The sequence below is a fragment of the Microbispora sp. GKU 823 genome (assembly GCF_002027145.1).
GTDB lineage: Bacteria > Actinomycetota > Actinomycetes > Streptosporangiales > Streptosporangiaceae > Microbispora > Microbispora siamensis.
This window is the reverse complement of sequence record NZ_MWJN01000011.1, coordinates 54,730-107,198: the sequence shown is the minus strand read 5'-3', so window position 1 is coordinate 107,198 and position 52,469 is coordinate 54,730. Positions and strand designations below refer to the sequence as shown.

Here is a 52,469-nt window from a genome sequence, read left to right as displayed (position 1 = left end):
AGGCCGCTGCCGGGCAGAGCGCGGATGTGGGTCAGGTGCGGGCGGCCCTCGGTGAGCGTACCGGTCTTGTCGAAGGCCACCTGGGTGACGTCGGCGAGCTGTTCCATCACCACCGCCGACTTGACCAGCACACCGTGGCGGCCGGCGGTGGCGATGGCGGCCAGCAGCGGCGGCATGGTCGCCAGCACCACCGCGCACGGCGAGGCGACGATCATGAACGTCATCGCGCGGAGCAGACTGGCCTGCAGGTCCTGACCCAGCGCGAGGGGGATCGCGAACAGCGCGAGGGTGGCGGCGACCATGACCACCGAGTAGCGCTGCTCGACCTTCTCGATGAACAGCTGCGTGCGGGCCTTGGTGGCGCTGGCCTGCTCGACCATGGCCACGATCCGGGCGATCACCGTCTCGCCGGCCGGGCGGCCCACCCGCACCCGCAGCATCCCGGCGCCGTTGACGGTGCCGGCGAACACCTCGTCGCCGGTCTGCTTGTCCACCGGGATGCTCTCGCCGGTGATGGTCGCCTGGTCGACGTCGCCGGCCCCGTCGACCACCAGACCGTCGGCGCCGATGCGCTCCCCGGGCCGGACCACGATGACGTCGCCGACGGCCAGATCGGCGGTCTCGACGATTTCCTCCTGTCCCGCAGGATCCAGCCGGGTCGCCTTGTCGGGGGCGAGGGTCAGCAGGGTGCGTACCGAGTCGGCGGTGCGCTTGGTCGCCACGGCCTCCAGCGCACCGGAGGTGGCGAAGATGACGATCAGCAGCGCGCCGTCGAAGACCTGTCCGATCGCGGCGGCGCCGATCGCCGCGGCGACCATCAGCAGGTCGACATCCAGCGTCCGCTCACGCAACGCCCGCAGCCCGGCCAGGCCCGGCTCCCACCCACCGGCGGCATAGCAGGCCAGATACAGCCCCCACCACAGCCAGGAGGGCGCTCCGGCCAGCTGGCAGACGCCGCCGGCGGCGAACAGAACGGTCGCCGCGATGGCCCAGCGCACCTCGGGCAGTGATCCGGCCCCGGACTGCCACCAGGCCCTTGGGCGGCCGGGTGCGGCGTCGGCCCGGGGAGCGGGGCGCGTGGTCAGGTCTGTCGTCACCCTGCCAGCTTATATGCGCAGTCATGCAGGTACGCAAATAGCAGGGTTCGGGGCTATGCTGGCGGCATGCACACCTCGCTGCCCGACTTCGAGATGCCGAACGAGGAACAGGTGCACCTGGCCGCCGAGTCGTTCCGGCTGCTGTCCGATCCCACGCGCATCAAGATCTTGTGGGCGCTGCTGCAGGGCGAGTCGTCGGTGGCCTGCCTGGCCGAACTCGCCGGCGCCGCCCCGACCGCGGTCAGCCAGCACCTGGCCAAGCTGCGCCTGGCCGGACTGGTCAAAGGCCGGCGCGAGGGAACCTTCGTCTACTACAGCGCCGCCGACGAGCACGTGCGCCGCCTGCTGGCCGAAGGCCTGTTCCACGCCGACCACATCGACCGCGGCGAAGACCACGACCACGAGCCGTCGTCCGCCACTGCGGCACGGCCTGCCCGCGCCGCCTCCTGACACACCCGCCGCCGAAACCGCTCCTCCCAGTCAGCGGACCAGGGCCTCGGACGAGGCATGGGCGTAGTGCCAGGGGCCGCTGACCGGCAGCTCTGACCGGAGGCTGGAGTCAGACCGAGAAGGGCGTGACGGCCGTGACGGCGGTCACCGGGATCGGCCCGTAGATGTGGGGGAACGCCTCGTCCGCCCCCTCCGGCACCTCCAGCCTGACCGGGCAGCCGAGCCGCTTCTCGTCGATCTGCAGCAACACCAGGGGCTCGGTGACGTGTCCGTAGTAGCGGCCCGCCACGCCGCGCGCCTGGGCCGGGTTCGCCGAGGCGTGGATGTAGCCCTCCTCCTCCAGGGTCCGGCCGAGGGTCGAGACGCGGTACTCGCCCGCCATGACGGCCGCGTCCCAGTCGGCGGCCAGCGCGAGATGGAAGATCATGGGCCGACCCTAGCGGGAGGTCCGAGCGCGGCCAGCGCGCGGGCCACCGCCTCCCGGGCCCGCTGCCTGCCGTCGGGGCGGGCCTCGACGACCTCTTCCACCCACAGTCCCGACAGCAGACCGGCGACCAGGCGGACCTCCCCCGGCCCGCAGGGGTAGCCCGCGCCGTCCAGCACCGCGGCGACGATGCCGTCGCAGCCGTCGGTCCAGGCGCGGGCGATGGCCTGCAGCGCCGGGTCGCGGCCCGCCTGCAGGTACAGCTCCCACAGGCCGAGCTGGCGCAGCCGGTCCGAGGCGTACACGCCGGTGAGCGTCTCGGCGACCTCCGGCGGCGTACGGCCCGCGAGGTCGTCCACCGCCGCCCGCATGCGGGCGAGTTCGCGCTCGACGAGCAGGGCGAACGCCTCGGCCAGCAACTGGTCGCGGCTGGTGAAGTAGTAGGAGGTGGCGGCGAGGGGCAGACCCGCCCGGCGGGCGACGGCGCGGTGCGTCACGGCGGCGAAGCCGCCGTCGCCCAGCAGGTCGACGGCCGCGTCCAGCAGCGCCTCCCTGCGGCGTACGGCTCGCTCCTGCGGGCGCCGCGGCTGGGGTGAGGCGGCCCGCACGGTGACCCCGCGTGCGGGGGCCGCCGCCGGGACGGGTGTGGGCCGGTCCTGATCGGGCACGCCGTGATCCTCCCCTGGATCGTCGGGGCTCCGCCGTCGGCCGCGGAGCCGTCCGGATCACTGATGAGTCGTCTGACAAATCATGCCCTGCGGTGGCCGGCCCAGGCGCCGCCTCACCGTGAGCCGAGCGCGTGCCCGGTCGTCGCGTCGACGTGGTCGGGGACCTCGGCGTGGCGGTCGCCGACCGTCGATGTCCCGGTGGGCTCGAACATGAGGATCGCGGCTCCGGTGGGAGCGGACGGCTTGTGCTCCGTGCCGCGGGGGACGGTGAACACCGCGCCCCGGGGGAGCCGGACCGTGCGCTCCCCGCCGGGCTCGCGCAAGGAGATGCGCAGCTCCCCTTCGAGCACCAGAAAGAACTCGTCGGTGTCGTCGTGGACGTGCCAGATGTGCTCGCCCTCGACCTTGGCGACGCGTACATCGTAGTCGTTGACGCGGGTGACGATGCGCGGGCTCCACAGGGCGTCGAAGGAGGCCAGGGCCTCGCCGAGGGCGATGGGTTCGTTGCTCACGAGGCAATCCTGGCCGGTCCGGCACGATCGGCGTGAGTGCTAGGAATAGCACATGGCGCAAGGATCCTCGCACGTCGCCCGTACGGCGGGCCTGCACCGGGTCGTCGTGATCGTCGACGCGAACTCCAACCCCTTCGAGCTGGGCTGCGCGACCGAGATCTTCGGCCTGCGCCGGCCCGAGCTGGGGCGTGATCTCTACGACTTCCGCCTGTGCTCCCCCGAACCGCGCACGCCGATGCGGGACGGGTTCTTCACGCTCGCGGGTGTCGCGGGCCTGGAGGCGGCCGAATCGGCGGACACGTTGATCGTCCCCAACCGTCCCGACGTCGAGGTGCCCCGCCGCCCCGCCGTGCTCGATGCCGTCCGGCGGGCGCATGCGCGCGGCGCGCGCCTGGTCGGCTTCTGCAGCGGCGCGTTCACCCTGGCCGAGGCCGGGGTTCTCGACGGGCGCCGGGCCACCGCCCACTGGCAGTGGGCCGATTCCTTCCGGGCCCGCTTCCCCTCCGTCCGCCTTGAGACGGACGTGCTGTTCGTGGACGACGGTGACATCCTCACCTCCGCGGGGAGCGCCGCCGCGCTCGATCTCGGCCTGTACATCGTCCGCCGCGACCACGGCACGGAGGTCGCCAACTCCGTGAGCCGGCGGCTCGTCTTCGCGGCGCACCGCGACGGCGGGCAGCGGCAGTTCGTGGAGCGGCCTGTGCCCGATGTGCCGGACGAGTCCCTGGCGCCCGTCCTCGCCTGGGTGCAGGAGCGGCTGGACGCGCCGCTCACGGTGTCCGACCTCGCGGCGCGCGCCTCGGTCAGTCCGGCGACGCTGCATCGCCGCTTCCGTGCGCAGCTGGGCACCACGCCGCTGGCGTGGCTCACGGGGGAACGGCTCGCCTTGGCGTGCCGGCTGATCGAGCGGGGCGAGTCGCGCTTCGAGATGGTCGCGCGGCACAGCGGGCTGGGCACCGCCGCCAACCTGCGGGCGCTGATGCGTCGCAGGATCGGGCTCACTCCGATGGAGTACCGGCATCGATTCGGCCCGGGCACAGCCTCCTGAGGGCTGCGCCCGGTCGAACGATCGGGGGCGACCGATCAGTGCGCGCCGGAGAGATTGAGCACCGCGACCCCGGCGATGATCAGCGCGATGCCGGCGGCCTTGACGAGGTTCATGTGCTCCCCGAGGAAAAACGCGCCGATCAGCGCGATCGCGGCGGTCCCGGTGCCCGCCCACACCGCGTACGCGATGCCGACGGGCATGCGGAGCTTCAGCGCCCAGGCCAGCAGGATGAACGAGGCGATGTACCCGGCGGCGACCACGATGGTCCAGCCCCAGCGGGTCAGGCCGTCGCTGAGTTTGAGCGCGGAGGTGGCCAGGACCTCCGAGGCGATCGCGGCGACGAGCAGGAGCCAGGCCATGGGAACCTCTTCGGTAAAAACTGAACGCTTGTCCCAATTTTACGCGGCACGGCTCCGCAAAGCCATGGGCGGGACGACCAGGTGCTCCAGGTGTGTGAACCGATCGTGCGCCGACGACGCGAGCGGCGCGGGTCAGCGGATGACGGCGCGGGCGAGCAGGCGCCGCAGGACGTCCTGCTCCTCGGAGGCCAGGGGGGCCAGCGGGGAGTCCTCGGAGAGCAGGCCGAGGAGGCGTTCGCGGAGCTCGGTGCCCTCGGGGGTGAGGACGAGCTGCTTGGCGCGGCGGTTGCCGGGGTGCGGGTGGCGTTCGAGATAGCCCTGCTCTTCGAGGCGGTCGGCGACGAAGGTGGCGTTGGAGGGCTCGCAGCTCATCCGCTCGGCGAGCTCGCGCAGGGTCATGGGGCGGGTCAGCTCGCGCAACGCGGCACCCTGCGAGGCGGTCAGGCCGAGGGTGGCCGCGCGAACCCGCAGGTGGGCCTCGATCTGCTTGGCGAGACCGTTGATCAGCCCGCACAGCTCTCGATCGGTCTGGGCTCGGGTCTCGCGCTCGGTGGTCACGGCAGGAGTCTACTGCAACTCGAATGATTGCAATTAGAATCGTTTGAGTTGTAGCTTTTGCTTCGCGTCGCCGCCCGGCGGCGATCCATCGAGCGCAAGGCAGGGTCCATGACCACGACCACCGTTTTCGACCGGGCGCGGCTGAGCAGCGCGCCGCGCATCCGTACGCTCCGCCTGGGCGAGCTGACGATCAGCTACGTCCCCGACGGGCTGGTCCGGCTCAAGCCGCGCGGCTGGCTGCCCGCCGCCACCGCCGCCGACTGGGCGGCCGACCGCGACCACCTCGACGACGGCGGCTTCCTGGTGGCGGGCATCGGCGCGCTGCTGGTCGAGCGAGGCGAGCACGCGCTGCTCATCGACACCGGATTCGGGCCGGAGTCCCACCCCGATGACCCGGCCAACCCGTTCCTGGGCGAACTGTACGGCGGGCGGCTGCTGGACAGCCTGCGGCGGCTGGGCCGGGAGCCGCGTCAGATCGACGCCGTCGCCATCACCCACCTGCACACCGACCACCTGGGCTGGGCCTGGAGCGCCGCGCCCGGCACCGGCACACCGCCCTTCGCGCACGCCACCCACTTCGTCGCGGCGCCCGAGTGGGAGCGGCGCGACCTCGCCGCCGAGGGCGGGGCGACCGAGGAACGCCTGGCCGTCTTCGCCTCCCGCGTTCACCCGGCCGCGGACGGCGAGGAGATCTTTCCCGGCGTCCGGGCCTCGTTCGCGGCGGGGCATACCGTCGGCCACACCACCTACACCATCACCGGCGGCGGCCGGCGGCTCATCGCGTTCGGCGACGCACTCCACTCCCCCGTCCAGGTGACCCACCCCGAGTGGTCCTGCGGCATCGACCACGACCCCGGCGAGTCCGCCGAGCATCGCCGCCGCCTGGTCGAGGAGCTGAGCCGCCCGGACACCGTCGGCTACGGCGGCCACTTCGCCGACGTGGTCTTCGGGCGCGCCGAGCGCCGCTCCGACGGCCGGTTCACCTGGGTCCCCGTCGTCTGACCTGGTGGTGAGCCCGCGCGTCGCCCGCTTCCGGCCGCCGAGCGGGCGCCGCGCCGCGGGCCGTTTCTCACAGGGTCACCGGGAGCGCGGACAGCCGCCAGGTGCCGGGGTCGGGGGGCGCGCAGCTCGTCGGGCGGAGTGGCCATGGCCAGGCCGGGGAAGCGGCGCAGCAGCGCGGTGAGCGCGGCCTGGGTCTGCACGCGGGCGATGGAGGCGCCGAGGCAGAAGTGCGGGCCGTGGGCGAACCCCAGGTGGCCGGCGCCGGGGGCCCGGGTGACGTCGAGGCGGTCGGGGTCGGCGAACACCCGTGGGTCGCGGTTGGCCGCGGCGACCAGGGCGGTGATCTTGGCGCCCCGGGGCACGGTCGCACCGTACAGTTCGACGTCCTGGCGGGCGTGGCGCGGGATCGCCAGCAGTGTGGGGCCGCACCAGCGGATGAGCTCCTCGACGGCCCCCGGCATCAGCGCGGGGTCGGCGCGTACGGCGGCGAGCTGGTCGGGGTGGGACAGCAGGGCGGCCACGGCGTTGGCGATGAGGTTGGTCGGGGTCTGCCCGGCGAGGACCAGGTGCCAGACGAGGGTGACGATCTCGGTGTCGCTCAGCCGGTCGCCGTCCTCGGCCTGGACGCGCACCAACTCGCCCAGCACGCCCCCGCCGGGCTCGCCGGAGTGATCGGCGCGGGCGGCGGCGACGGCGTCCCTGGCCCCCGCCATGATGCCCGGAATGGCCCGCGCGAAGTCCTGGCCCGCCCCGGCGGCGACGGTTGCGCCCCATTCGCGCCAGCGCGGGCGGTCCTCCTCGGGGATGCCGACCAGCGCGCAGATGACGTCCATCGGCAGCGGCCGGGCGAAGTGCCGCAGCAGGTCGACCTGTCCGCCGTCGGCCCGGGCGGGCAGGTCCTCGAGCAGGGCGTCGACGATGCCTTCGATCCGGGGGCGGAACTCGGCGGCGCGCCGGGGGGAGAAGGCCGGGGCGACCAGTCTGCGCAGCCGCGCGTGCTCGGGGCCCTCCATCTCGCTCATGGTCCGCATGTACGGCAGGCAGTCGTCGGGGACCTGCGGGCGCATGAAGCTGTCGGCGGTGAGCTCGAAACGGGCGTCACCGAGCATCGCCCGAGCACCGTCGTGCCTGGTCACAGCCCAAATCGGGCCGAGGCCGGGGATCAGCAGCCGCGCGAGCGGCGCGCGTTCGCGCACCCGTCCGTACGCGGTGAAGGGGTCGCGCAGGACCTCGGGGTCGGTGAGGTCCACCTCGGGGAGGGCGATCACGGGCAACTCCAGATGTTGAGTCCAGATGTTCTTGTCATCTGAGTGGCGACGGTATCTTGGGTCCCGCCGTACGGCAAGCGGGCGTACGCGGACGAGGAGAGGGATGGAACGCCTCACCAGGGCCGAGCTTCAGGCCCGCAACCGGGCCAGGGTGCTGGCCGCCGCCCGCGACGAGTTCGCCGAGCGGGGGTTCCGCGACGCCAAGGTGGACGCGATCGCCGACCGGGCCGGACTCACCCGCGGCGCGGTCTACTCCAACTTCCCGGGCAAGCGGGCCCTGTACTTCTCGGTGCTGGCCGACCTGGCCGAACGGGAGGCCGGGCCGGACGGCGGGTGGCGGCCCTCCCCCCGCCGTCCGGCGACGACACCCGGCCCCCGAGACGCCCCGATGCCCCAGACACCCCCATGCCCAGACACCCCATGCCCAGACACCCGGCGCGGCCACGGCCCGGGAGGCGCTCGCGGCGTTCGCCCGCGCCTGGGTCTCGCGGCTTCCGCTGGCCAGCGACGGCCCGGCCAGGCTCGGCATGGACCTGATGCCGGAGGTGCTCGCCGACCAGCGGGTCCGCCAGCCGTTCGCGCAGCTCATGAAGCTGAACGCGATCGTGCTCGGGCTCGCGCTCGAACGGCTGGACGGGGACGACTGCGCGCAGCGCCGGGTGCGGATCGCGGAGACGGCCCTGACCACCCTGCACGGTGCGAGCCAGATGGCCGACGCGGCGCCCGGGTTCGCCGAGCCGTTCGACATCGTCGCGGCGTGCGCCGCGCTGGCGGACCTCGATCTCGGCGACCGGTGGGACGCCCCTCACCTGCCCTTCGTCCCCCGCGCGCGGCCCGCGGGCGAGCCCTGGTCGCCGCCGCCCGCGGTGGACGCGCTGCGAGGCGAGCCGGCCCCGCTGACGGGTGACGGCGTGGTGGCGGTCCTCGGGCTGCACCGCCTGGGGGCCGTTGAGGAGGCGGTGCGGGCCGCGCCGCCGGGCGGTGAGGTCACCGCGGTCCTGGTCACCGGCGACCCCGGCGAGCTGGGGCCGCTCGCCCGGCTGACCCTCGCCGGCCTGCGCGCCTGCCTGCGGCAGGCGCTGCCCGCGCCGGCCTGGCCGCGCCTGCGCGTGGTGCACGACGACGAGGGGGCCGTCGCGGCGGCGGCCGGGGTGACCGCCGTGAGCGACGGGACCGAGGCGGCCGTCCGGGTGCGGTCGGGCCGCGTGGTCGCGCGTGCCGACGGGTACGGCGCCTGTCACGCCGCCGCCTCCGCCGAACCCTGACCGCCGCGGGGCCCCGTACGGGCGGGGACGCGCGGGCGTGGACACTTGGCGCGGGGGTCGAATGCGTGTTCTACTGAACCTCATGCGTCGCGACGCCACTTCCCGTGCGGAGGACCAGCCCGCTGCGCGGCCCCGGGAGCAGCAGCAGGCGCGGCAGCCCGAGCAAGAGCAGGAACAGCAGCCCAGGCAGCCCGTGTCGCAGCCTGGCCAGCCCGTGCGGCAGCCTGCAGGAAAGTCCGTGCAGCAGTCGCTCGTCGGTGAGGGCCCCACCCGCCCGCGCATCGAGCGGCAGGCCGTCACGCGCGTCTTCGACGGCATCACCTGCTTCGAGGTGCCGGCCCGCGCGGCGCTCGAGCGGGTGCCCGAGGCCGCCGAGCTGCCCTTCACGTGGGGCGCGAGCCCCTATCGCGGCTGCGAGGCGGGCTGCGGCTACTGCACCGCCCGGCGCGGTCACCGCTACCTCGGCCTGGACCCGGGCCGCGACTTCTCCACGAAGATCGTCGTCAAGACCGACCTGGCCCGCCGCCTGCGGCGTGAGCTGGGCTCCCCCCGCTGGAGCGGCGAGCCGGTCGCGCTGGGCCTCACCGGCGACTGCTACCAGCCGGCCGAGGAGATCTACCGCCTGATGCCCGGCGTCATCCGGGCCCTGGCCGACGCGGCCAACCCGTTCACCGTGCTCACCAAGAGCCCCCTCGTCCTGCGCGACCTGGACCTGTTACGCGACGCCGCGAAGGTGACCCAGGTCGGCGCCCTGGTGTCGGTCGGCTTCGTCGACGACCGCCTGCGGCGCGCCGTGGAGCCGGGAGCCGCGACACCGCAGCGGCGCCTGGAGATCTGCGCCGCGCTGAACGAGGCCGGCATTCCCTGCGGTGTGCTGATGGCGCCGATCCTGCCGCTCATCACCGACTCCACCGATCACCTCATGGCGACCGTACGGCGGGCGGCCGAGGCGGGCGCGGTCAGCGTGACGCCCGTCGTGCTGCGCCTGCCGGCCGGCGCGCGGGAGTGGTACATGGGGTGGCTGGAGCGGGAGCATCCCGGTCTCGTGCCGCGCTATCAGGCGCTGTACGGCAGGGGCCAGGTCGCCGAGGACGGCTACCGGCGGCGGATCGCCGAGCAGGTGCGCGTCCTCGCCGAGACCTACGGCATCGGCAGGGACGCCCGGCGCTGGCGGCGGCGCCGCTCCCCCGACCGCCAGCTCGCCCTCGTCTGACCGGAGCCGCCGCCGCGGCGGAACTCCTGTCACCGCTGTACGGCCGCACTGGTGAAGCGGTCGGACAGCTTGCGAAGGTGCCGGGCGAGTTCCGGCGGCGACTCGATGTCGAAGTCGACGTCGAGCATGCCTGCCACGAGCGGAACCGGTTGGCGATCTCCAGCGCGGTGAGAGGGCCCGGCGCTGTAGCTGTGTGACCTGGCGTTTGCGAGGGTGAAATCGAGATCCGGTCGGTGGTGCTCGAGGCCGCCGAGTACGCCGTGCTGAGTCCGGAACGCGAGGACCACCTGCGGACGCGGATCGCGCACCGATTAGGTTTCCGCGCCGCGCCCGTCTGTACGTGTGCGATCGACTCACGAGAGGCTGGCACGATGCGGAAACTGATCTTCGCCATGAACGCGACCCTGGACGGCTACATCGCCGCGCCCGGCGACGACCTCGGCTGGAGTGGGGGGGAGGGACCGGACTCGTCGCCGAGCGACGAGCTGTTCCAGTGGTGGTCCGACCGGGTGGACGCGACGGGCCTGGCGCTGTACGGGCGCAAGCTGTGGGAGGCGATGAGCTCCCACTGGCCGACAGCCGACAAGCAACCGGGTGCCACACCGGCGGTGATCGAGTACGCCGGCCGCTGGCGGGACATGCCGAAGGTGGTGTTCTCCTCTACGACCAGCACGGTCGACTGGAACACCCGTCTGGTCACCGGCGACGCGGTCACCGAGATCACCAGGCTCAAGGCCGACGACGGCGGCCCCATGGACATCGGCGGTGCCACACTCGCCGCGGCGGCCATGCGGGCCGGGCTGATCGACGAGTACGCGATCGTCACCCATCCGGTCCTGGTGGGCGGCGGCACGCCGTTCTTCACAGCCCTGGACAACTGGGTGAACCTGAGCCTGGTGGAGACCCGGACGTTTCCCGGCGGCGTGGTGCTGACCAGGTACGAGACGAGGCGATGAGCACGGGCCGAATGCTCGGCTCGTGAGGCCGGGTCGAAATCCTTCCTGGCGTGCTCACCGTGGCCCTCGGCTATGAGGGAACCTTCCCCGGCCCCTTCCTTGCGTTCCAAGTGAGCTGTTGACCGACTCGCCGGAGATGAGGACGACGGCGTCTTGATCACGACGGTGATCTTCGGGCATGAGGATGCCCCGCCGGCAACGCCGGCGGGGCTGTGGTGTTCGCGTTGCCGCGTTGGTGTTCAGCTGGTCGGGGTGCTCATTCCGCGGTGACTTCGGTGACGGCGGCCCGTGCGCTGGACTCGTCGACGATGGGGACTCCGCTGATCACAGTGTCGGGGGCAGGCCCAGCCATGGTTTGTCGGTGGCGTCGAATCCGGTGAGCTCGGCGATCTTCCTGTCGACGATGTGCAGGACCGCGATGTTGAACAAGCGGTATTCCGGGTCGCCGGGGGTGCGGAGGTACAGCGCGGCGGCGGGCATGCGGTTGACCGTCGTGGTGATACAGCGCCAGTCGTCGTAGCCGCGCTGGAAGAGCCCACCGGAGACCCAGCCATCCACCGCGTCCTTGGCCGTCATGATCAAGGTGCCCGGCTCGGGCAGCATCGCGAAGCGCAGGTCGTCGCGCAGCAGGGCCATCAGCCCGTCGAGGTCGTTGCGCTCATGGGCGTCGATATACGACTTCACCACGCTGCGCTCGTCATTCGACAGCTCGTGGGTGGCGGGGCTCCGCCAGTCGAGGCGGCGGTCGGGCAGCTGCTCGCGCATCGTCACGCGCGCCCGCTGCAGTGCGCTGGTCACCGATGCGACGGTCAGCTCGAGGGCGTCGGCGGCCTTCGATGCCGGCCAGCCGAGGACGTCGCGCAGGATGAACGCCGCCCGCTGCCGCGGCGGCAGGTGCTGGACGGCGACGATGAACGCCAGCTCGATCGTCTCCCGCGCCACCACCGATTCCTGCGGGTCCTCCGGGAGCATCCGGTCCGGGTAGGGCTGCAGGTACGGCACCTCGGAGCCGGGGTCCGGCAGCTCGGCAGGTACGGGTGTGCGGTCGTTGCGCTTCTCCAGGAAGTCGAGGCAGGCGTTCGTCGCGATCCGGTACAGCCAGGTCCGCAGGGCCGCGTGGCCCTTGAACGACTCCCGCTTGTTCCACGCCCGCAGGAACGTCTCCTGCGTCATGTCCTGGGCGTCCTCGTAGTTCGCGAGCATCCGATAGCAGTGCACCTGCAGCTCACGCCGGTGGCGCTCCGTGATGAGCGCGAACTGTGCTGGGTCCTTTGAGCGGGCCGCCGCGATGAACGCGGCCTCGTCGTCGCCCAGCAGTCTGGCGTCGGTCATGGTCGTCAATCCTTCCGCAGGTGGCGAGGGGCTACCAGAACTGACGACGTGGCGGAGGATTTCTGAGCGGTTAAGCCGCTGACACCGGGCCGTTCGTCGGGCCGGATGGGTCGGGTCGATCCAGGGGACGTGCTCGGGTCGGGCAGGACGCCTAACCGACGGTTCAGACCGGCGGTGGCGCGGTCACAGCGTCGCGGTGAGCTTGGAGTCGCTTCATGTCGGCGCGCTCCTCGGCCTCGCCGGCGCATCATCCGACAACGGCGGGATCGGCTCCTGCGGGAACACCCGTGCGGGCCGTGCACCTTTCACGCGTGTTATCCGACAACCAGGGAAGCGGGCCAGATGGCGACAGACCGGCCCTCACCGCCGTACCCGACCGTGACAACGCGGAGACGCCGGGAGGGGTGCCGACCGCCGAGGCGCTCGCCTTGTTCCTGCGCCACCTCGCTGGCCGACGCGGCCGGTCCGGCCGAATCACCTCGCCGGAGGCCGTGCGCGCCTACACCTCGGCCCTGCCGACAGCGGCCGGACGACATCCGCGTCCACGGTGGGCCCGCCGCGCGCAGTGGGCCGGGGTTTGCAACGTTCGTCCATGGTGACGGATGTTTAGGACCGGAGCTGTCCTACACGGGCGGGAGGCTGACTGGCGTGAGCACACCAGAACCGTTTCGCATCGACATTCCGCAGGCCGAGCTCGACGACCTGGCCGGCCGTCTGGCCCGCACCCGCTGGCCGGACGAACTCCCCGGCGTCGGCTGGTCCTACGGGGTGAACAAGGACTACCTGATGGAGCTGGTCGAACACTGGCGCACCGGCTACGACTGGCGCGAGCACGAGGCCCGCCTCAACAAGGTCCCGCAGTTCACCACCGAGATCGACGGCCAGAACATCCATTTCCTGCACGTACGCTCCCCCGAGCCCGACGCCACACCGCTGATCCTCACGCACGGGTGGCCGAGCACGGTGTACGACTTCCTGGACATCCTCGGGCCGCTGACCGACCCGCGGTCGTACGGCGGGGACCCGGCGGACGCCTTCCACGTCGTCGCGCCCTCAGTGCCGGGCTTCGCGTTCTCCGGCCCGACCCGCGAGACCGGCTGGGGCGCCGGCCGGGTGGCGCGGGCCTGGGCCGAGCTCATGCGGCGCCTGGGATATGAGCGTTACGGCGCTCAGGGGGGCGACTTCGGCAGCATCGTCTCCCCGGAACTCGGCCGGATCGCGCCGGAGCGCGTGATCGGCGTCCATGTCAACGCGCTGGCCACCGCCTCGACACCGATCGACCCCGGCGAGCTGGACAGGCTTTCCGCCGACGAGCGCGAACAGGCCAGGCGGAACCAGGCGTGGTGGCATGCCCACTCCGGCTACGCCACCCAGATGTCCACGCGGCCGCAGACCCTGGCGTACGCGCTCAACGACTCCCCGGCGGGGCAACTGGCCTGGAACCTGGAGTGGTTCGTGGACTGGGACCCCACCCGCACCGAGCGAACCCCCGTAGACCGCGACACCGTCCTGACCAACGTCACGATCTTCTGGCTGACCGCGACGGCGGGATCGGCCGCGCGGCTGTACCTGGAGATCGGGTCACAGGCGTGGGGCAGGCGCCCCGCGCCTTCGCCGGTGCCGACGGGGGTGGCGAACTTCCTCGGCGACCGGGCGATCCGCGGGCTGGCGGAGCTGTCGAACACGGTCGTGCACTGGTCGAGCTTCTCCCGCGGCGGGCACTTCGCCGCGCTGCAGGCTCCGGACCTCCTGGTCACCGACGTCCGGGACTTCTTCCGGAAGCTGAGAGCCCAGTAGGGGGCGGCCGGGAAGCAAGGCAGAGACACCTGCGGGGGCTGACGGCGGGATCGTCAGGGTGATCGTCGTCTTGCCGGTGGCGGTCGTGAACGTCGGCGGTCTTGGCGGTTGGCGGCGCCACCATGGCCCGGTCGTGGCCCGGTCGCGGCCCGGCTCCGGTCCGTGGGCTAGCATCCTGCTGTGCCCATCGCCATCCGCCTCGCCCCTGGGTGCCGTCCGCGCGGCTGCCGTGCCCCCGCGCGGCGTGTGCTCGGACGCAAGGTGCGGTATGTGCTCGGCGCCGAGGCTGGTCAGGTGAACGGGATGCGCTGGTCCGGCACTCCCTGTGCCGTGCGAGGTATCTGAGCGAGATCGCTCTCCTCGGCTCCGTCGTTCCTGTCGAGAATCCGGGACGACGAGGCTCACTCACACATCCCCTTACCAGCCACCTAGAGCCGGGCGTGGCCCGTGCCAGGAGCGTATGCGCGATGAACAGCCAATTCTTCTTCCCGGCGTTGCCGGGCGAATCCCCCAGTGAGCACGGATATTTCGGTGCGTTCGGCGGCACGTTCATCCCGGAGGCGCTTGTCGCCGCCGTGAACGAGGTCGCCGTCGAGTACGAGAGGGCCAAGGCGGATCCCGCGTTCGCCGCCGAGTTCGAGCAACTGCTCGCCCACTACGCAGGCCGTCCGAGCGCGCTCACCGAAGTGCCCAGGTTCGCCGGCCACGCCGGCGGCGCACGGGTGTTCCTCAAACGCGAGGACCTCAACCACACCGGCTCACACAAGATCAACAACGTGCTCGGGCAGGCCCTGCTGACCAAGCGGATGGGCAAGCCGCGCGTGATCGCGGAGACGGGAGCCGGCCAGCATGGGGTGGCCACCGCGACGGCATGCGCGCTGTTCGGCCTGGAATGCACCATCTACATGGGGGAAACCGACATCCGCCGGCAGGCGGTCAACGTGGCACGGATGGAAATGCTCGGCGCCACGGTGACACCGGTCACCTCTGGCTCCCGCACCCTCAAAGACGCCATCAACGAGACGTTCCGGGACTGGGTCGCCAACGTCGAGACCACGCACTACATCTTCGGCACGGTCGCCGGGCCCCATCCCTTCCCCGCCATGATCCGCGATTTCCAGCGTGTCATCGGCGTGGAGGCCCGCCGCCAGATCGTGGAGCGGGCCGGCCGCCTGCCCGATGCCGCGATCGCGTGCGTCGGAGGCGGATCCAACGCCATCGGCCTGTTCCACGCTTTCCTCCCGGATACCGACGTACGCCTCATCGGCTGCGAGGCCGCCGGGCATGGCGTGGAGAGCGGGAAGCACGCGGCGACGCTCACGGCGGGCGAGCCCGGCATCCTGCACGGCTCGCGCTCCTACGTGCTGCAGGACGACGAAGGCCAGATCACCGAGCCATGGTCGATCTCGGCCGGGCTCGACTACCCGGGCGTCGGACCGGAGCACGCATTCCTTCACGACACCGGCCGCGGCGAATACCGCCCGGTCACCGACGCCGCCGCGATGCGGGCCTTCCGGCTGCTCGCGTCGACCGAGGGCATCATCCCGGCGATAGAGAGCGCCCACGCGCTCGCCGGCGCCATCGACGTCGGCACCGAACTCGGACCGGACGGGCTCATCGTGGTGAACCTGTCAGGCCGGGGCGACAAAGACATGGAGACCGCCGCGCGGTACTTCGAGCAGGACGCCGAGGCGGCCACGGCAGGGAGGGTCCAGAAGTGAGCGGAAACCTGCGGCTTCTGGCCGACACACTGGCCCGGGCGAAGCAAGAGAACCGGGCCGCGCTCATCACGTACATGACAGCCGGCTTTCCGACCGTCGACGACGGCATCGCCACGACCCAGGCGATGCTGAACAGCGGAGCCGACATCGTCGAGATCGGCCTGCCGCACAGCGACCCGGTGCTCGACGGCCCGGTGATCCAGACCGCCGACGAGATCGCCCTGCGTGGCGGTGTCCGGATCGCCGACGTCATCCGCACCGTGCGAGAGGCGTACCAGGCCACCGGCAAGCCGGTCCTGGTCATGTCGTACTGGAACCCGATCGACAGGTACGGCGCCGAGCGCTTCGGCAGCGAGCTGGCCGAGGCAGGCGGCGCAGGATGCATCCTGCCCGACCTGCCCGTGCAGGAGTCCGCGCTGTGGCGCGAAACCGCGGCCAGGCACAGTCTCGCCACCGTCTTCGTGGCCGCGCCGAGTACGACCGACGAGCGGCTGCGGGAACTCACCGCGGCGGGAACAGGGTTCGTCTACGCCTCGGCGCTGATGGGAGTCACCGGCGTCCGGGACGCTGTCAGCACGGCCGCCGGCTCGCTGGTGCGGCGCATCAGGGCGGTCACCGAACTCCCGGTCTGCGTCGGAATCGGGATTTCCGACGCCGCGCAGGCTGCCCGGGTGGCTCGCTTCGCCGATGGCGTGATCGTCGCGTCCGCACTGGTCAAGGCTGTCCTCGACGCACCCGATGCCGCCGCGGGAACCGCGACCGTGGCGGAACTCACCACCGAACTCAGCCGTGCGACCCGCCGGCACGCGGATTGATCGGCGACTCACTCCGGGTCCGGCAGGTCCATCGCCGCGAGCCTGGCCGGGTTGGCCACGACCGAGATGTCGGCGATCCGGCCGTCGGTGACGGTGAACGCCATGACCGACAGCGGGGTGCCGTCCTCGCGCCATGCCACGAGCCCGGGAAGGCCGTTGACGAGCACCGCTCGGCCTCGTGCGGCCGCGCCGGCGCGCAGACGGAGTTGCGCGCCGGCGGCGACCTCGGTGGCGCCGAGGACGACGACCACACCGCCGGGGGTGTCGGCGGTCAGCTTCACCTCGGGGTCGAGCACGCGCAGCAACCCCTCGAAGTCGCCGCGGCGGGCCGCCGACAGGAAGGCCTGGATCACCTCGCGCTGCTCCGGCCGGGCGGACGTGGGGTGCTCGGCCGCCTGCACCTTCCTGCGGGCGCGGCTGGCGAGCATCTTGGCGGCGGCGGTGGACTTGCCGAGGATCTGGCCGATCTCGTCGAACGAGACCGCGAACAGGTCGTGCAGCACGAACGCCAGCCGCTCGCTCGGACCGAGCGACTCCAGGACGACGAGGAGCGCGAGCCCGACGGTGTCGGCGAGCGCCACGTCGTCCTCGGGCGCGGGGCCGTCGTCGACAGTCACGACGAACTCGGGCAGCCGGTCGTCGTAGGACGCCTCTGGGTGGGCCTGGCGCGATCGCAGGACGTCGAGGCTGATCCGGCCGACCACCGTGGTCAGCCAGCCGGCGAGGTTGTGGATGGCCGCGGTGTCCTGGCGGGACAGCCGCAGCCAGGCCTCCTGGACCACGTCCTCGGCGTCGGCGTGCGATCCGAGCATGCGGTAGGCGACCGCGCGCAGCCGGTCGCGCTGGGCCTCGAACGTCTTGGTCACCAGGTCCGCCGGGCTGGTGTCGGACATGTTTGTTACCTTCCTCGAATCTGCTCCGTCATGGGGATGACGGGCCCGGACGGGCCGAGGTAACCGATGAAGGAGCAGTACAGATGGAAGCACGTATGAAGAGCCCGGCGAATCCCGACGTGACCACGGCGATCCAGCACCTTTACAAGGCGATTCACTCCGGTGGCGCCGACCCGCGCGTCCTCGAGCTGGTCCACCTGCGCGCCAGCCAGATCAACGGCTGCAGCCCGTGCGTCTTCGCCGGGGTCGCGTCGGCGAAGAAGCACGGAGAGACCGACGAGCGGCTGCACAACGTGGTGACGTGGCGCGAGACGCCGTTCTTCACCGAGGCGGAGCGGGCGGCGCTCGCGCTGACCGAGGCCGCCACCCGGATCCAGGACGGCGCACCGGGAGTGACCGACGAGATCTGGGACGCCGCCGCCGCCCACTTCGACGACAAGCAGCTGTCCGCGATCATCCTGAACATCGCGATGACCAACTTCTTCAACCGGATCAACCGTACGATCCGGGAGCAGGCCGGCAAGACCTGGTGAGCCGGGTGGGGCGTCATCCGCCGGGATGACGCCCCCGGCCCTCACATGCCTTGGGGCGGCGTCCTGCCGGATCCTCGCGGGCGGCTCGCCTTCCAGGTCTCGGCGTTCCGGCCCTTGCCGGCATCACGGGCCGGCTGTGCCGGGATTAAATCGATCGACACCCGTGCGGGAGGTCGTTAGCGTCCGGCCATGGCTGTTTTCACCGACGCCGACCTCGACCGGTTCGTCACCGAGGGCTTCCTCAAGGTGGAGGAGGCGTTCCCGCGCGAGACCGGGGACCGGATCAGGGATCTGCTGTGGCGGCAGATCGGGCTGTCCCCCCGACCGGCCGGACGACTGGACGCAGCCGGTGGTGTGGGCCGCCCCCCGACCCGGCGGGGCGGGGCCCGTTCGGGGAGGCGATGCGCGGCCCGCGCCTGACCGAGGCGCTGGACCTCGTCGCGGGCAAGGGCGGATGGGTGCCGCGCGGCACCATCGGCAACACGCCTGTCCGCTTCCCCCACCCCTCCGACGCCGGGGACACCGGCTGGCACATCGACCAGAACGACCCCGGACCCGACGGCGCCTGGGGGACCGTCACCCTCAGGTCCCGCACGATGCTCGTGCTGGTGCTGCTGTCGGAGGTGGGCCCCGACGACGCGCCGACCCGCATCAGGACCGGCTCGCACCTCGACACCGTCCGCGTCCTGGAACCGTACGGCGAGCAGGGGCTGGAGTTCTTCGCCTCGGGCCCGGTGCTGGACGAGGCGACCGCGCACCGGCCCGAGACCCGGGCCACGGGACTGCCCGGCGACGTCTACCTGTGCCACCCGCACCTCGTCCACGCCGCGCAGCCCCACCACGGCGCCCGGCCTCGCTTCATGTCCCAGATCCCGCTCTTCCTGACCGAGGCGCTGGCCCCCGGCGACGCCACCCCCCTCGCCCGGGCCGTACGGCTCGGGCTCGGCGGCTGACCGGCCTCCGTCGCGATCCGGTACCTCCGGTGAGCTAGGCTGAGTTTAGGCCTAAACTCAGAGAGGGATCGTGATGACGCGCACGATAGTGGTCAGCGGCGGCGGCACCGGCATCGGCAAGGCCGTGGCGGCGCGCTTCGCCGCCGACGGGGACCGGGTGGCGATCATCGGCCGCCGCGCCGACGTCCTGGAGAGGACGGCGAAGGAGATCGGCGGCACCGCACTGGTGGCCGACCTGAGCGAGCCCGCGGAGGTCGAGCGGGTGCGCGCCGACCTGGCCGGGCGCTTCGGCACGATCGACGTGCTGGTCAACAACGCGGGCGGCAACATCGAGAGGCACGGCGGCTCCGGCGGCTCCGACGGCATCGCGGAGCGGTGGACCGGAAACTTCCGGGCCAACGTGCTGACGGCGGTGCTGCGACCGAGGCGTTCCGCGATCTGCTGAACCCGCACGGGCGAGTCGTGTTCATCAGCTCGATCGCGGCCTTCCGCGGGTCGGGCGGCACCTCGTACGGCCCGATGAAGGCGGCTCTGCACCCGTACGCGTTCGACCTCGCCTCCGCCCTCGGGCCGCGCGGCATCACGGTGAACGTGGTCGCCCCGGGGTTCATCGAGGACACCGAGTTCTTCCGCGGCACGATGGACGACGAACGCCGCACGATGCTCGTCGGGCAGACCCACACCGGCCGGGCCGGGACGCCGCAGGACATCGCCGAAACCGTGCACTGGCTCGCCTCCCCCGGCGGCGGGCACGTCACCGCGCAGATCATCCAGGTGAACGGCGGGGCCGAGCGTGGCCGCTGAGCCGCCACGCGACGGCGCGGACGCCATCCAGGACGCCTGGCGGCGGGAGCTGCCGGGCGTCCCGGTGGAGTCGATCGGGGTCATCACCCGGATCTGGTGGGCCGCCAAGTTCTTCGGTGACGAGCGCCGCCGTCTCCTCGCGGAGCTGGGCGTGGACGTCGCGACCCTGGATCTGCTGTCCACGCTGCGGCGCTCCGGCCCGCCCTACCGGATGAGCCCGGGCGAGCTGGCCGAGGCGTGCATGGTGACGCGCGGCGCGATCACCCAGCGCGTGGAGCGGGCGGCCAGGGCCGGGCTGGTCGAACGGACCACCGCCGGGTCGGGCTACCACGCGCGCGCGGTCGCCCTCACCGACGCGGGCAACGCCCTGCTCGACCGCGTCGTCGCCGACCTGCTCGTGGCCGAGGACCGCCTGGTCGGCCATCTGTCGCCCGAACGCCGCGAGCAGCTCGCCGGCCTGCTGCGCGAACTGCTCGCCGGACTCGGCGGCCCGAGCCTGACCGGGCAGGTCGGGGACTGACCCGTCATGTCTCCTTCCACGTCGCAGCCGGTAGCGCCGGGTGCGGTAGCGGCGAAATGGCCGGCGGCCGCTGAGCCGGTGGAGCGTCGTCACGGCGCTACCGCCGCCGCTCCGCTCCAGTCCAGCAGCGCCTGCTGCTCGGCCTCGATCGGCCCTGCCCAGGCGAGGTGCCCGTCCGGCCGGACGAGTAGCGCCTCGGCCTCCTCCAGGTCGGGCGAGGGCTGCCAGGCCGTGGCGGTGACCGTCTCCACGCGGTCGTCCCGGCCGGACGCGCCGGCCTGCTGCCCCGTATGGACGAGCAGGAACCGCCCGTCGTGCAGCAATTGGTACAGGCGCTCGACCCCGGGCCGCTCCGCGACGCTGATCGGCAGGTCGGGTACCCGAGCCCCGGCCGGGGAGCCGTCGCCGTAGTGGGTGCCGATCGCCGAGACCGACGCGGCCAGGTTGCGGTTGACCTCCCCGATGCGCAGGAGGCCGTCGAGCATGCCGCGCAGCGCCATGACCGGCCGGTGGTACTGCGGCACCAGCGTCAGTTCCATCAGCAGCGTCTGCACCTCGGTGTTGGCGGTGACGGCCGCGCCGACCGGCCGGCGCTCGGCGTCGTAGGAGTCCAACAGCCCTTCCGGGGCCCAGCCTTTGACCTGGGCGGCAAGCTTCCAGCCCAGGTTCATGGCGTCCTGCAGACCGGTGTTGAGGCCCTGCCCCGCCGCCGGGAAGTGGATGTGGGCCGCGTCACCCGCCACCAGGAGCCGGCCCTGCCGGTACCGCCCGGCCAGGCGGGTCGCGTTGCCGAACCGCGACAACCAGTGCGGCTCGGCGACGTCGAAGTCCGTGCCGGCGACGTTCGTCAGAGCCTGCCGGAACTCCTCGTACGTCAGGGGCTGGTCAGACGGCACCCGCATGCGTTCGGGATCGATGACCACGAACCGGGTCAGCCCTCCCTCCAGCGGCACGGCCAGCACGCCGTGGGCCTCGGCCGAGCGCGCGGCGTCCGGACCGGTGACGGCGAAGTCGCCGAGCATACCGGACAGCGTCTCGTCGGTGCCGTCGAAGGGGATGCCCGCCGCCTGCCGGACGATACTGCGTCCACCGTCGCAGCCCACGACGTACGAGGCGCGTAGCGTCTCTCCCCGCGCTGTTTCGACGACGACGCTGTCCGGCTCCTGCCGCACGGCGGTGACCTGACAGCCGCGGACGATCTCGGCGCCCAGCTCGCGGGCGCGGGCGTCGAGTAGTTCCTCGGTACGGGCCTGCTCCAGGAACAGGGTGTAGCCGTGCCGGGTGTCCAGGGCGGTGAAGTCGAGGCGGGTCTTCAGGCCCGCGAAATGCCACCCGGGCAGGGTGTGACCGCGGGCCAGGAAACGGTCGGCGATGCCGCGCAGGTCCATCACCTCGATGCTGCGCGGATGCAGCGTGAGCGCCCGCGACTGGCTGGTGGGCGCGTCGTTTCGTTCGAGTACGCGGACCCCCACGCCCGCCAGGGCCAGCTCCGCGGCCAGCAGCAGCCCGGTGGGGCCGGCTCCCACCACGATCACGTCGGTGTGCACGGTTTGCGTCCCTCCCATTAAATGAACAACGTTCATAAAATCGAGGTCATTAATATCACTGGACATGGGACCCACGTCAACCTCCCCGTCCGCCCAGCGCTCCCGGGGCCGCCCCCGCAAGTTGGCCGTGCCCGAGGCGGTCGCCACCGCCCTGCGCCTGGTGGACGAGGACGGGCTCGACTCGCTGACCATGCGGCGCCTGGCCGCGGCCCTCGACGTCCAGGTGGGCACGCTCTACCGGCACTTCGCCACCAAGCAGACGCTGCTCGCCGCCATGGCCGAGGAGATGCTCGCGGGCTGCGCCGGCCCGCTGCCCGACGGGCTCACCTGGCGCGAACAGATCACCGAACTGGCCGGGCGGCTGCGTATGGCGTTGCTGCGTCACCGCGACGGCGCACGTGTCTACGCGGGCACCCACTCCGTCGGCCCCAACACGCTGAGCTACACCGACACCCTCGTGGGCGTGCTGCGTGAGACATGCCTGAGCCCTGAGGCGGCCACCCGTACGGCACTCACCATCGTCCACTTCATCGTCGGCCACACGCTGGAGGAACAGGCCGCCCAGGCTCTCGCCGAGTCCGAGTTGCCCGCCACGCTGGCCCTGCTGCACGCGGCCCTCGACCCGGGTACCTACCCCAACCTGGCAGCCGCCGAGGCCACGCTGACCAGCACCGACTTCGTCGGCCACTTCGCCCACGGCCTGAACCTGATCATCAAAGGACTGGCCGGTGATTGACGCCGCTCGATTGGCTTCCGGCCCTGGTCGTCACGCGACCGGCTCTCGGCCCGCACGCGGCGGACCTACTGGAGCGCTTCCTGGAGATCCTCGCCGGCCATCCGGCGCCCGTCTCGCGCAAGCTGGAGGCGTTCGGCCTCCTCAACGCGATGACCGCGATGTTCGTCCAGAACGAACTGGCCGCGGTGCGCAGTCGGGCAGGTTCGACCGGTGTCAGTCGCCGTCGAGGATGAAATCGGCTATAGCGGCAGCGACGGCTTCGGGCTGCTCATCGGGGATGAAGTGTCCAGCGTCGGGCACGACGACTCCGGTGGCGTCGTCGGCCCATGGGCTGATGGAGGCCGCCATGTCCGGGATGGAGCCATGGCTGCTGGAGATTCCGAGGATGGGCACAGTCAGGTGCTGCCGCTTGAGCGCCTCGTGGTTCTTGCGCGCCGACTCGGCGGCGTCTCGGTAGTAGGCAAGGGAAGCGCGGAGGCCACCGTCGACGGCGACGGCCGCTGCGTAGTGGTCGATCTCGGTGTCGTCGAACGTGTCGGGAGAGAGGGCCTTCATTTTCAGGAACCAGCCGACGTAGTCCCGTTCGCGGCCGGCAAGCAGCGTCTCGGGCAGGTCGGGCACAAGGTGGAACGCGAAATGCCAGGTCTTCCATGCCCGATCCGGGTCGGTGGGAATCGCTTCGGGGAGGGTGATGCCGGGAATTCCGGCGTCGAGCAGAGCGACCCCGCGCAGTTGGCTCTCGAATTTGAGCGCGAGGGAGAAAGCGACCCAGGCGCCGATGTCGTGGGCGACCAGCCAGTAAGTAGGCACTCCGAGAGCCTTCACGGCGGCGTGGACGTGCGCGGCGACCGTGTGCGTATCGTAGCTGCGCTCCGGACGCTCGGAGTGGCCCTGACCCGGCAGGTCGATCGCGATGACGTGGAAACGGCCGGCGAGGCTGGGCATCACCTTCCGCCAAGCCCACCAGGTTTGCGGGAATCCGGCGAGCAGGACAACAGCCGGGCCGGTCGGCTGGCCGCCTTCGACGGCATGAAGGCGGACGCCGTCCGCGTCGACCCAGCGGTGAGTGAATCCCGCCAGGTCGTGCATGGGCAGGTCGCGGACAGGGTTACTTTCGCAGACATGCCAAGCGCTGGTCGCAGCGTCAGTCACGGGGATCCTCCATCGGTGTTAGGTGTGCTGGTTCGGTGCTTCGCCCGAGGCTTAGGCCCACGAGCGCGGTACAGATGACCAGAGCGGCCAGCATGGTGCTCGAAATCCGGGTCCCGACGGCCTGGCCATGACCATGCTTGGACGCTAGCACATCTTGAACTGATTGGTTCAAGATAGGATGGTGCGCAGCGCAGCCCGAGACATCGACACACCGGCAAGGAAGTGCCACGTGGCAGGCAAGAAGCAATTCGACATGGAGACGGCACTTGACGCCGCGATGATCCAGTTTTGGCGCGCCGGCTACGCCGACACGTCAGTGGACGATCTGTCCCGGGCAACCGGCCTGAACCGCAGCTCCATCTACTCCTCGCTCGGCGACAAGGACACGCTCTTCCTACGCTGCTTGGATCGCTATGCCGCGCGCTACGGCGAAAAGTACGACGCCGCCCTGTCGTGTGCAGCCTCGGATCTCCTTACAGCCGTTCGTGCGTTCTTCGACGTCACCCTCGAACGCATCGCCGATCCCGAACTGCCGGATGGATGCCTGGTCGCCCAGTCGGCCATGGCAATCCCGGTGCTGAGCCCGAGCGTCGCGGCACACGCGAAAGAGGCGTTGGGCTTCCAGCGCTTGCGTCTCCGCGCCGCACTGAAGGCAGGCCGATTGACCGACCAGGACGCCGAGGCCTTCGCCGAACACGTGGCGGCCGTGAACCAGTCTCTCGCCGTCATGAGCAGAGCCGGGGCGAGCCCGGCGCAGCTCCTGGCCATTGTGGGCGTAACCGTCGACGCGCTCTCACAGGCGTTGCGCAGGCGCGAATAGCACCCAGGGCAACATCAGCCGAACCAACCACCCGCGAAGTACGGGACCAGCTGCCCGAGCCTGTCGCCTTCCTGGAGGGTCCCATGCCGATCGAACGTGATCCGGCTCGACGTCAAGGAACACGCTAATGCTCGGCGGTCAGGTCACCGTGGGTGTCGAGACGGCCGTTCGGTTCAGCCGTTTGTGATCCGACGCCCGTCCCGGTGGGTGTTGTCCCGGCCATGGAGGCGAGGAGGCGTAGCTTCTCGTCGCTCTCGCTACCCTGATCGGCGTAGTAGAGGACCAGGAGGAGGTCGTCCACAGGGAGCTTGTCTCGGTGCAGGCGCAGCTCCCCGACGACGGGATGGTTCACGGTAGTGGTGCCGCCCTCGAGGTTGCGGATGTCGTGGCGCGCCCAGAGGGTTCGGAAGCGCTCGCTCGACAGGGAAAGCTCGCCCACCAGTTCCACGAACCGCGGGTTGTCGATGTCGTCCCCGACGGACTTCCTGAAGGCGGCGACGAATCCTTCCGCGGAGCGCGTCCAGTGCTGCTGGAACGCCTGCTCCTCGGGATCGAGCAGCAGCGACCGCAGACGGTTGTACCCGGGCTGGAGGCGCGGCGACAACGCGACCGCGAGCCGGTTGGACGCGAGCACGTCGAACGCGCGCCCCTCCACGAAGGCGGGAACCTGCACGCTCGCCAGGAGCTGGTGCAACCGTGCGGGGACACGTTCGGGCTTCCTACGCCGCTGAGGCCTGGGGCGCGCGGCGGCCAGGCCGAGAAGGTATTCCTGTTCGAGCTCGTCGAGGTGCAGGACCCGCGCGAGCGATTCGAGGACCTGCGATGAAGGATTCTTGTCGCGGCCGCGTTCCAGCCGCAGGTAGTAGTCGGCGCTGATGCCCGCGAGCATGGCGACCTCTTCACGGCGAAGCCCCGGAACGCGCCGGTTCGTACCCGGCGCGAGCCCCACCTGCTCCGGGGTGACCAGGGCCCGCCGGGCCCGGAGGTAACTGCCGAGCAGGTTGGCGCGTTCGTCGTCGCTCATATCCGCCATCGTATTTCGGGCTCTCCCGGCCAAGGGGGGCCCTGACAGGACCCCGGAAGACGGGGGCACTGCCTCCAGCCGGAGAACGGCTCAACACTGAAGGTGCCGCCGCGGTACCGGCGTACGCGGCCCCGATCGCGACGCGCGTTCAGGCGGGCGGCAACGGCCGGTTTTCCGTCCGCGTGACGCGGCCGACGGAACCACTGGCGTGTCGCTGACCGGCGCGCCCTGAGCAGGAGCAATCAATGGACATCACCAACCGCACCGTCTTCATCGCCGGCGCCACCTCGGGAATCGGTCTCGAGCTCGCCCGCCGCTTCGCCGCGGCCGGCAGCTCTGTCGTCGTCGGCGGCCGACGAGCCGACCTGCTCGACCGACTCGCCGCCGAGGGGTTCGGCACCGTTCCCATCGACGTGACCGACCAGGACAGCGTCGGGCGTGCCCGCGACACGATCCTCCGCAGCCACCCGGGTCTCGACACGATCGTGACGATGTCGGGGATCATGATTCCTGAGGATCTGCGCGATCCCGCTCACTTCGGTGTCGCACAGCAAACGATCGACACCAACCTCCTTGGCACCATCCGCGTCATCGACGCGTTCACCCCGCACCTGGTCGGGCGCGGCGCCGGCACCATCATCACGGTCACCTCTGGCATCGGGTTCCTGCCGTTCCCGGTCATGCCGACCTACGCAGCCTCGAAGGCCGGCGTGCACGCCTACTCCGAGGCGTTGCGCGCGCAACTGGACGGCACAGGCGTCGAGGTGTCCGAACTCGTCCCCCCGGCTGTCGCCACCACGCCGGAGCAGGCTCAGCTCAACCCCCGTGCGCTCGACCTGGCCGAGTTCGCCACCGAGGTGATGGACCTGCTCCAGACCAACCCCACTCCGCACGAGATCCTCGTCAAGGGCGTGCTGATGCACCGGTGGGCCGAGCGCGACGGCACCTACGCCGATCTGGTCGCCCAGCGGTCGCAGGCGCTCGCGATGCTTCCGAGCCGTCAGTAGGCACGACAACCGCGCGGGGCGCCGAGACGCGGCCTCAATGCGGCCGAGGGCGGGCCCCCGGCGCCGGTCGGGATGTTACTTCTCGGCGGTGCCGGGTTTCCCGCTGACGGACTCCTGATAGACGTCCGCGAAGGTACGCGAGTCCTTCATCAGATCGTCACAGAAGGCGGCGACATCGTTGCCGAGGAGTTCCAAGACTCCTTTGTCGGCCGCGACGCCCTCCTCGAAGAAATCGACGATCCCTGAGAGCAGAGGCCCGTCAAGCAAATCGATCGGTCCAACCTTGAAGATGTACCTCTGAATCTCCTTGTAGACGATCTGATAATCCGGTGGGAGCGCCTTGACCCGCGCCATGTGCGCCCGCCACTGCTTCTTGCCCTCGATGATGTCGCGGATGCCCACGTCAGCCTCCTAACCGGCCCAATTTCTTCGCGACGTTCCTGTTCAACTGCTCGCGCCACCGGTCGCGATAGCTCCGAGCCCCTTCTCCACCGGCCAGCGCCGCACAGAAGCCCGCGATGTCGTCACCCAGCACCTCGCGAACGTTCTGCCCATCGGATGCCGTCTCTTCGAGCAATCCCAGAGCGTTGTCGAGAATCGGCATCAGGTTTCGACCTGTGAAGTCCGAGTAGGGAAAAAGACGGCCCTTGATCTCTTCCCACGCCGCCCGGTAGTCAGCCGGCAATGCCTCGGCCCGGGCTTCGAACGCCTTCCATTCCCTGGTGAGATCGCTGCCTGTCACGGTCTCCCAGAAGTTCATCTCCCGCCCTCCTTGAGCTTGTCGATCCGTGATGTGATGTACTCCCACTTGGCCCAGAACGTTGCGAGTTCTTCGCGCCCCGCGTCGGTGAGCGCATAGAACTTGCGCGGCGGGCCCAGCTCGGACGGTCGTTTCGTCGCCTGGACGAGCCCGTTCTTCTCCAGCCGCAGCAGGATGGTGTAAACCGTCCCCTCGACGACGTCGGCGAAGCCGAGTTCGTTCAGCCGGCGCGTGATGGCGTACCCGTAGGTCTCCTCTCCGCTGATGATTTCAAGCACGCAGCCCTCAAGCGTGCCCTTCAGCATCTCCGTCAGGTCGTCCATCGTTGGTCCTCTTCGGTCTCCTGGTACCTTGTACTACCGAGTACCACTACAAAGTATCACAGAGTAGTGGACTGCGGAAGCGGTCATCAGCGCCGACGCGGACAACGGAATCCGGGATGTCATGATGAGCATCGACGACCCGAAGCAGGAGGAGTACTTTGTGAGCCGGCTGTGGGAGGCCGGGGCCTTCCTCATGGGCCGCAACACCTACGAGATCATGGCGGGATACTGGCCCAGCTCCGACCACCCCTCTGCCCGGGCCATGAACGAGATCCCCAAGGTCGTGCTGCCCGTCGTCACAGGCAAGGGTGCGCCGCTGTTCCCCGAGCTGGATCAGGCTGTGAAGCTGCGTTTGGTGAAAAGCACGGCATTCCCGTCGGGAATCCTCGAGCTGGTGTACGCGTCAGCCGACAAGTGAGACCCAGCAAGCGACACACAGTCATCGGTGGTGCCGGGGCGGGCGCCTGCGGGGAGGCGAGGGGCCTGGCGGCCGAGGTCGTCAGACGGGCCGAGCGACGCGGGCAGTAGTGTGCGTTCATGTTCAACCGCAAACCCCTCGAAGAGCGCATCGCCGAGCGCGTCGCCAAGCGCCCTCCGCTGAAGGAGGGCAAGCACTTCGAGCACCGCCCCGCGCTGATCGTGTTCTGTGTGATCATCGCGCTCGTCGCGCTGAAGATCCTGGGCGCCTTCGTCCTCATGAAGTGGGGCGTCCAGTAGGACCGCGGCCTCTTCTCATGCCGTGGATCGAACGCGGGCGCCCTGATACACGTCACGGGGCAGCAGGGCGTCGCCGAGCATCCGCCAGTACGGCATCGCGGACCGCCCCGGCTCGATCCCGATGACCTGGATCGCGACGTGGTCGGCGCCGGCGTCGAGGTGGGCACGAAGTTTGGCCACGACGGTGTCCACGTCGCCCCAGAACACCAGGTCGTCGACGAGACGGTCGCTGCCGCCGCCCGCGATCTCCTCGTCCGTGTAGCCCAGCCGCCGGAACTTCGCGATGTTGTACGGCGTGTTCAGGTAGGGGTGGAGGTGCTCGCGTGCGGCCGTACGGGCCCTGGCGGGGTCGGACTCGAACAGCACCGGGTGCTCGACGCCCAGGAACGCCTCAGGCCCGAGGATCTCCCGCGCCCGCGCGGTGTGCGCCACGGTGACGTGATAGGTGAGGGCGCCGGCGGAGCGGTCTCGGGCCAGTTCGAGCATCTTGGGCCCGTACGCCGCCAGGATGCGGCGCATCGGCGTCTGCGGCAGAGGGTTGGACGTCTCCAGCCCGTCCATCTCGTCGAGGTATCCGGCCATGGCCGCCAGCGGCGTGATCCCCGGCCGCGGCACGCCGCCGAATCCTAGGCCGAGCACGTGCCGCCCCGGGTAGGCGTCGGCCAGGAGCAGCGCGGCGCCGTACGCCCACGGGGCCTCGCGCGACCAGATCTGCGCGATGCCGTTGACGACGATGATCCGCCGGGTGCAGGAGAGCAGGTAGCCGGCGTGCGTGAACGCCTCACGCCCCGTCAGTTCGGGGATCCAGAACGCCGGCCATCCCCGGTCCTCCAGTTCCTGTATCGACTCGCGCATCCGCGCGGCGGACTGGTGCTCGAAGTCGAAGGTGTAGATCCCGAACCTGCCCAGGTCCAGGCCGTCGAGGTCGCCCATGGCTGATCTCCTCGTGCTCGTCGCTGTCACATCGAAATATCGCATATTCACGATATGACATGCAACGTGAGATCGCTGCGCGAACGGCGCCCAGCCTCTGCCCGCCGTCAACCACAGATTGACGATCGGAGGACCGTCAATCTACGGTTGACGCATGAGTCCACTCAACATCAGCCTCGCCGACCTGATCGCCCGTCTCGACGAGGAACTCCCCGACGCCGGAGATCTGGCCCGCATCAGCGAGGCGCGACTACGTGCCCAGACCCTGTCCGACCTCGGTGACCAGCTCGTCGACCACTACGTCCGCAAGGCCAGGCAGGCCGGCGCGTCGTGGAGCGAGATCGGCGACGCCATCGGGGTGTCCAAACAGGCCGCCCAGCAACGCCACGCACCGAACGCGTTCGAGCGGTTCACCCACCTGAACCGGCACAGCATCGTGCTGGCGCAGGAGGCCGCCCGAACGCACAAGCACGACTTCATCGGCACCGAACACATCCTGCTCGGCCTGCTCGGCGAACCGCGGGGCCTGGCGTACGAGGTGCTGATCGCGAAAACCGAGTCGGAGCAACGCATCCGCGACGCGATCGAGGAGGCGATGCCGCCGGCCGGGCAGAAGGTGCTGCGGGGCCACATCGCGTTCGGCCGGAGAGCAAGGAGGCCATCGAGCAGGCATCCCGCGCGTCGGCCGACCTCGGCCACGACTGGGTCGGCACGGAACACATGCTGCTGGGCCTGATCCGCGCCGAGGAGAGCCTGGCCGCGCAGATCCTGCGCAACCTCGGCTTCACCTCGGACGAGCTGCACGAGACGGTCAAGACCGAGATCGCCAAACGGTCCGCCGCGCGCGACAAGCAGTAACGAGACGATCAGCCGCCGCGGCGGACGGACCGAGGGCCGCCTTCTCCCCGGGGGTCGTTCCGCTGTTCCTCACCCCCCTTACCCGCAGCGGAGCATGGCGGCAATGCTCTCCGGCCTGGCGGTGACCAGCCGCCTGGTAGGTGTCGCCCAGCCGGTTGCCCGCGGAGTCAGAGCGTCTTCCCCAAGGTGGCGACGAGCTGGGCGATGCGCTGCTCGTCGCGCTTGTAGTGGGTCCACTTGCCCACTCGCGTGGCCTTCACCAGGCCCGCTCGCTGCAACTCGGCCATGTACGCCGACACCGTCGACTGCGCGAGCCCCGCCCTGGCCTGGATGTGGCTCACGCACACGCCGACCTCGGCCGGGTCGGCGATGGCTTCCTCAAGCGGGAAGTGGCGCTCGGGCTCGCGCAGCCACATCAGCAGCTGCAGCCGCATCGGGTTCGACAGCGCACGCAACGCATCGACCAGCCCGGGATCCGGTGAGGTCACGGTCTCCGCCATGGGCCCAGGCTACCGCTCCCCCACCGACCTTTCGAGGATCCTCGATATGAGTGGAGGATCACGATTCCAGGGCGCTGCCCTGCTTCCACTTGCTGAACGGCATCTGCCAGAAGCCCCAGCCGTTGTTCCACTCCAGGATCCGGTTGGTGCCGACGATCTTGACGATGTCGCCCCGGTGGAAGTTGTCGTAGAACCACTTGGCCTGGGCGGGGCTGGCGTTGACGCACCCGTGGCTCACGTTGGCCCGGCCCTGGGAGCCGACCGACCACGGCGCGCTGTGGACGTACTCGCCGCTGTTGGAGATGCGCACCGCGTGGTTGACGACCTCCTTGTAGTACCCGGGGTCGCCCTCCTTCTTGCCCGGGGAGATCATCGTGACCGGGTTGCCGCGTTCCATGGTCAGGTGGATGCCGCTGGTGGTGGTGTATTCGCGGGTGGTCGCCTTGCCTGCGCTGATCTTCATGGTCTGCACGACCTTGCCGTCGCGCCGGACCACCATCATGTGGGTCCTGGTGCTGACCGAGCTGATCCAGGCCGCGCCGATCTTGATGGTCGTGGCGTGGTCCTCGACGCCGTACGTGTCGGGGCCGGCCTTCACGCCGGTGAGGTGCGCGGTGAACTTCACCTTCTGGTGGGCGGGCCAGTACTTGGCCGTCCTGTAGATCACGTACTTGTCGTCGATCCACCGCCAGGCGCCCTTGACCGGCTTCTCCGCGTCCACCTCGAGAGCCTGCTCCACGGCGGCCTTGTCCTGCACCGGCGCGTTGAACCGCACCATGATCGGCATGCCGATGCCGACGGTCTCCCCCTTGATGCCGGGGGTGACGTCCACGACCTCCAGCCCGACCTTGGGCTTGAGAGTGGTGAACCGGCTGGTCGCGGTGGCCGGGCCGCCCTTGCCGGCGGCCTTGGCCGACACCGTGTATCTGGTGGAGGGCTTGAGCGGCTGCTTGGAAGTCCACTTGGTGTGGGTGGAGTCGAACTCGCCCTCGACCGTCTCGCCGCCCGCCTGGACGGTGACCTCCTGCAGCTCGCCGTTGGCGGCCGTGACGACCACGGTCTTGTCGGGGCGCACCTTGGTGGTGTTCGCCGCAGGACTGATCTGGATGGAGGGGGCCGGGGCGGCGGGCGCGGCGTCCCCGGAGCCTCCGCCCGCCGAGCCTGGCGCGCCCGATCCGCCGGAGCATGCCGACAGAGCCGCGGTCAGCGCGACGGCGACTCCGGCGATCGGCCACCTCGAACGACTTCCAGTGCTCAGCACAACTACTCCCCCATGAGCGCGAAGGGCACCATAAGACCTTATTCGGGGTTGCCTCTTATGTTGGCATTTTCTCCTGTGCTTAGGTCACATTTCGGTCGCTTCTCCGGTGGACTCGTCTCTGTAGACGGTAAGGTGCGCGTCAAGCTTGATCAAGCGGCGAGTAAGGCGCGCCCCGGGGTCTCCGCTTCATGAGCGGCCCATGCCCGCCACGCGATCTCGGCGGCGAGCACCCCGCCGCCGGCCGAATTGGGTGCCGTTGACGAACGTGTCATGAGCCCAGACGAGGTGTGGATCTTTGCTGAAGGGGCCGCTGTGGCCTGGCCTCTCCGACATGATCTGCGGCCATGAGCCGGCAGCCGGTGGGGGATGGACGAGCTGGTCGAGCACTGGACGGTGCTCGACACAGCGGAGGAGACCTGGTTCACCACCATCACTGCCCGGCTGCGGCCGGAGGTCCGGGCGCCGGGTGCTGGCCTCGTGGCGGCAGCGGGCGGCTGCCTCGCACCTGTGGCGACGGCCGGAGGAGGCGGCGGTGACGGTGCTGGCGGCACTGCTGGTGGAGCGGGAGCGGGAAGTGACCGCTGGGATGTGATCGACGCCAACTACGACCAGGTGATCAAGTACGCCACGGCGACCCGCACCGGCGCGGCCTGACCCCGCTTTTCTGGCAGCTCGTTCGGCCATACGGCGAGGTCAGGCTGGACATGGGCTCCCGGTTGGAGATCGGTGGCACCGATCTGGGGCGGAATAGGCTGAACTACTTGGTGGTGGCGAGCGCCCTGAGTCTGGCTGCGTGTCCGGGGAGGTGTTCGGTTGCCCGGAGGCAGATCAGGTCGCTCCAAGACAGCTGCTGGTCGGGGACCGGTTGGCCGTCGCGGCTGACCAGGCGAAGCCGAACGAGCGTGGCGGCGGCGTGGTCGGGGATCGCCTTGATCGCGGTGCTGAGGTCGGTTGCGTTACGGCGCACCAGGTCGACGCGCTGGGCGTGGGTGGTGGAGATGATCAAGGAGTCGATGGCAGTGCTGTCCATGGCCTGGCGGTTGTCGATTGTGGTGGGCGGGCCGGTGAGTACGTTGCGTGCTGCGGTGGCGAGGATGGGGTCGCTGAGCGCGAGGTGGCTCAGGGTCCAGTCGACGGCAGAGCGTGCGTGTGCGGGCAGTGCGGTGGTGTCGGTGATGGCCTCGGCTGCGGTGAGCAGGTTGCGGTAAGCCGCGTCGAGTTCGGTGGTATCCATGGCTTCTCCCGGGGGACGGTTGCGGTGAAGTGGTGTCAGTCGGTGCCGGCATTGGGGGCGGAGGGGGTAGGCGAGATGTCGCGGCGTGCTCGGGCGAGGACAAGCAGCATCGCCAGGCACAGCAGCGCGGCGAAGCCGGCGAAGTACTGCACAGCGGTAAGAAGACCGGCCACGGTGGTGAGGAAGCCGACCCCGATGACCGGCAGGCCGACGCCGAGATAGATGATCACGTAGAAGCTGGAAAGCACCTCGGCGTGCCGGTCGGCTGGGGCGGCTTGGTTGACTGCGGTGAGGCCGCCGAGGAACGCCAGGCCCTGGCCGGTGCCGGCGACGACAGTCGCGGCGAGCAACAGGATCAGCGAGGCGAGCTCGCCGGTGAGCGCGAGCAGCACGAGTCCGGCGGCCAGCAGCGGCAGGCCAACCATCTCCAGGGCCCGGGCCGGTCTGCCGTAGCCGAGGAGTTGTGCGAGCGCGGAGCACACCAGCATCAGTGCCACAACCGCACCGCCCAGCAGCAGGTTCGTGCTACCCGACAGGGTTGCCACATACGTGGGGATGAGGGTGAGGAACAACCCGATCACCCCGAACGCGAGGAAGCTGGTCGCCCCGCTGGTGGCGAACACCGTCCGCATGGCAACGGGGACCTCAGGGCGGCGAGGGCGCCACCGGGCCCTGGAGCGTGTCACCGGTAGCGTGGTGACGACTGCGGCGGCCGGCGCCAGCAGCACGATCTCCACCACGAACGGCAGGACATGCGGCGCCGGAGCGTACTGAGCGAGCACGCCGGCCAGCACCGGCCCAAGTCCAAGGCCGCCCACCGAGACCACGGTGGACACCAGCGCCGCCTTGCGTCGGTTCCCGTCGGGTTCCAATTCCGCCAGCGCCGCAGTCAACGGCCCCGAGGCTGCACCGAGCGCAAGGCCCTGCAGGATACGGGCGGCGAACAGCCACCCCGTGCCCGCGGCGAGGGCGAACACCAGCGATCCCAGCGCGGCCAGAGCTACCGCCGGCAGCAGTACGCTGCCGCGGCCGACCGCGTCCGACAGCGGGCCCGCAACCAGCAATGACGGGATCAGCACAGCCACGTACGCGGCGAAGATCAGCGTGACCATCAGCGGCGAGAACCCGAATCTGGCCTCGTAACCCCGATACAACGGCGTCGGCAGATTCGTGCCGGTCAGCAGTATCAGCAACGCATAAGCAGCAGCCCAAAATCGCCACCGTCCTCCCGGAGCGGGCTTCGTATCCGGGTCCGTGTTCAGCGTGCTGGTACGAGCACCCGGACGGTAGTCGTGCGGTGGCGTGCCGTCGGATGCGGCGGCGGAGCGTTCGAGTGGCATTCATCCCTCCGGCTTATGTTCGGGATTCCCGAACATAGCAGATGTTCAGGAATGCCGAACATGTTTGTATCCTTGAGGCATGGCCAGCCGTACCGCGACCGACCTCGTTCACCCCGACCGCACTCAACTGCGGTTCACCACTGTGCTGGCCGCCCTGAGCGACCCGGTCCGGCTGGCAATCGTCGCCCGGCTTGCCGACGTCGAGCCCGACGGCGAACTCGCATGCACAACGTTCGCCCTGCCGGTCAGCAAGTCCACACAGAGCGGCCACTTCAAGATCCTCAGAGAAGCTGGCGTGATTCGCCAGCGCGACGAGGGAATCCGGCGGCTGAACAGACTACGCCGAGACGACCTCGACGCCCACTTCCCCGGCCTGCTCGACCTCGCCATCCCGCAAGGGCGTGACGTGATTGCCAACTGGGACAGCAAGGCCCGTTGAGAGCGTTCGTTTGGGGATCCCCCAACGAACACTTTCGATCTTGAAAGCTGAGAGGCTGCGACCAGCCCTGACGCCGTCTCATTTGGGGTGTCCGGTGATCTGTACGGTGAACGGGGGCTATCCACGCTCCTGTGCTGTGACCGGAGCTGAAGGGCAAGCAGCCCAAGCTGACGGCCCGGCAGCAAGCCCATCTGGTCGAACAGCACGCCACCGGTGAACACACCATCGCCGACCTCGCCGAGCTGTGCTCCGTCAGTCGGGCGACGGTGTACCGCGTCCTCGAACACCCCCGCACCGCCTGAAACCGCAGGTCAAAGAAGTCGATGGACGCCATTTTGTGGCTGTGACACGTCCGTTACCGGCACCTCGAATCGAGGACGACGTCCACCGGAGCGCCGTCGGTTGGCCCCAGGATCCGCTCGGCGTAGCCGTCGGGGCCGGAGGACACCGCCACGCCGGCGCCGAGTGAGCGGGCCGGGTCGCGGCGGGACAGCGGGGACGCGGTGGCGACGACGCGCGCTCAGCTCACCGCGAGAGCCTGCACGTCCCCGTACGACGGGAGGCCGGCGGGGATCTGCCCGCCGGTGGCGACGCCCGGGCGGTCTCGGTCACCGCGTGCAGGGCGGCCCGCAGCAGCAGCGACCCGGTGCTGATCCGGCGGACGCCGAGCGCGGCCAGGCCCGCGACCGTGTGGCGGCCGGGCAGGAACAGCACGTTGAGCGGCAGGTCGACCGCGCCCACCAGCGCCCGCACGTCGTCGTCGGCGGCGACCCCGGGGACGAACACCCCGTCGGCCCCGGCCTCGGCGAAGGCCCGCAGCCGGGCGATGGTCGTGCCCGGATCCCCGGCGCCCAGCCAGTAGGTGTCGGTGCGGGCGTTGACGAACAGCCCCGGCGCCTTCGACTTGACCGCCGCGATCGTCTCGCACCGCTCGGCGAGGTCCGCCAGCGTCCCGTCTGTCCGGCCGTCCTCGATGTTGACCCCGGCCACACCGAGGGCGGCCAGCTCGGCGGCGATCTCGGCCACCCCCTCCGGCGTGTCCGCGAAGCCGCCCTCGATGTCCACCGACACCGGGCACGGCAGCCCGGCCAGCCGCCGGGCCAGCGCCAGCGTCTCCGCCGCGGTGTCGCCGGTCGCGTCGGGTTTGCCCGCCGCCGCGGCGACGCCGAGGCTCGTGGTCCCGATCGCGGCGAACCCGGCGGCGGCCAGGACGGCCGCCGAGGCGTGGTCCCAGGCGTTGGGCAGCACCAGCGGGTTCTCGGCATAGTGCAGCGCACGGAAATCGGCAGAGTGCAGCGCACGGAAATCGGCAGAGTGCAGCGCACGGAAATCGGCAGAGTGCAGCGCACGGAACGTCTCGGCGTGTGTGCTCATCGGGGTCCTTCCATGGTCTCGGCGCCCTCCAGGTGGAGGCCGGCGGGCACGCGCAGGTTGGGCGACGGCTCGTACGGGATCTCGGGATCGGCGAGGCGGTGCCCGAGAGCGGCCGCCACGACGCCCGCCGCCAGGGCGAGCGCGGCCCGCTCCCCCGGGCAGGGCCTGATCCCGCTGCCGAACCCCAGGTGCCCGCCGCCCTCGCCGCGTCCCTGCCGCAAACGGGCAGGGTCGAAGCGGGCAGGGTCGAAGCGGTGCGGGTCGGGGAAGACCTCGGGGTCCCGGTTGGCCGCCGCCAGGTCCAGCACGAGAACGGTCCCCGCGGGCACGGCAACTCCCCCGGCCGTCGCGTCCTCGGCGGCCACCCGGCGCGTGAGCCGTACGGGCGGGTCCCACCGCAGGGTCTCGGCGAGCAGCGCCTCGACCGGCCACCGTGCGGCCACGTCGGCGGGCAGGCGGGTCACGGCGGCGAGGGTGTTGCCCACCAGGCCCGCGGTGGCGTCGCACGCCTGCACGAGCATCCCCGCCACCGCGGCCAGCAGGCCGGGCCCGGGCTCCTCCCCGCCTTCGCCCAGCGCGGCCGCCAGCACGCCCACCGCCGCGTCCCCCGCGGACGCCTCACCGGGAGCGGACGGGAGGTGGTAGGCGGCGGCCATGGTCGTCACCGCGGCGACCACCTCCTCCCGCCGGTCCTCCGGGACGCCGAGGCGCGTGGCGAGGACGCCGATCGGGACGCGGCGGGCGATCCTGGCCATCACGTCCACGCGGGCCCCGCCCGCAAGTTCGGCGCTCGTCCGCTCGCAGGCCTCGCGGCGCAGCCGTACGGGGTCGAGGGCGTCGAGCGACTCCACAACCCGCGCGCGGCGGCGGGCGTGCTCGTCCCCGTTGCTGAACCTGCTGACCGCTCCCCGCAGCCAGGCCATCCCCGTTCCCGGCGGCGCGGCGGGGGCGGCGGGGACGAGGAAGCGGGGATCGGCGAGTACGGCGCGCACGTCGGCGTGCCGGGTCAGCCGCCGGTCCCCTCCGGCGGGCGGATCTGCTGTCATCGGTGGCCGGGGGCGCGTGGAGGCCTGCCCCCTTCCCCCCTTCCGTGGTGGTCGTCGCCTCTCCGGCAGGCTAGGGCCGCGATCCTTCGGCTCCGGTCGAACGATGAACGTTTCACGGCCGGGCTGGCGCCCGGCGGCCCGGGGGCATTTGGGCCTTCTCAACGTTCGGCGCGCGGGTTATCACAGGGCGGGAGGGCGATTGTGATCCCCGCGCCCTCCCGAGAGCGTTCCACGGCTCCACGACTGGGCACCACGCGCCGGGCCACTCCGGCGTCGACATCTCGTACGCCCGCTGGGCACCACCGCGATGGAGGACGGCATGCGCCTGTTACGATCCGTGGTCACTCGATTACTCCTGCTGTGCGCGATGGTCGCCGCGGGCGCCGCCGCCGGCGCGGGGGCCGCGAACGCGGCGGTTCCCGACGTGTGGGGGTTCGCCTACGTCAACACCAACTCCGGCGTGCCGAACCTGTCCTACCAGGCGGGCAGCTGGACGTCCGGCACGGTCACCGTCACCCCCGGCGTCCCCGGGGAGTACTTCGTACGGTTCCCGCAGATCGGAATCCCCAAGGGCGGGATCGCGCACGTGACCGCGATCTCGCAGTCGGCCGAGTGGTGCCAGATCGAGAAGTGGGGTCAGGTCGGCACGGACGAGATCGTGGCGGTGCGGTGCTACCGGTACGGCGGAGGCCCGGCCAAGGCGCTGTTCTCCATCGTCTTCGCCAGCAGCAGCGGGGCGCTGCCCGCCGGGACGCAGGCGTTCGGCTACGTCTTCTGGGACGGCTCGTCCGTCGCCTCCGACTACAACTCCTCGCTCGCCCCGAACTCCGTCTTCCACAACGCGACCGGCGACTGGACCGTGTGGATGCCCGGTCTCGGTTCCAGCACGGCGGCGGGGAACATCCAGGTCACCGCGGTCGACTCGGGGTCCCCGGCCCGGTGCAAGGTGGGCGCGTGGAGCCCGTCGCCGTCGGGGCAGAAGATCCAGGTGCTGTGCCACGACGCGACCAACGTGCCGCGCGACACCGGCTGGACCCTCACCTACCAGCGTGAGCGCGCGATCACCGGGGCGTTCGCGCCGCCGAAGCTGTTCGCCTACACCTTCGACAACACCCCGGCCAACCCCGGGCCGTACGCGCCGGTTCCCCCTGGAGTCAACTTCAACTACCCCGGCGCGATCAACAAGATCCAGTCGGCCGGGACCGGCCTGCGCCTCGTGACCTTCCCCGCGGTCGGGGCGCTGCCGAACGACGTGCAGGTCACGGCGTTCGGTCCCGGACCTGAGTTCTGCAACCTGCTCACCCTGTGGACTACCTCGGGTTCGGACGTCTACGTCCGCGACGTCGCCTGCTACAACGGCACCACCCGGGTCAACCAGGCGTCGTTCGTGACGTACACCTCGGTGTACTGACGAGGCAGGACGGGGGGCGGGCGCGCCGACCAGGACGCAGATCAGGGCACGCGGAGGCGGTGGGTGAGCCCCGTGTGGCGGCGGCCCGCCCCCCGCGTGCGCACGGCCTGGCCGAGCGCCCGCCGCGACCCGACGATGACCACGAGCTTCTTGGCCCGGGTGATGGCGGTGTAGAGCAGGTTGCGCTGCAGCATCATCCAGGCGCTGGTGGCCAGCGGGATGACGACGGCCGGATACTCGCTGCCCTGGGAACGGTGGATGCTGACCGCATAGGCGTGGGCGAGTTCGTCGAGCTCGTCGAAGGAGTAGTCGACGTTCTCGTCCTCGTCGGTGAGCACGGTCAGCTTGCTCTCCTCGGGGGTGATGGCGGTGACGACGCCGACCGTGCCGTTGAACACCCCGGCCGCGCCCTTGTCGTAGTTGTTGCGCAGCTGGGTGACCTTGTCGCCGACGCGGAAGACCCGCCCGCCGTACCGGCGCTCCGGCATGCCCTCGCGGGCGGGGGTCAGCGCCTCCTGCAGGGCGATGTTGAGCGCGCCCGCGCCGGCCGCGCCGCGGTGCATGGGCGCCAGCACCTGTACGTCCCTGCGCGGGTTGAGGCCGAACTTCCTGGGGATGCGCCGGGCGACCACGTCCACGGTCAGGGCGGCGATCTCCTCGGGTTCCTCGCAGGGGAACAGGAAGAAGTCGGGGAACTCCCTGACCAGGGGGTGCTGGCCGGTGTTGACGCGGTGGGCGTTGACGACCACCCCGGACTCCTGCGCCTGGCGGAAGATCTGCGTCAGGCGCACCCGGGGGATGCCGGGGGCGGCCAGCAGGTCGCGCAGCACCTCTCCGGCGCCGACCGAGGGAAGCTGGTCGACGTCGCCGACGAACAGCAGGTGCGCGCCCGGGGCGACCGCCTTGGCGAGCTTGTTGGCCAGCAGCAGGTCGAGCATGGACGCCTCGTCCACCACGACCAGGTCGGCGTCGAGGGGGTTGTCGCGATCGAAGGTGGCGTCCCCGCCGGGGCGCAGCTGGAGCAGCCGGTGCACGGTGGTGGCCTCGTGGCCGGTCAGCTCCGCCAGCCGCTTGGCCGCCCGGCCGGTCGGGGCGGCGAGGATGACCTTGGCCCGCTTCGCGCGGGCGAGGGTCACCACCGAGCGCACGGTGAAGCTCTTGCCGCAGCCAGGGCCGCCTGTTAGGACGGCGACCTTCTCCGTCAGCGCGAGCCGTACGGCCTGGGCCTGCTCGGGCGCGAGGTCGGCGCCGGTCCGGCCGCGCAGCCAGTCGAAGGCGGCCGGCCAGTCCACGTCCGCGAACGCCCCGAGCCGGTCGTGGCCGGAGGTCAGCAGCGTGCGCAACGTGCCGGCCAGCGACAGCTCGGCACGGTGGAAGGGGACGAGGTAGATCGCGGGGACGGTGCTCTCGCCGTTCTCGTCGCCGTTCTCGCCGTTTCCCCTGGCCGGGACCTCCTCACGGACCACGCCCTCCTCGGCGACCAGCTCCTCCAGGCAGGCGGAGGTCAGGTCGGGCGGCACCTCAAGGATCTTGACGGCGTCGGCGACCAGGTTGGGGGCGGGCAGGTAGCAGTGGCCGTCGTCGGCGGCCTGGGAGAGCGTGTAGCGCAGCCCTGCCTTGACCCGCTCGGGGCTGTCGTGCGGGATGCCCACGGCCTGCGCGATCGTGTCGGCGGTCTTGAACCCGATGCCCCACACGTCGTCGGCGAGCCGGTAGGGCTCCTTGCGGACCACGTCGATGGAGTCCTCGCCGTACTGCTTGAAGATGCGTACGGCGATGGAGGTGGACACCCCGACGCCCTGCAGGAAGATCATCACCTCTTTGATGATCTTCTGTTCCTCCCAGGCGGCGGCGATCATCTTGGTCCGCTTGGGCCCGAGGCCGGGGACCTCGACCAGGCGCTTGGGCTCCTCCTCGATGACCCGCAGCGTGTCGGTGCCGAAGTGGTCCACGATCCGCTCGGCCATCTTCGGGCCGATGCCCTTGATCAACCCGGAGCCCAGGTAGCGCTGAATGCCCTGGATCGTCGCCGGCAGGACCGTGGTGTACGACCAGACCTCGAACTGCCTGCCGTACTTGGGGTGGGAGCCCCAGCGGCCGGTGAGCCGCAGCGACTCGCCCACCTGCGCCCCGAGCAGCGGCCCGACGACGGTCAGCAGCTCGGTGCCGGACCGTTCGGTGGCGACCCTGGCGATCGTGTAGCCGGTCTCCTCGTTGGCGTACGTGATCCGCTCCAGCACGGCGTCGAGCTGCACGCCGGGCGGCCTGCCCGCGGCGCCTCCGGGAGGATTCGTCATGGGTCGCATTGTCTCCCACATGGCGGGACCTTCCTGACCGGAACCGGCGCCGCCGGGGATGGCGTCGAAGACGCCCTACCGCCGCGACATCGAAGGTCTCCGTAACCTGCAAGAATCCCGCCACGCGCGAAGGCAGCGGCCGCCGAGCCGGGGGCGGACCGGCCCGGCAGCTCCCGCAGGTCCTGGAGGTCGAACGCGTCCATCAGCGCCTGGACGGGCATGTCGGCGGGAACGGGATGGCGCAGGTGCTGGGTCAGCTATTGGAGGGTGGTGCCGGTGAGGGCGTCTGAGGAGTGGCGGCCCAGGAGGCGAGCAGGCGCAGTCCCGGCACCCGGCGCCGGGAACCCGACGGCAGCCCGGCCTGTTCGGGGATGATCTTCGCGCGCCGCGAGGTCAGGAACTCGCGGACCTCTTCACGGTTGTCCACCCCTCGACGGTACGTCCTGCCTGCGGTTTCAGGGGTGGACTGCCAGTACACCCCTTGGCTGTGCCTGGTTACGCGCGGCCACAGGGGGTTACCTAGAAGGTGTGCTCCTCTGGCCGGATGTGAAGCCGGTGACCGGAGGGGCTCCTACCCGGTCCGGGCGGTCGGCTACCTGACGCCTTGGGCTCCCAACCGCACGCGGCGCCGCCACGCACCCGGTCGAGGACTGGGCTGGCGCGCCCGTCCCATTACGCGAAGGACCCTCTTTCATGCGCGGAGCAGTGATCCACGCCCCGGCGACATCCGTTTGGAGAGCCTGGACGACCCGAAGATCCTCCACCCCACCGACGCGATCATCCGCACCGCGGTGACATGCGGTGCGGCTCGGACCTGCGGCCCTACCGCGCGTCGAGCCGACCGGCGAGCCGCATCGGATGGGGCACGAGTACGTCGGCTGGGTGGAGGAGGCCGGCTCGGAGGTGACCGCGGTCAAGCCGGGACAGTTCGTCGTCGGGTCGTTCGCGACCTCGGACAACACCTGCGCCGACTGCCAGGACCGCAGCGCGTCCGGGAGAACGTCGAGGCCACTGCCCCACACCTCGCACAGTGAAGGAATCGCAGTGCCGGAATCCATGCCATGAGCACGTGGAACAGCGACGAGTTGGACCGCATCGCCACTGCCGACGAGCTTCGCGTCGCGCCTCGCCGCAGCGACGGAAGCCTCCGCCGCTCGACCACCATCTGGGTCGTGCGCTATCGCGACGACCTGTACGTACGTTCCTGGCGCGGCGTACAGGGCGGCTGGTGGCGCACCGCCCACGACACCCACGAGGGCCGCATCTCCGCAGGCGGCGTGGACGCCGAGGTCACCTTCTGCGAGGTGGCCGATCCCCGCGTGAACGACCAGGTCGACTCGGCGTACCGCGCCAAGTACGGGCACTACAGCGGCTACGTCGAGCCGATGGTCGCCGACGATGCCAGGGCGACGACTCTGCGTCTCATCCCTCGGCCCTGACCATCCATCGATACGACCACCCACTTACCTCACTCCGTGAGATGAAGGAGCACCAAAGGTGAATCCCGCCTACGACTTCTCCGGACAGGTCGCCTTCGTCACCGGCGCCTCCTCGGGCATGGGCCTGGCCGCCGCCCGCGCCTTCGCCGCCTCTGGCGCCGCTGTCGCCCTGGTCGACATCAACGCAGGCGCCGTGGAGCAGGCCGCCAAGGAGCTCACCGACGCCGGCCACCAGGCCTTGGCCCTGGTCTGCGATGTCACCGACGAAGACCAGGTCGCCGCCGCCGTCGACCGCACCGTGGAAACCTTCGGACGCCTGGACATGGCCTACAACAACGCCGGCGTCCAGGCCCCTCCAGCCGACGCCGCCGACGAGACGGCCGCGGACTTCGACCGTGTCAACGCGGTCAACCTGCGCGGCATCTGGACGTGCCAAAAGCACGAACTGCGGCAAATGCGCACCCAAGGCTCCGGCGCCATCGTCAACTGCTCCTCCCTCGGCGGCCTCGTCGGCCTGCCCGAACGCGCCGCGTACCACGCCTCCAAGCACGGCGTGATCGGCCTGACAAAGAGCGCCGCGGTGGAATACGCCCCCAGGGGCATCCGCATCAACGCCGTGTGCCCCGGCGTCATCGAGACCCCGATGGTTGCCGACATGCTCGAAGGCCAGGCCGAAGCCATGGCCGAAATCACGAAGCAGCAGCCCATCGGCCGCCTGGGCACCGCCGACGAGATCGCCAACGCCGTCCTGTGGCTGTGCAGCCCGGCCGCCGCCTTCGTCATCGGCGTCGCCCTGCCCGTGGACGGCGGATTCACCGCCCACTGAGATCGCGGCGAACCGACCTCAAGGCAGGCGACTCATCGTGATGCCATGACCGGCCCGTGCTCGCCGGCAGAATCGGGAACTTACGCTCCTTCCGCCGCTCCAGCCCCTGGTTGGTCGTGCGACGCGCAACCTGGGCCAGGAACCGGCGGCGCTCGTTCGGCAGTACCGAGGCCTCGGCCGTGCGCCCGAGCGCGGACACGTCCGGCCGGCTAGCGCGGCAGGCGTAGTCCTGCGATGAGCAGTCCGGCCAGCCGGCGCGCGTCGTAGTGCGGGTCGTTTTCCGCGCCGATGCAGAGGTTTCCGACACCGCGCATGAGTTCGATGGCCGGGATGTCGGCGCGGATCTCGCCGGCGGCGGCCGCGGCGTCGAGCAGCCGGGTGCACACGGGCACGAGGCGGTCGAGGAAGTAGGCGTGCAGGGCGTCGAAACCGGCGTCGTCGGAGCGCAGCACGGCGGCCAGTCCGTGCTTGGTGACCAGGAAGTCGACGAAGAGGCCGATCCATCGCTCCAGTGCGGCGTAAGGGGTCGCGCTGGTCTCCAGCAGGGCAGGCCCGGCCTCGGCACATGCCTCGACCTGGTGCCGGTAGACGGCGATGATGAGGTCCGCTCGCGTCGGGAAGTGGCGGTAGATCGTGGCCGTCCCGACGCCGGCCTTGGCCGCGATGTCGCGTACGGGCGCGTCCACGCCCGAGGCGACGAAGACCGCGGCGGCCGCGTCGAGCAGTGTCTTCTCGTTGCGCCGTGCGTCCGCCCGTCTGGGCCGGGCCGCACGCCCCGCGCCCCGGTCACTGTCGTTCATCGCGCGGCTCCCTCCACTACCCGGGTTGCTAAACGGGACATGGTTCCGTATCGTCGAAACGGGACACGGTCCCGTTTGCTCATGATGCCAGAGCAGGAAGCCGGCGACCAAGCCATGCGTCGCCACCATGCTTCCGCATCCCCTCGCTCGAACCCCCGGTGGCCCCCCTCACTCGGCGCTGCCGGTGTTCGAAAAGACTGAAAGGAAGACCATCCATGAGCGAAGCAACCTTGGCGGTTCCGGACCTGGCCGTCAGCGTGCCCAATCCGGTCGTCTCCGTGAAGCCGGTGGTGCTGCCGGCCCCCGGCCGTGGCGAGGATCTGCGCGTACGCGTGTCCGCGCCGACGATCGGACGAGAACTGCCGGTCATCGTCTTCTCGCACGGCTTCGGCGAGTCGCTGGACGGCTACGGCCCGCTGGTCGACTTCTGGGCCGCCCATGGCTTCGTGGTGATCCAGCCCACCCATCTCGACTCGAGGACGCTGAACCTTCCTCCCGACGATCCCCGTACGCCGCTGATCTGGCGTTTCCGGGTCGAGGACCTGAAGCGCGTCCTCGACGGGCTGGAGCTCGTCGAGGATTCCGTTCCCGGCCTCGGCGGGCGTCTCGACCGAGGCCGCATCGCGGTGGCCGGGCACTCCTGGGGCGCCCAGACGGCGAGCATGCTCCTGGGCGCGCGCGTGCTCGACGCCGAGGGCGAGCCGGGAGAGGACATGTCCGATTCACGGATCAAAGCGGGTGTGCTGCTCGCCCTCCCCGGCACGGGCGGAGCGGACCTGACTCCGTTCGCCGCCGAGCACTTCCCGTTCATGAACCCGAGCTTCGCGGAGATGACCACACCGGCCCTCGTGGTCGCGGGAGATCGCGACCAGTCCCTGCTGTCGGTCCGGGGGCCGGACTGGTTCACCGACGCGTACTTCCTGAGCCCCGGCGGCAAGAGCCTGCTCACTCTGTTCGGGGCGGAACACTCGCTCGGCGGGATCTCCGGTTACCACGTCACGGAGACGACGGACGAGAACCCCGGACGAGTCGCCCTGATCCGGCGGCTCACGTGGGCCTACCTCCGAACCGCGCTCGGCATCGACGATTCGAGCTGGCCGGCGGCGCGCGCCGCTCTGGCGGAGGCCGATGATCCGCTGGGCCGGATCGAATCCCGGTGAATCCCCGGCGAACACACCGCGCGCCCCTTCACCAGGTGGGGGACGCGCCTCCGGCGACGACGTACTGGCGGCACGGTCAGTAGGGGGACGCCGAGTTGCTCTCGGCCCAGAGCTTCTCGGCGTCCGAGCCTGCCGGAGGCGGCGCGATCCCGTTGATCATCCAGAGGTCGTCGCTGGTCTCGTCGACGTGGAACTCCCAGTGCAGCCCTGCGTTCCGTTCGAGGTGGGGCTGCAGCATGCTCTTGATCCACTGGGCGGTCCTGCGCCGGCTCTCCCGATCGGGGTTGCGGCGGGCGATGTGGTCGACGACGATGCGGACCCCGACCGGGGTGGGCTCCCCGCCGACGTAGAAATCCTCGGGCCGGGTCTCGTGGAACAGCGTGATCACGTAGAACCGGGGCAGCCCGACCTGTTCGTAGTGGTCGGTGATGTGGGAGGCGAGTTGGTGCTTCTCCTCGTCGGTGAAGATTCCGGGCGTGTGATGAATGGTCCATAGTGGCATGGCGGTTCGCGACTCCGTCGGGTGTCGGGATGCGATGTCAGCGGGCGGCCGAGATGGTCAGGCGCTCCACGGGGCCGGACAGCGCGGCCTTGGCGGCGACGGTGACGTCGTCGGCGAGGACCTCCGTGGCCCCCGCCTCCAGGCCGTCGACGATCCGCGCGGCCACCTCGGCCGGCGTCGCCTTCGGCGACTCGATGGCGGAGACCATGTCGGTGTCGATGAACCCCGCGTGGACTCCGACGACCTGGGTGTTCTGCCGGGCCAGTTCGAGCCGGAGCGAGTTGGTAAGGGACCACGCCGCCGCCTTCGACGCCCCGTAGGCGCCGCTGCCGGCCAGCCAGGACAGCACGGAGTGCATGTTCACCAGTGCGCCGCCGCCGTTCGCGGCCAGGATCGGCGCGAACGCCCGTGCCATCCGCAGCGGCCCGAAGACGTTGACGTCGAACGTCTCGGTGGCGCGTTCGAAGTCACCCGTCAGCAGTGGAGCCGGCAGCAGGATCCCGGCGTTGTTGAAGACGATCTCGACGTCGGTGGCGACCTCCGCGAGGGCGGCGATCGACGCCGCCGAGCGGACCTCCAATTCGGCGGTGACCACCTCTGGACGGTCGTCGGTGTACGCCGAGCGCGCGGTCGAGTACACCTTTCGCGCCCCGCGCGCCAGCACCTCGTCGACCAGCGCCGCGCCGAGCCCACGTCGGCCCCCGGTCACCACAACCACCTTGCCCGCTACCGCGACCATGGCCATCTCCCCCTGAGTAACGATTCCGTTAGTTAGGGATTCAAGCACGCCAGGCTGGATAACGCAAGCGTTAGTTACAATGGCGGGGTGGCGATGGAGTTCGAGGAACGGCTAAGCGACCGGGACGCATGGTCGATCGGCGACGGATGCTCGGCGGGGCGGGTGCTGGACCTGCTCAGCACCAAGACAGTGTTCCTGGTGGTCCGCGAATGCTTTTATGGCACAACCAGGTTCGACGACTTCGTGACGCGGATCGGGGCCTCGGCGCCTGCGGTGTCGCGGGCACTCAAACAGCTGAAGGCCGCGGGGATCGTCGCGCCCGTCGTCTATCGGGAGCCGGGGAGCCGTGCCCGCGACGAGTACCGGCTGACCGAGGCCGGCGAGGACCTGCTGCCGGTGTTCCTGTCGCTGATCCAGTGGGGCGACACGTACCTGCAGGAAGGCCGCCCGCCCCTGTCGTTCGTCGAGGCCGGCACCGGCCGCCCGATACGGGTCCGCGTAACCGCCGAGCCGACGCCGGAGGCCACATGTGACGACATCGAGATCCGGCTGAACCCCGCCTGGCGGCGCGACTGGCAGGGGTCCCCGTAGCAAGCCCCCAGATGAACGAACCCGCCGTTGACCTGGACACCGCGACCTCCCCGTGATTCTTCACCTGCCGGTGTGCCGGGCTGCCGCGGGTAGCTCCACAGAGATGCGGATCCCGCCGGCAGAGCGCGGGGTGAGGGTGAGCGTTCCGTCGTGTGCCCGGGTGATGGTTTTGACGATCGCCAGGCCGAGACCGACGCCTGCGTGGTCGGTGTGTATGCGCTCGGTGCCGCGCCGGAATGGTTCGGTGAGCGTCGAGACCAGCTGTGGGGTGAGCTTCTCGCCGGTGTTCTCGACGGTGAGCACCACAGTCTTGGGGCGGACGCTGGTATTCACCCACACGGTGCCCTGTTCAGGCAGATTGTGGACGATCGCGTTCTGCACGAGGTTCATGGTCAACTGCAGCAGGAGCGCTTGTGATCCGATGGCGGGGGCGATGTCACCGGAGGTCTCGATGGTGACGCCGCGCCTTTCCGCCAGGGGGAGAAGGGTCTCGGCGGCTTCTTCCGCCAGGAGAGACAGGTCGACGTGTTCCCGGGTGAAGGACCTCTGGTCGGCACGGCTGAGCAGGAGCAATGCTTCAGTGAGGTCGATCGCCCGGGTGTTGACGGCGTGGAGGCGTTCGATGACTTCGCCGGTGTCGTGGCCCGGATCGGTGCGGGCCACGTCGAGAAGTGCCTTCGAGATCGCCAGCGGGGTGCGCAACTCGTGAGAGGCGTTGGCTGCGAATCTCCGCTGTTCGGCGACGTGCGCTTCGAGCCGCTCGAGCATGCCGTCGAAGACGTCGGCGAGTTCGCGGAACTCGTCTTTGCGGCCCGGTAGCCGGATTCGGTGGGAAAGTGACCCGTTCGTGGCCATGCGTGTGGCGTCCGCGATGCGGGCCAGCGGGGCGAGCATCCGGCCGGCGAGGATCCACCCTCCGACGAGGCCGAACATCAGCAGGAAGAACAGCACCGCACCCGCGGCCGACCCGAAGTCGCGCAGGAGGGTCGAGCGGACCAGCACTCCCCCGGGGACACTCGTGTAGCCGGGCAGGTGGCGCAGGATGAAGATCCACACCGCCGCGAGCAGCAGAGCGCCGGCGAGCATGAGGAATCCGGCGTAGCTGAGGGTGAGTTTGAGGCGAACGCTCAACCCGGGCGCTCTATCCACGGTCGCCTCCCTCGTGTCCGGCCTCTGGTTGCGTGTCGATGCGGTAGCCGACGCCGGGAACGGTGGCGATGATCCAGGGTTCGCCGAGACGCTTGCGTAGTGCCGAGACCGTGATGCGCACGGCGTTGGTGAACGGGTCGGCGTTCTCATCCCACGCCCGCTCCAGGAGTTCCTCGGCGCTGACGACACCGCCTTCGGCGGCGACGAGGACTTCGAGCACGGCGAACTGCTTCCTGGTCAGCGCGACATAGCGGCCGTCCCGGTAGACCTCTCTGCGGAACGGGTCCAGCCGCAGACCGGCGATCTCTCGCACGGGCGGCCTGTTGTGGGCACGTCTGCGGTCGAGCGCTCTGAGCCTGAGGACGAGCTCCCGCAGTTCGAAGGGCTTGGTGAGGTAGTCGTCGGCGCCGAGCTCGAACCCGGAGGCCTTGTCGTCGAGCCGGTCGGCAGCGGTGAGCATGAGGATCGGCATGCCGCTGCCGGAGGCGACGACGTGTTTGGCGATCTCGTCACCGGACGGCCCGGGGATGTCACGGTCGAGGACGGCGATGTCGTAGGCGTTGACGCTCAGCAGTTCCAGAGCGGTGTCGCCGTCGCCCGCGATATCGGACGCGATCGCTTCCAGGCGCAGGCCGGCGCGGATGGCCTCCGCGAGAAAGGGTTCGTCCTCGACGATCAACACACGCATACGATCGATGCTACGGGCCGGCGCATATCGTCGGCATATCGAAAATTCCATACGTGCCGGCAACTTCACGCTGCCTTGACTGGCAGCATGTCTCACTTATCAGCCTCGACGCGAAAAGCGTCCCGTAAGACTTACTGGATTCTCGGCGCCGGTCTGATATTCGTCATCGCGATGATCGGCGCGGCCCTCGGCCATCAGTCGCGGAATTCCTCGCCCTCCTCGGCCGCGTCGCGGTCCTTACCCGCGGCATCGCCTTCAAATGTTCCTCGCCGTGAACACCGTGGTCCGCTCGGCGAGGCCGACGGCGTCGTCCCCGACGGCGTCACGGTTTTCGACGACGCGATTCCGGCCGTGGCCAACCTCGATCCCGATCTCCTCGAGGCGCTCCGCCGGGCCGCGACGGACGCCGCGAATGACGGAATCAAATTCTACGTCAACAGCGGCTGGCGTTCCCCGGCGTACCAGAATCAGCTTCTTCGCGAAGCGGTCGCCAAGTACGGCTCCGAGAAAGAGGCCGCCCGATGGGTGGCAACCGCGGCGACCTCGTTTCACGTGAAAGGAGAGGCGGTCGACATCGGGCACCCCGATGCCGCGGTGTGGCTGTCGAAAAACGGGACCGAGTACGGGCTGTGCCAGATCTACAGGAACGAACCCTGGCACTACGAACTACGCCCAGAAGCGGTCGATCATGGCTGCCCGCGCATGTACGCCGACCCCACCGAGGACCCGAGGATGCGGAATTGACCGACAGGATGCGAGGACAGGCAATGGTGGGCAGGGCGGAGTCCGGGCAGGGCGGCGTCGGCCGCCGGCGCGCGGGCGTCCGCCGGGTGATCCTGATCGGCTCCCGGCCGGAGCCCTGGAGGCGTGGCCTGGTGCTTGCAGCGCTGGCGCTGCTGCTGGGCCTGCTCATGCTGCTGCACGCGAAGATCCCGAACCGTCCCGGGAACCTCGGCAGCCTGGTGGAGACCTTCCTGCCGTGGTTCGGCCTGGGCGTTCCGGTGCTGCTGGTCGTGGCGCTGTGGCGCCGCTCCGCCTCTGCGATGGCCGCGCTGCTGCTGCCGGTCGTGGTGTGGGTGCACCTCTTCGGCGGGCGGTTCATCGGCAAGTCCCAGCCGGTCGCCGACCTCACCGTGGCCAGCCACAACGTCGGCGCCGCCAACCCCGACCCCGCCGGCACCGCCCGCAAACTGGCCGCCTCCAGGGCGGACGTCCTGGCGCTGGAGGAGTTGATCCCGCAGACCACGGGCACGTACGAGAAGGAACTGGCGAAGACCTACCCCTACCACACCGTGCTGGGCACGGTCGGGCTGTGGAGCACGCTGCCGCTGTCGGACACCCGACCGATCGACGTCATGAACTACGGGCCACTGGCGGAAACCATACCGGCCGGCAAGAAGACGGCCCCGAACCGGGCGTTGCGCACCACGGTGGCCACGGACCACGGGCCGCTGACGGTGTATGTGGCCCACCTGGGGTCCGTACGGGTGAATCCCAAGGCGGGCTTCTGGACGGCCTCACGGAACATCGGCGTGCAGGCGCTCGCCGAGGCCATCGCCGCCGAGAAGAACACGCGGGTGGTGTTGCTCGGCGACCTGAACGGCACCATGGACGACCGCGCGTTCGCCGGCATCACCGCACAGATGCACTCGGCCCAGAACGCGGCCGGGGACGGCTTCGGCTTCACCTGGCCGGCGTCCTTCCCGGTGGTGCGGGCCGACGAGATCCTGGTCCGCGGCGTGGAGCCGGAGAGCTCGTGGGTGCTGCCGGCCACCGGAAGCGACCACCTGCCGGTGGCGGCCGGAATCAGCTGGTGAACCACCCACGCCGCACCGGAACCGAAGTCCGCAGCACCCCGTGTGGATCTGCCGGCGTAGAGACTTGCCGTAGCTAAGTTAGAAAGCTAAGTTATGAGCTATGGAACGGAACCTCAGCCTCAATCTGCACGTGCTCACCGCCCGGCTGGACCGGGCGGCCGACCGGATCCTCCGGGCGGAGCACGACATCTCCTACAGCCGGTTCCTGGCGCTGACCCTGGTGGGAGAACTGGGGGCCTCGACGCAGCGGACCCTGGCCGAATACCTCGGCGTGACCGAGCCGTCGGTGAGCCGCATGACGGCCGTCCTCGCCGCCGACGGTCTTCTCGACGTCCGGCCCGACCCCGGCGGGGGGAACCGCCGGCGGCTGAGCCTCACCGACGAGGGAAAGCGGCGGGTGGCTTCCATCCGGCAGGAGTTCGAGGACCGGCTGGCCGCGGTCGTCGCGGAGAGCGGTGTGCCGTACGCCGAGTACGCCGAGCACACCGCGCGTCTGCTGGCGACGTTCGACCGGCTGGAGCGGGAGGCGGGCAAGTGAGCCGGAACATCGACATCCCGGCCTTACGCCGGGGCACGGTCAGGTCGGGCGACGGCACGGCGATCGGTTATCAGACGACGGGCACCGGGCCGGATCTCATCGTGCTGGGCGGCACGCTGCGAACCTCGGACGACTACCTGCCGCTGGCCGCCACGCTGGCCCGCTCGTTCACGGTGCACGTCGTCGACCGGCGCGGACGCGGCGCCAGCGGCCCCCAGGGACCCGACTATTCCCTGGCCAAGGAAGTGGAGGACCTGCGGGCCGTCCAGGCCGCGACCGGGGCCCGGCTGGCGTTCGCACACAGTTACGGCGGGCTCGTCGTCCTGGAGACCGCGCGTTCGTTCCCGCTGTTCGACCGCATCGCGGTCTACGAGCCCGGAGTGCCCTGCTTCCCCGTCCCCACCGGCTGGATGGCCCCGTTCCGTGAACGGCTGGCCGCGGGCGACCATTACGGCGCGTTCGTCCACTTCATCCGAGGTTCCGGCGGCGCGCCGGCCTTCATGACCATGCTGCCGCACTGGTATCTGCGCACGGTGATGCGCCTGGTGGTGCGCGGGCCGAGTTGGGAGCGCATGCGGTCCCTCCTGGGGGAATGCCTGGCCGAGCACGAGCAGCTCGCCGCGCAGCATGGCCGGCTCACCGAGTTCGCTGAGGTCACCGCCCCGGTGCTGCTCCTCGTCGGCGGCCGCTCCAAGCCCGAGCACCGGGCGGAGTTCGCCATGCTCCGCGACACCCTTCCCGACGCCGCCCTCGAGACGATCGACGGCCTCGGCCATCTGTCGCCGACGGAACCGAAATCGGGCCCGGTCGTGGCCGAGCGGGCTCTGCCGTTCCTCCTGTGAGGATCAGTCCCATCGGCGGGACACCTTCTTCGCCCAGGATGCCTCCAGCCTGCCCACCGGACGCTGACCCTTCGCGGAGGAGGCGACGAACGGGTCCCGGCGCGCGTCCGCCCATCGGCTGATCGGCGTCGCCGGCTTCCGCGCACCAGCCGTGCGCGGCCGACGTTTCCGCAGGTCAAAATCATGTCCGTACGGCGGACGCCGATTGCTTAGGGTTCTGCCGTGAGAGATCTCCGCCTGTTGCCCAAGGCTCACCTGCACACTCACCTGGAAAGCACCGTCCGTCCCGCCACGATCCGCGATCTGGGAGGCGAGCCGCCCGTCCAGGACCGGCCGTTCACCGGTTTCAGGGAGTTCGCCGACCAGCGGGCCACGGTGCGCGCGCTGCTGCGCGACTACGAGCACTTCCGT

The 52,469-nt window shown here is 70.4% G+C and carries 67 protein-coding genes and 1 pseudogene (2 of these 68 only partly in view); 39 read left to right on the top strand and 29 right to left on the bottom strand.

The window, feature by feature from the left end:
- Window positions 1–1,097, bottom strand: partial view of a heavy metal translocating P-type ATPase gene (locus B1L11_RS08990; protein ID WP_079314055.1) — the 5' portion only. Its footprint begins 904 nt before the window's first position; only the first 1,097 of its 2,001 coding nucleotides appear in the window; it begins with the start codon at window positions 1,095–1,097; the stop codon falls past the left edge of the window.
- 66 nt (window positions 1,098–1,163) lie between these two features.
- Here B1L11_RS08990 and B1L11_RS08985 point away from each other — a divergent pair, with 66 nt between their 5' ends.
- Window positions 1,164–1,547 (top strand): metalloregulator ArsR/SmtB family transcription factor, encoded by a 384-nt coding sequence (locus B1L11_RS08985; protein ID WP_079314054.1) that lies wholly within the window; start codon window positions 1,164–1,166, stop codon window positions 1,545–1,547.
- A gap of 109 nt (window positions 1,548–1,656) precedes the next feature.
- Here B1L11_RS08985 and B1L11_RS08980 read toward each other — a convergent pair whose 3' ends face one another.
- From B1L11_RS08980 to B1L11_RS08970, 3 genes are all read right to left on the bottom strand, one after another.
- Entirely contained in the window at window positions 1,657–1,974 is a 318-nt protein-coding gene (locus B1L11_RS08980) for a DUF952 domain-containing protein (RefSeq protein WP_079314053.1), read from the bottom strand.
- Complete coding sequence (locus B1L11_RS46620; RefSeq protein ID WP_179155043.1) at window positions 1,971–2,639, bottom strand: TetR/AcrR family transcriptional regulator; 669 nt, start codon at window positions 2,637–2,639, stop codon at window positions 1,971–1,973. Before B1L11_RS46620 ends, B1L11_RS08980 begins: the two co-directional genes overlap by 4 nt.
- Before the next feature lie 113 nt (window positions 2,640–2,752).
- Entirely contained in the window at window positions 2,753–3,151 is a 399-nt protein-coding gene (locus tag B1L11_RS08970; protein WP_079314052.1) for a cupin domain-containing protein, read from the bottom strand.
- A 52-nt stretch (window positions 3,152–3,203) separates the two neighbouring features.
- Here B1L11_RS08970 and B1L11_RS08965 point away from each other — a divergent pair, with 52 nt between their 5' ends.
- Window positions 3,204–4,199 carry a GlxA family transcriptional regulator gene (locus B1L11_RS08965; protein ID WP_079314051.1) on the top strand — a complete coding sequence of 332 codons (996 nt, stop codon included), beginning with the start codon at window positions 3,204–3,206 and terminating at the stop codon, window positions 4,197–4,199.
- A 35-nt stretch (window positions 4,200–4,234) separates the two neighbouring features.
- Here the strand turns inward: B1L11_RS08965 and B1L11_RS08960 are convergent, their stop codons facing one another.
- Window positions 4,235–4,558, bottom strand: coding sequence for a multidrug efflux SMR transporter (locus B1L11_RS08960; protein WP_079314050.1), 324 nt, complete (start codon window positions 4,556–4,558; stop codon window positions 4,235–4,237).
- 132 nt (window positions 4,559–4,690) lie between these two features.
- Window positions 4,691–5,116, bottom strand: a complete 426-nt coding sequence (locus B1L11_RS08955) for a MarR family winged helix-turn-helix transcriptional regulator (RefSeq protein ID WP_079314049.1) — start codon at window positions 5,114–5,116, stop codon at window positions 4,691–4,693.
- Window positions 5,117–5,224: 108 nt separating this feature from the next.
- Between B1L11_RS08955 and B1L11_RS08950 the strand changes: the two genes are divergently transcribed.
- Window positions 5,225–6,118, top strand: coding sequence for an MBL fold metallo-hydrolase (locus B1L11_RS08950; RefSeq protein WP_079314048.1), 894 nt, complete (start codon window positions 5,225–5,227; stop codon window positions 6,116–6,118).
- Here B1L11_RS08950 and B1L11_RS08945 read toward each other — a convergent pair.
- Entirely contained in the window at window positions 6,034–7,386 is a 1,353-nt protein-coding gene (locus B1L11_RS08945) for a cytochrome P450 (RefSeq protein ID WP_218670982.1), read from the bottom strand. The two genes, B1L11_RS08950 and B1L11_RS08945, sit on opposite strands and share 85 nt — an antisense overlap.
- 25 nt (window positions 7,387–7,411) lie before the next feature.
- Between B1L11_RS08945 and B1L11_RS53785 the strand changes: the two are divergent.
- The 4 genes and pseudogenes from B1L11_RS53785 to B1L11_RS08925 form a co-directional block, all read left to right on the top strand.
- Window positions 7,412–7,612, top strand: a pseudogene (locus B1L11_RS53785) (hypothetical protein); the annotation flags it as partial.
- A gap of 301 nt (window positions 7,613–7,913) precedes the next feature.
- Window positions 7,914–8,651, top strand: a complete 738-nt coding sequence (locus tag B1L11_RS53780; protein ID WP_306291619.1) for a hypothetical protein — start codon at window positions 7,914–7,916, stop codon at window positions 8,649–8,651.
- Window positions 8,652–8,889: 238 nt separating this feature from the next.
- Window positions 8,890–9,864: a radical SAM protein gene (locus B1L11_RS08935; protein WP_256862351.1), complete on the top strand. Its 975-nt coding sequence runs from the start codon at window positions 8,890–8,892 to the stop codon at window positions 9,862–9,864.
- Between the two features lie 371 nt (window positions 9,865–10,235).
- Window positions 10,236–10,820, top strand: a complete 585-nt coding sequence (locus B1L11_RS08925; protein WP_079314045.1) for a dihydrofolate reductase family protein — start codon at window positions 10,236–10,238, stop codon at window positions 10,818–10,820.
- A gap of 324 nt (window positions 10,821–11,144) precedes the next feature.
- On the opposite strand, the gene B1L11_RS08920 is transcribed toward B1L11_RS08925, so the two are convergent.
- On the bottom strand, window positions 11,145–12,152 hold the full coding sequence (locus B1L11_RS08920; protein WP_079314044.1) for an RNA polymerase subunit sigma-70: 1,008 nt from the start codon (window positions 12,150–12,152) through the stop codon (window positions 11,145–11,147).
- A gap of 648 nt (window positions 12,153–12,800) precedes the next feature.
- Between B1L11_RS08920 and B1L11_RS08915 the strand changes: the two genes are divergently transcribed.
- The 4 genes from B1L11_RS08915 to trpA all read left to right on the top strand — a co-directional run bounded on the left by B1L11_RS08915 (window position 12,801) and on the right by trpA (window position 16,485).
- Complete coding sequence (locus B1L11_RS08915) at window positions 12,801–13,949, top strand: epoxide hydrolase family protein (protein ID WP_256862350.1); 1,149 nt, start codon at window positions 12,801–12,803, stop codon at window positions 13,947–13,949.
- A 180-nt stretch (window positions 13,950–14,129) separates the two neighbouring features.
- Window positions 14,130–14,294, top strand: a complete 165-nt coding sequence (gene trpM, locus B1L11_RS54620) for a tryptophan biosynthesis modulator TrpM (RefSeq protein ID WP_372974656.1) — start codon at window positions 14,130–14,132, stop codon at window positions 14,292–14,294.
- A 122-nt stretch (window positions 14,295–14,416) separates the two neighbouring features.
- Complete coding sequence (gene trpB, locus B1L11_RS08910) at window positions 14,417–15,670, top strand: tryptophan synthase subunit beta (RefSeq protein ID WP_079314042.1); 1,254 nt, start codon at window positions 14,417–14,419, stop codon at window positions 15,668–15,670.
- Window positions 15,667–16,485 (top strand): tryptophan synthase subunit alpha, encoded by an 819-nt coding sequence (gene trpA / locus B1L11_RS08905; RefSeq protein ID WP_079314041.1) that lies wholly within the window; start codon window positions 15,667–15,669, stop codon window positions 16,483–16,485. The genes trpB and trpA overlap by 4 nt, the downstream gene beginning before the upstream one ends.
- An 8-nt stretch (window positions 16,486–16,493) precedes the next feature.
- On the opposite strand, the gene B1L11_RS08900 is transcribed toward trpA, so the two are convergent.
- Window positions 16,494–17,378 carry a sigma-70 family RNA polymerase sigma factor gene (locus B1L11_RS08900; protein ID WP_079314040.1) on the bottom strand — a complete coding sequence of 295 codons (885 nt, stop codon included), beginning with the start codon at window positions 17,376–17,378 and terminating at the stop codon, window positions 16,494–16,496.
- 83 nt (window positions 17,379–17,461) lie between these two features.
- Between B1L11_RS08900 and B1L11_RS08895 the strand changes: the two genes are divergently transcribed.
- The 6 genes from B1L11_RS08895 (at window position 17,462) to B1L11_RS08880 (ending at window position 20,188) form a co-directional block, all read left to right on the top strand.
- A complete protein-coding gene (locus tag B1L11_RS08895) occupies window positions 17,462–17,911 on the top strand; it encodes a carboxymuconolactone decarboxylase family protein (protein ID WP_079314039.1) in 450 nt (149 codons plus the stop codon).
- A 189-nt stretch (window positions 17,912–18,100) separates the two neighbouring features.
- Window positions 18,101–18,331 (top strand): hypothetical protein, encoded by a 231-nt coding sequence (locus B1L11_RS47990; RefSeq protein ID WP_218670981.1) that lies wholly within the window; start codon window positions 18,101–18,103, stop codon window positions 18,329–18,331.
- Window positions 18,313–18,864 (top strand): phytanoyl-CoA dioxygenase family protein, encoded by a 552-nt coding sequence (locus tag B1L11_RS08890; RefSeq protein ID WP_218670980.1) that lies wholly within the window; start codon window positions 18,313–18,315, stop codon window positions 18,862–18,864. The genes B1L11_RS47990 and B1L11_RS08890 overlap by 19 nt, the downstream gene beginning before the upstream one ends.
- A gap of 73 nt (window positions 18,865–18,937) precedes the next feature.
- Window positions 18,938–19,309: an SDR family oxidoreductase gene (locus B1L11_RS50130; RefSeq protein WP_256862349.1), complete on the top strand. Its 372-nt coding sequence runs from the start codon at window positions 18,938–18,940 to the stop codon at window positions 19,307–19,309.
- Between the two features lie 17 nt (window positions 19,310–19,326).
- Window positions 19,327–19,668 carry an SDR family NAD(P)-dependent oxidoreductase gene (locus B1L11_RS50125; protein ID WP_256862348.1) on the top strand — a complete coding sequence of 114 codons (342 nt, stop codon included), beginning with the start codon at window positions 19,327–19,329 and terminating at the stop codon, window positions 19,666–19,668.
- The gene (locus tag B1L11_RS08880; protein ID WP_079314038.1) at window positions 19,658–20,188 is read left to right on the top strand and encodes a MarR family winged helix-turn-helix transcriptional regulator; all 531 of its coding nucleotides are present in this window, start codon (window positions 19,658–19,660) and stop codon (window positions 20,186–20,188) included. Before B1L11_RS50125 ends, B1L11_RS08880 begins: the two co-directional genes overlap by 11 nt.
- Window positions 20,189–20,277: 89 nt before the next feature.
- Here the strand turns inward: B1L11_RS08880 and B1L11_RS08875 are convergent, their stop codons facing one another.
- Entirely contained in the window at window positions 20,278–21,735 is a 1,458-nt protein-coding gene (locus B1L11_RS08875; RefSeq protein WP_079314037.1) for an FAD-dependent monooxygenase, read from the bottom strand.
- Between the two features lie 64 nt (window positions 21,736–21,799).
- Here B1L11_RS08875 and B1L11_RS08870 point away from each other — a divergent pair, with 64 nt between their 5' ends.
- Both B1L11_RS08870 and B1L11_RS08865 read left to right on the top strand, forming a co-directional pair.
- Window positions 21,800–22,471, top strand: a complete 672-nt coding sequence (locus B1L11_RS08870; RefSeq protein ID WP_079314036.1) for a TetR/AcrR family transcriptional regulator — start codon at window positions 21,800–21,802, stop codon at window positions 22,469–22,471.
- Window positions 22,468–22,704 (top strand): hypothetical protein, encoded by a 237-nt coding sequence (locus tag B1L11_RS08865; RefSeq protein ID WP_179155042.1) that lies wholly within the window; start codon window positions 22,468–22,470, stop codon window positions 22,702–22,704. Before B1L11_RS08870 ends, B1L11_RS08865 begins: the two co-directional genes overlap by 4 nt.
- Here the strand turns inward: B1L11_RS08865 and B1L11_RS08860 are convergent.
- Complete coding sequence (locus tag B1L11_RS08860) at window positions 22,685–23,623, bottom strand: alpha/beta fold hydrolase (protein WP_079314035.1); 939 nt, start codon at window positions 23,621–23,623, stop codon at window positions 22,685–22,687. The two genes, B1L11_RS08865 and B1L11_RS08860, sit on opposite strands and share 20 nt — an antisense overlap.
- 229 nt (window positions 23,624–23,852) lie before the next feature.
- Between B1L11_RS08860 and B1L11_RS08855 the strand changes: the two genes are divergently transcribed.
- Window positions 23,853–24,443, top strand: coding sequence for a TetR/AcrR family transcriptional regulator (locus B1L11_RS08855; RefSeq protein WP_079314034.1), 591 nt, complete (start codon window positions 23,853–23,855; stop codon window positions 24,441–24,443).
- 124 nt (window positions 24,444–24,567) lie between these two features.
- Here B1L11_RS08855 and B1L11_RS08850 read toward each other — a convergent pair whose 3' ends face one another.
- Entirely contained in the window at window positions 24,568–25,467 is a 900-nt protein-coding gene (locus B1L11_RS08850) for a helix-turn-helix domain-containing protein (protein ID WP_079314033.1), read from the bottom strand.
- Between the two features lie 245 nt (window positions 25,468–25,712).
- Between B1L11_RS08850 and B1L11_RS08845 the strand changes: the two genes are divergently transcribed.
- Entirely contained in the window at window positions 25,713–26,474 is a 762-nt protein-coding gene (locus B1L11_RS08845; RefSeq protein WP_079314032.1) for an SDR family oxidoreductase, read from the top strand.
- A 75-nt stretch (window positions 26,475–26,549) separates the two neighbouring features.
- Here B1L11_RS08845 and B1L11_RS08840 read toward each other — a convergent pair whose 3' ends face one another.
- The 3 genes from B1L11_RS08840 to B1L11_RS08830 are packed head-to-tail and all read right to left on the bottom strand — an operon-like array spanning window position 26,550 to window position 27,557.
- The gene (locus B1L11_RS08840) at window positions 26,550–26,876 is read right to left on the bottom strand and encodes a DUF1048 domain-containing protein (protein ID WP_079314031.1); all 327 of its coding nucleotides are present in this window, start codon (window positions 26,874–26,876) and stop codon (window positions 26,550–26,552) included.
- 1 nt (window position 26,877) lies between these two features.
- Window positions 26,878–27,234, bottom strand: a complete 357-nt coding sequence (locus B1L11_RS08835; RefSeq protein WP_079314030.1) for a DUF1048 domain-containing protein — start codon at window positions 27,232–27,234, stop codon at window positions 26,878–26,880.
- The gene (locus B1L11_RS08830) at window positions 27,231–27,557 is read right to left on the bottom strand and encodes a PadR family transcriptional regulator (protein WP_079314029.1); all 327 of its coding nucleotides are present in this window, start codon (window positions 27,555–27,557) and stop codon (window positions 27,231–27,233) included. Before B1L11_RS08830 ends, B1L11_RS08835 begins: the two co-directional genes overlap by 4 nt.
- Before the next feature lie 121 nt (window positions 27,558–27,678).
- On the opposite strand from B1L11_RS08830, the gene B1L11_RS08825 reads away from it, so the two are divergent.
- Together B1L11_RS08825 and B1L11_RS08820 are read left to right on the top strand one after the other, a co-directional pair.
- Entirely contained in the window at window positions 27,679–27,975 is a 297-nt protein-coding gene (locus B1L11_RS08825; RefSeq protein WP_218670978.1) for a dihydrofolate reductase family protein, read from the top strand.
- Between the two features lie 119 nt (window positions 27,976–28,094).
- Complete coding sequence (locus B1L11_RS08820) at window positions 28,095–28,274, top strand: hypothetical protein (protein WP_079314027.1); 180 nt, start codon at window positions 28,095–28,097, stop codon at window positions 28,272–28,274.
- Between the two features lie 15 nt (window positions 28,275–28,289).
- On the opposite strand, the gene B1L11_RS08815 is transcribed toward B1L11_RS08820, so the two are convergent.
- Window positions 28,290–29,207 (bottom strand): TIGR03620 family F420-dependent LLM class oxidoreductase, encoded by a 918-nt coding sequence (locus tag B1L11_RS08815; protein ID WP_079314026.1) that lies wholly within the window; start codon window positions 29,205–29,207, stop codon window positions 28,290–28,292.
- A 154-nt stretch (window positions 29,208–29,361) separates the two neighbouring features.
- On the opposite strand from B1L11_RS08815, the gene B1L11_RS08810 reads away from it, so the two are divergent.
- Window positions 29,362–29,943, top strand: coding sequence for a Clp protease N-terminal domain-containing protein (locus B1L11_RS08810; protein ID WP_079314025.1), 582 nt, complete (start codon window positions 29,362–29,364; stop codon window positions 29,941–29,943).
- The gene (locus B1L11_RS08805) at window positions 29,928–30,065 is read left to right on the top strand and encodes a Clp protease N-terminal domain-containing protein (protein ID WP_079314024.1); all 138 of its coding nucleotides are present in this window, start codon (window positions 29,928–29,930) and stop codon (window positions 30,063–30,065) included. The genes B1L11_RS08810 and B1L11_RS08805 overlap by 16 nt, the downstream gene beginning before the upstream one ends.
- Window positions 30,066–30,232: 167 nt before the next feature.
- On the opposite strand, the gene B1L11_RS08800 is transcribed toward B1L11_RS08805, so the two are convergent.
- On the bottom strand, window positions 30,233–30,565 hold the full coding sequence (locus B1L11_RS08800; protein ID WP_079314023.1) for a helix-turn-helix transcriptional regulator: 333 nt from the start codon (window positions 30,563–30,565) through the stop codon (window positions 30,233–30,235).
- Between the two features lie 58 nt (window positions 30,566–30,623).
- Window positions 30,624–31,826, bottom strand: a complete 1,203-nt coding sequence (locus B1L11_RS08795; protein WP_256862347.1) for an Ig-like domain-containing protein — start codon at window positions 31,824–31,826, stop codon at window positions 30,624–30,626.
- A gap of 366 nt (window positions 31,827–32,192) precedes the next feature.
- On the opposite strand from B1L11_RS08795, the gene B1L11_RS08790 reads away from it, so the two are divergent.
- Entirely contained in the window at window positions 32,193–32,480 is a 288-nt protein-coding gene (locus B1L11_RS08790; RefSeq protein WP_079314022.1) for a hypothetical protein, read from the top strand.
- 103 nt (window positions 32,481–32,583) lie between these two features.
- Here the strand turns inward: B1L11_RS08790 and B1L11_RS44980 are convergent, their stop codons facing one another.
- Window positions 32,584–33,060, bottom strand: a complete 477-nt coding sequence (locus B1L11_RS44980; RefSeq protein WP_143737134.1) for a hypothetical protein — start codon at window positions 33,058–33,060, stop codon at window positions 32,584–32,586.
- A gap of 35 nt (window positions 33,061–33,095) precedes the next feature.
- Window positions 33,096–34,400 carry an MFS transporter gene (locus B1L11_RS08780; protein WP_079314020.1) on the bottom strand — a complete coding sequence of 435 codons (1,305 nt, stop codon included), beginning with the start codon at window positions 34,398–34,400 and terminating at the stop codon, window positions 33,096–33,098.
- Window positions 34,401–34,479: 79 nt separating this feature from the next.
- Here B1L11_RS08780 and B1L11_RS08775 point away from each other — a divergent pair, with 79 nt between their 5' ends.
- The gene (locus tag B1L11_RS08775) at window positions 34,480–34,839 is read left to right on the top strand and encodes a helix-turn-helix transcriptional regulator (protein ID WP_079314019.1); all 360 of its coding nucleotides are present in this window, start codon (window positions 34,480–34,482) and stop codon (window positions 34,837–34,839) included.
- 146 nt (window positions 34,840–34,985) lie between these two features.
- Entirely contained in the window at window positions 34,986–35,141 is a 156-nt protein-coding gene (locus tag B1L11_RS08770; protein ID WP_079314073.1) for a helix-turn-helix domain-containing protein, read from the top strand.
- A 223-nt stretch (window positions 35,142–35,364) separates the two neighbouring features.
- Here B1L11_RS08770 and B1L11_RS08765 read toward each other — a convergent pair whose 3' ends face one another.
- On the bottom strand, window positions 35,365–36,213 hold the full coding sequence (locus B1L11_RS08765) for an isocitrate lyase/phosphoenolpyruvate mutase family protein (RefSeq protein ID WP_143737133.1): 849 nt from the start codon (window positions 36,211–36,213) through the stop codon (window positions 35,365–35,367).
- Entirely contained in the window at window positions 36,210–37,259 is a 1,050-nt protein-coding gene (locus B1L11_RS08760; protein WP_079314018.1) for a cytochrome P450, read from the bottom strand. Before B1L11_RS08760 ends, B1L11_RS08765 begins: the two co-directional genes overlap by 4 nt.
- 319 nt (window positions 37,260–37,578) lie before the next feature.
- Here B1L11_RS08760 and B1L11_RS08755 point away from each other — a divergent pair, with 319 nt between their 5' ends.
- A complete protein-coding gene (locus tag B1L11_RS08755; RefSeq protein ID WP_143737132.1) occupies window positions 37,579–38,670 on the top strand; it encodes a hypothetical protein in 1,092 nt (363 codons plus the stop codon).
- A gap of 41 nt (window positions 38,671–38,711) precedes the next feature.
- On the opposite strand, the gene B1L11_RS08750 is transcribed toward B1L11_RS08755, so the two are convergent.
- A complete protein-coding gene (locus B1L11_RS08750) occupies window positions 38,712–40,967 on the bottom strand; it encodes an ATP-dependent RecD-like DNA helicase (protein WP_143737131.1) in 2,256 nt (751 codons plus the stop codon).
- Between the two features lie 253 nt (window positions 40,968–41,220).
- Entirely contained in the window at window positions 41,221–41,394 is a 174-nt protein-coding gene (locus tag B1L11_RS54615) for a hypothetical protein (protein WP_218670990.1), read from the bottom strand.
- A gap of 374 nt (window positions 41,395–41,768) precedes the next feature.
- Here B1L11_RS54615 and B1L11_RS50115 point away from each other — a divergent pair, with 374 nt between their 5' ends.
- The 3 genes from B1L11_RS50115 to B1L11_RS08735 are packed head-to-tail and all read left to right on the top strand — an operon-like array spanning window position 41,769 to window position 43,232.
- Window positions 41,769–42,032, top strand: coding sequence for an alcohol dehydrogenase catalytic domain-containing protein (locus B1L11_RS50115; RefSeq protein ID WP_256862346.1), 264 nt, complete (start codon window positions 41,769–41,771; stop codon window positions 42,030–42,032).
- Window positions 42,029–42,406 (top strand): DUF2255 family protein, encoded by a 378-nt coding sequence (locus tag B1L11_RS08740; RefSeq protein ID WP_079314015.1) that lies wholly within the window; start codon window positions 42,029–42,031, stop codon window positions 42,404–42,406. Before B1L11_RS50115 ends, B1L11_RS08740 begins: the two co-directional genes overlap by 4 nt.
- 58 nt (window positions 42,407–42,464) lie before the next feature.
- Window positions 42,465–43,232 carry a glucose 1-dehydrogenase gene (locus tag B1L11_RS08735; protein ID WP_079314014.1) on the top strand — a complete coding sequence of 256 codons (768 nt, stop codon included), beginning with the start codon at window positions 42,465–42,467 and terminating at the stop codon, window positions 43,230–43,232.
- Between the two features lie 209 nt (window positions 43,233–43,441).
- Here B1L11_RS08735 and B1L11_RS08730 read toward each other — a convergent pair whose 3' ends face one another.
- Window positions 43,442–44,032, bottom strand: a complete 591-nt coding sequence (locus B1L11_RS08730; protein ID WP_079314013.1) for a TetR/AcrR family transcriptional regulator — start codon at window positions 44,030–44,032, stop codon at window positions 43,442–43,444.
- A gap of 215 nt (window positions 44,033–44,247) precedes the next feature.
- On the opposite strand from B1L11_RS08730, the gene B1L11_RS08725 reads away from it, so the two are divergent.
- Window positions 44,248–45,192, top strand: coding sequence for an alpha/beta fold hydrolase (locus tag B1L11_RS08725; protein ID WP_079314012.1), 945 nt, complete (start codon window positions 44,248–44,250; stop codon window positions 45,190–45,192).
- A 76-nt stretch (window positions 45,193–45,268) separates the two neighbouring features.
- Here B1L11_RS08725 and B1L11_RS08720 read toward each other — a convergent pair whose 3' ends face one another.
- Both B1L11_RS08720 and B1L11_RS08715 read right to left on the bottom strand, forming a co-directional pair.
- A complete protein-coding gene (locus tag B1L11_RS08720; protein WP_079314011.1) occupies window positions 45,269–45,694 on the bottom strand; it encodes a tautomerase family protein in 426 nt (141 codons plus the stop codon).
- A 37-nt stretch (window positions 45,695–45,731) separates the two neighbouring features.
- On the bottom strand, window positions 45,732–46,433 hold the full coding sequence (locus B1L11_RS08715) for an SDR family oxidoreductase (RefSeq protein ID WP_079314010.1): 702 nt from the start codon (window positions 46,431–46,433) through the stop codon (window positions 45,732–45,734).
- 93 nt (window positions 46,434–46,526) lie between these two features.
- Here B1L11_RS08715 and B1L11_RS08710 point away from each other — a divergent pair, with 93 nt between their 5' ends.
- Window positions 46,527–47,024 (top strand): helix-turn-helix domain-containing protein, encoded by a 498-nt coding sequence (locus B1L11_RS08710; protein WP_079314009.1) that lies wholly within the window; start codon window positions 46,527–46,529, stop codon window positions 47,022–47,024.
- Between the two features lie 60 nt (window positions 47,025–47,084).
- Here the strand turns inward: B1L11_RS08710 and B1L11_RS08705 are convergent, their stop codons facing one another.
- Window positions 47,085–48,155: a HAMP domain-containing sensor histidine kinase gene (locus tag B1L11_RS08705; protein WP_306291618.1), complete on the bottom strand. Its 1,071-nt coding sequence runs from the start codon at window positions 48,153–48,155 to the stop codon at window positions 47,085–47,087.
- 10 nt (window positions 48,156–48,165) lie between these two features.
- Entirely contained in the window at window positions 48,166–48,861 is a 696-nt protein-coding gene (locus tag B1L11_RS08700; protein ID WP_079314007.1) for a response regulator transcription factor, read from the bottom strand.
- Between the two features lie 87 nt (window positions 48,862–48,948).
- On the opposite strand from B1L11_RS08700, the gene B1L11_RS08695 reads away from it, so the two are divergent.
- From B1L11_RS08695 to add, 5 genes are all read left to right on the top strand, one after another.
- On the top strand, window positions 48,949–49,605 hold the full coding sequence (locus B1L11_RS08695) for a M15 family metallopeptidase (protein WP_079314006.1): 657 nt from the start codon (window positions 48,949–48,951) through the stop codon (window positions 49,603–49,605).
- Window positions 49,606–49,628: 23 nt separating this feature from the next.
- On the top strand, window positions 49,629–50,678 hold the full coding sequence (locus B1L11_RS08690; RefSeq protein ID WP_079314005.1) for an endonuclease/exonuclease/phosphatase family protein: 1,050 nt from the start codon (window positions 49,629–49,631) through the stop codon (window positions 50,676–50,678).
- Window positions 50,679–50,778: 100 nt separating this feature from the next.
- Entirely contained in the window at window positions 50,779–51,216 is a 438-nt protein-coding gene (locus B1L11_RS08685; RefSeq protein ID WP_079314004.1) for a MarR family winged helix-turn-helix transcriptional regulator, read from the top strand.
- A complete protein-coding gene (locus B1L11_RS08680) occupies window positions 51,213–52,058 on the top strand; it encodes an alpha/beta fold hydrolase (RefSeq protein ID WP_143737126.1) in 846 nt (281 codons plus the stop codon). Before B1L11_RS08685 ends, B1L11_RS08680 begins: the two co-directional genes overlap by 4 nt.
- A 222-nt stretch (window positions 52,059–52,280) precedes the next feature.
- Window positions 52,281–52,469, top strand: the start of a protein-coding gene (add, locus tag B1L11_RS08675) for an adenosine deaminase (RefSeq protein WP_179155040.1). 759 nt of this gene lie beyond the right edge of the window; the window shows 189 of its 948 coding nt (coding positions 1–189); the start codon lies at window positions 52,281–52,283; the stop codon falls past the right edge of the window.

Coding starts and splice junctions, on each gene's coding strand:
- B1L11_RS08985 (WP_079314054.1), top strand. CDS start 1,164: ATGCACACCTCGCTGCCCGACTTCGAGATGCCGAACGAGGAACAGGTG.
- B1L11_RS08980 (WP_079314053.1), bottom strand. CDS start 1,974: ATGATCTTCCATCTCGCGCTGGCCGCCGACTGGGACGCGGCCGTCATG.
- B1L11_RS08965 (WP_079314051.1), top strand. CDS start 3,204: ATGGCGCAAGGATCCTCGCACGTCGCCCGTACGGCGGGCCTGCACCGG.
- B1L11_RS08960 (WP_079314050.1), bottom strand. CDS start 4,558: ATGGCCTGGCTCCTGCTCGTCGCCGCGATCGCCTCGGAGGTCCTGGCC.
- B1L11_RS08950 (WP_079314048.1), top strand. CDS start 5,225: ATGACCACGACCACCGTTTTCGACCGGGCGCGGCTGAGCAGCGCGCCG.
- B1L11_RS53780 (WP_306291619.1), top strand. CDS start 7,914: ATGGACCTGATGCCGGAGGTGCTCGCCGACCAGCGGGTCCGCCAGCCG.
- B1L11_RS08925 (WP_079314045.1), top strand. CDS start 10,236: ATGCGGAAACTGATCTTCGCCATGAACGCGACCCTGGACGGCTACATC.
- B1L11_RS08920 (WP_079314044.1), bottom strand. CDS start 12,152: ATGACCGACGCCAGACTGCTGGGCGACGACGAGGCCGCGTTCATCGCG.
- trpB (WP_079314042.1), top strand. CDS start 14,417: ATGAACAGCCAATTCTTCTTCCCGGCGTTGCCGGGCGAATCCCCCAGT.
- B1L11_RS08900 (WP_079314040.1), bottom strand. CDS start 17,378: ATGTCCGACACCAGCCCGGCGGACCTGGTGACCAAGACGTTCGAGGCC.
- B1L11_RS08895 (WP_079314039.1), top strand. CDS start 17,462: ATGGAAGCACGTATGAAGAGCCCGGCGAATCCCGACGTGACCACGGCG.
- B1L11_RS47990 (WP_218670981.1), top strand. CDS start 18,101: ATGGCTGTTTTCACCGACGCCGACCTCGACCGGTTCGTCACCGAGGGC.
- B1L11_RS08890 (WP_218670980.1), top strand. CDS start 18,313: ATGCGCGGCCCGCGCCTGACCGAGGCGCTGGACCTCGTCGCGGGCAAG.
- B1L11_RS50130 (WP_256862349.1), top strand. CDS start 18,938: ATGACGCGCACGATAGTGGTCAGCGGCGGCGGCACCGGCATCGGCAAG.
- B1L11_RS08870 (WP_079314036.1), top strand. CDS start 21,800: ATGGGACCCACGTCAACCTCCCCGTCCGCCCAGCGCTCCCGGGGCCGC.
- B1L11_RS08850 (WP_079314033.1), bottom strand. CDS start 25,467: ATGAGCGACGACGAACGCGCCAACCTGCTCGGCAGTTACCTCCGGGCC.
- B1L11_RS08845 (WP_079314032.1), top strand. CDS start 25,713: ATGGACATCACCAACCGCACCGTCTTCATCGCCGGCGCCACCTCGGGA.
- B1L11_RS08835 (WP_079314030.1), bottom strand. CDS start 27,234: ATGAACTTCTGGGAGACCGTGACAGGCAGCGATCTCACCAGGGAATGG.
- B1L11_RS08830 (WP_079314029.1), bottom strand. CDS start 27,557: ATGGACGACCTGACGGAGATGCTGAAGGGCACGCTTGAGGGCTGCGTG.
- B1L11_RS08825 (WP_218670978.1), top strand. CDS start 27,679: ATGATGAGCATCGACGACCCGAAGCAGGAGGAGTACTTTGTGAGCCGG.
- B1L11_RS08820 (WP_079314027.1), top strand. CDS start 28,095: ATGTTCAACCGCAAACCCCTCGAAGAGCGCATCGCCGAGCGCGTCGCC.
- B1L11_RS08815 (WP_079314026.1), bottom strand. CDS start 29,207: ATGGGCGACCTCGACGGCCTGGACCTGGGCAGGTTCGGGATCTACACC.
- B1L11_RS08810 (WP_079314025.1), top strand. CDS start 29,362: ATGAGTCCACTCAACATCAGCCTCGCCGACCTGATCGCCCGTCTCGAC.
- B1L11_RS08805 (WP_079314024.1), top strand. CDS start 29,928: ATGCTGCTGGGCCTGATCCGCGCCGAGGAGAGCCTGGCCGCGCAGATC.
- B1L11_RS08800 (WP_079314023.1), bottom strand. CDS start 30,565: ATGGCGGAGACCGTGACCTCACCGGATCCCGGGCTGGTCGATGCGTTG.
- B1L11_RS08790 (WP_079314022.1), top strand. CDS start 32,193: ATGGACGAGCTGGTCGAGCACTGGACGGTGCTCGACACAGCGGAGGAG.
- B1L11_RS44980 (WP_143737134.1), bottom strand. CDS start 33,060: ATGGATACCACCGAACTCGACGCGGCTTACCGCAACCTGCTCACCGCA.
- B1L11_RS08780 (WP_079314020.1), bottom strand. CDS start 34,400: ATGCCACTCGAACGCTCCGCCGCCGCATCCGACGGCACGCCACCGCAC.
- B1L11_RS08775 (WP_079314019.1), top strand. CDS start 34,480: ATGGCCAGCCGTACCGCGACCGACCTCGTTCACCCCGACCGCACTCAA.
- B1L11_RS08765 (WP_143737133.1), bottom strand. CDS start 36,213: ATGAGCACACACGCCGAGACGTTCCGTGCGCTGCACTCTGCCGATTTC.
- B1L11_RS08760 (WP_079314018.1), bottom strand. CDS start 37,259: ATGACAGCAGATCCGCCCGCCGGAGGGGACCGGCGGCTGACCCGGCAC.
- B1L11_RS08755 (WP_143737132.1), top strand. CDS start 37,579: ATGCGCCTGTTACGATCCGTGGTCACTCGATTACTCCTGCTGTGCGCG.
- B1L11_RS08750 (WP_143737131.1), bottom strand. CDS start 40,967: ATGACGAATCCTCCCGGAGGCGCCGCGGGCAGGCCGCCCGGCGTGCAG.
- B1L11_RS08740 (WP_079314015.1), top strand. CDS start 42,029: ATGAGCACGTGGAACAGCGACGAGTTGGACCGCATCGCCACTGCCGAC.
- B1L11_RS08730 (WP_079314013.1), bottom strand. CDS start 44,032: ATGAACGACAGTGACCGGGGCGCGGGGCGTGCGGCCCGGCCCAGACGG.
- B1L11_RS08725 (WP_079314012.1), top strand. CDS start 44,248: ATGAGCGAAGCAACCTTGGCGGTTCCGGACCTGGCCGTCAGCGTGCCC.
- B1L11_RS08720 (WP_079314011.1), bottom strand. CDS start 45,694: ATGCCACTATGGACCATTCATCACACGCCCGGAATCTTCACCGACGAG.
- B1L11_RS08715 (WP_079314010.1), bottom strand. CDS start 46,433: ATGGTCGCGGTAGCGGGCAAGGTGGTTGTGGTGACCGGGGGCCGACGT.
- B1L11_RS08710 (WP_079314009.1), top strand. CDS start 46,527: ATGGAGTTCGAGGAACGGCTAAGCGACCGGGACGCATGGTCGATCGGC.
- B1L11_RS08700 (WP_079314007.1), bottom strand. CDS start 48,861: ATGCGTGTGTTGATCGTCGAGGACGAACCCTTTCTCGCGGAGGCCATC.
- B1L11_RS08695 (WP_079314006.1), top strand. CDS start 48,949: ATGTCTCACTTATCAGCCTCGACGCGAAAAGCGTCCCGTAAGACTTAC.
- B1L11_RS08690 (WP_079314005.1), top strand. CDS start 49,629: ATGGTGGGCAGGGCGGAGTCCGGGCAGGGCGGCGTCGGCCGCCGGCGC.
- B1L11_RS08685 (WP_079314004.1), top strand. CDS start 50,779: ATGGAACGGAACCTCAGCCTCAATCTGCACGTGCTCACCGCCCGGCTG.